Genomic DNA, 49,015 nt, shown 5'->3' with positions numbered 1-49,015 from the left:
GCCCCGGCGGCGGCGTCGTCTCCAACTGCAGCGGCATCGCCCAGAACAACTGGCAATTCACCCAGATCACGGCAACCTTCACCGGGTAGCCGCGAGGTAACACCCGACAGGGGGCTGGTCCTACAGGGCCAGCCCCCTGCTGTTGCTGGGCGCGTGTCCGGAGTTGCTCCACGCGGCTCGGTCAGACCGGCAGTGGTTTCGTGCCGAGGCCTTTGATCGAGGCGCGGGCCTTCTTGCCCGGGTCGAACAGGGCGAAGCAGCGCACGTATCGGTCGCCGGCGTCCCATTGGAACTTGCTGATGCCGTCCCAGACGAGCCCGATGTCCTCGCGGGCGTCGAACTGGGATTGGGTGAGGCCCATGAACTTGGCCACGACCGGATAACACCGGTCGACCGTCCACTTCCTCAGTATGTCGGCGGCGGGGAACGTGCCGCCGCCGCTCATCTGGATGGTGCCGACGAACTCGGCCTCGTGCGGGTTCGTGCAGCCGATCGGGGTCAGCTCGGTGAGGTCGTCCCACCATCCGTCGGACTTCTTGGTGCCCCGCACGTCCAGGCAATGGATCGCCTTCGGCGCGTCCCCGGCCAGCGCACCCTTCAGTGACCCGGAGTTGAACGACATCCGGCTGTACACGTTGTTCAGCGCGAAGACCGAGCAGACGTAGGAGTGCAGACCGCCCTGCCACGGCGCCGGCAGCGGCATCTGCACGTTGATGCCGAGCATGCCGTTGTGCCAGTCGCCGCCGACGTAGTCGCTGACCGCCGCGCTGCAGGCGGTGTACGCCGCCTGGAACCCCTCAGAGCCCGCCGCCGGTGGCTCGGGCGCTTGCCCGGCGCTGCCCTCGACGGTGCCGACCAGGACGACCTCGAGCGTGTGCGCGCGCTCGCACTCGATCGGGGAGGCCGGCACGAACGCCGGGTCGAAGGACGCCTTCGACGGGCTGTCCAGGCACATCCCGACGCTCGGCACGTCGAACTTCGGCGCCGCCATCGGCTGCCAGTCGTCGAGCAGGTTGCCGTCGGTGCCGGCGACGCGCGTGCCGCAGCCCGACACCCCAAGCAACACCCCGACGAGCACGACTGCGATCAGCGCCCGGACAGTCGATGCGATCGTCGTCTTCCCCCGTGAAACCACCGGGCGACTCTCCGCGACCGTGCCCGGCGTTGTCAACGGCCGGGCGGTCATTGCGCCAACCCCGAACGGGCCGGGACAGGCTACGCGGTCAGGTGCGCGCGTCGAGGACGTCGACGACGACGCGCAGCGGGCCGGCCGGCGCCTGCGGATTCACGTCCCGGTCGTACGTCATGTCCGGTGGGACGTCGAGCTGGACGCGGCTGCCGATGTGCACCCCGACCAGCCCGCGGTCGGTGGCACTCGCGGTGATCGTCGGCGCGGTCGCGAGGCGCTCGTCGAACCCGTCGCGCAGCGGCGGGAACTCAGCGCGTGGTTCGCGGCTGCAGGACGGATCAACGCTCGGACTCGGCGACGCGACTGCACGCGAGCTGGTCTGCGCAGGACTGGACGACCGAGTACAGCCCGCCGCTGCCGTGAGCACCAGTGCAGCGAGAGCGGCGGCGACCAGCGGGCCGGAGCGGATGACCATGCAGAGGTGTATACCAGGCGGCGCGTGGTGGAGAGGGCCCACGTGACGATCCGGTCACGTGACGACAACAAAGGGATCGGCGCCGGCGCGCGTCAGCAGGTTCGGAACATCATGATCGGGCATGTCGTGCAGCATCAACGCGGTCTTCCCCTGCTCGAACGCCTCGTGCACCGACCGGCCGAAACCGAGGGCCGAGTAGAAGGCGGCGGCAAAGATCGCGGCCGACCGGTCATCGATCGGTCGGCGCATGCCGACAACGTGATCGATGTGTTGGCCGATTGCCTGCGCCTGGATGTCGGAGTAGCAGGCGTTGAGGACGACTATGCGCACCTCGTTCCTCACGATTCGGAACATCTCAGCGAGCGCGGCCGTGGTGACCGGTCGGCTGTTGCCCTCACCGGCCGACAACGCGATCATGCCGGTCGAGTCTCCGTGACCGCTGAAATGCACAACATGCGGGCGGTGCTCGTTGAGGTGCTGCAGAAGATCCGCGGGACGAACGGCCCAGCGCGTGATGAGTTCGAACACCTCCCGGTCACGCGCCAGCCGCAGCTTCTCGGTGACCTCACGCGCCTCCTCGTCCAGCGCGAGCCGGGCCGTACTGAGCGGGTTCGCGGCGAGCCACAGAATCCGGATCCGTGAACTCCCATCCGGCACCAAGGGCCGGGCGCCGGGCGCACCCTGGATCGCCTTGGCGTTGGTGCCGTACGCCGTCGGGCCGTTGTGCTGCACGGGGCCGTTGAAGGTGAACTCGTCGCCGCCTCTCGACGTCATGCCGATGGTCCCGTCCCGGGTTGGCCGACCTGCTGCGCGAACGACTTGGAGCCGAACGCGGTTGGGCCGTTCATGGTTGCGGAGCCGTTGAAGATGGTCGTGGTCTGCACGCTCATCATCTGCATCCGGAACTCCGAGGTGTCCACCCCGGAGTGCTCGAGATAGTCCAGCACCGTCGACAGGACGGTCTTCTCGACCAGCTTGAGGTACTTGTTCGCGTCGAGGTCCTGCAGGAATGTGAGCCCTTCATCCGCCGCGGCAAGCTCGCGCACGGACACCCGGGCCCCGTGCTCGTACAAGCGGAACAGCTTTGCGTCCTCGCGCGCCACTCGGGCCCAGTAGCTGATGAAGGCGATCTGGCGTAGGTGCCGCCAGAGGCGAGCGGGCGCGGCAGCGGAATTGAGCCAGTCCGACAGCACGGCGGGCAGGGACCGCGCGACGAGGTACCCCATTGCCGGCCGGAGCCGGTCGACGAGGCGGTACCGGTCCGCGACGGGCGGTAGGACACTGCGGATGAACTCGATGTACAGCTTGCCGCCCTCGACCGCCACGTGGACGAACGCCGAGATGACGACGTCCTGCGCCTGCGCCGGCAGGGCGACGCTGCCGTCCTGCATGTGCACGTCACGCCCGTCGACGGCGACGAGAACGTGCAGGTAGTAGCGGATTCCGCCCTGTGGCTGCTCGGTGATGGCAGCGATCGCCTCCGGCGAGGCGATCTGTAGCGGCGTGTGGTGGTGCGGGTCGATGAGCGGGTCACCGTGAGGGCGCTCCCCATCGGCGACGATCCGGTCGAGGAGACGGACACCTGGGACCCGCTGGTGCGGCGGCAGCGCCGGGTCATGCAGCCGCAGCAGCGACGCGCGGATGAGGTGCTGCAGCTGCGCCGCCGAGATGGTGCGCGGGTCGAAGGCGTCGCGGGTGAAGCGTTCCTCGCCGTGCCGGCCGCCGTCACGGACCGCGGCGCCCTGCAGCAGCACGGCCATCGACCACTGCAGCTCGCTCTGGCCGGCGCCCATGAACGGGTCGCGCGAATGCAGGGAGACGTTGCCGCGCTGGGCCCCGGCCAGCCAGGCGACCCGCTGCTCGACCCGGGCGCTCGACAGGCCGGGCAACGGCGCTGTAGTACCGGGTGCGAGCGTCTGGGTGAGCGTGTGCAGGCTGCGTACCCGGGTGACGAGCGCGACCACCACGGTCGCGAGGGCGAGCATGAGCGGCAGGCTGAAGATCAGCATCAACAGCGACGTGTTGTACAGCTCCGAAACCCGGCTGGACAGATCACCGGTGGCGTCACCGGTGTCATAGGGGTCATATGGGGAGGCCGCCGGCTGCTCGGACTGCGCCAAGAGCAGCAGGGGGCTCGCCGTGCTGCTGCAGCAGTACAGCACCACCGACAACGCGATCAACGTCCAGCCGGACCGCGCCTGCAAGCGGTAGCCGCGCCGCTCCCGCCGCAGCCGGCGGATGCCGGCGGCAAGGGCGAGCCAGGCGAGCGTGGCACCCGGCACCAGCACGAGCCCGACCACGACGACAAGGGTCAACAGAGCCTCGCGGACGACGAGCATCCGTCGGGCCCGGAATGAGTGGCGGATCACCGGCTCGACGTCGAAGCCGAGGGAAAGCGGCACGGAACGCTGGTCGTCCCCGGTGGTCTCGCCGATGACCTGGTACGCGAAGTCGTCGTTGAGGTAGGCGGCCGCGCACAGCCGGCGGGTGGTGTCGTTCAGCGGCGGCCGGTGCCCGGCGGCGGGGTGCGCAAAGAGCTGCCGCCGCCCATCGACTGGCCGAGGCTGGCCGGGAACGACTGGGTAGCTCGACTGGGCCGTCGTCATCGGCGCGGTCCGACCGTGATCACCAACGCGGACTCGACAAAGCGCTTCGGCCGACCCGTCAGTCGCGACCGCGCCTGTTCATCCGCCGGTGTCGGTGTCGGGGTCTGCGAATCATCATCCACTGTCATGCGGCGTCCTCTCGGCGTGCTTCCTACGCACACCTGACGGACGGGCCTGCGGCGTCCTCACATCGACGAGAGTGCCGGCCGGTCAGTGCCCGCTCATGTCGCCGAGCAGTGCGCTGCCTGCCGGGCCACTGAACTGCCGAGATGTGCGCGGAGAGCCGTGGTGATCTCGCCGTGGAACTGAGGACTTGACCGTCGCGGACGGGCGCAGGTACCGTCCGCATCGGTAGCAGCGATCAGTCTGGGTCGCTGATTCGTGAGGTGTCGAGGTCACTCCACTTCACATGTTGCCTCTTCATGCAGTGCCGGTCGACGGCACCTGCTGACCACCCACCCTTGTTGCCCGGCATCCCTTTCAAGGAGTCTCCATGTCCGCATCCGATGACCAGCTGCGCGCCTCCGTACGCCAAGGCTGGCAGGCCGCACGTCGAGCCGATCCCGCCCCCACCGTCCGGTACTTCGAGGAGTTGCTGGCCCAGCATCCGGACAGCGCGTTCGCGCGATACCAGTGCGCCCGCGCCCACGACTTCGCCGGTGAACCTCACCTCGCCGCACCGCTGTACGAGCAGGCATTCGCAGCCGGCCTGCCGAGAGCGGAACTGCGTCGAGGGCTGACCAGCTACGGCAGCACCCTGCGCAACCTGGAGCGCTTCGACGAGGCGGTCACGGTGCTCGAACGCGCGCACAGCCTGTTTCCCGACGATGTGCTCATCCTGTGCTATCTCGCGCTGGCCCTGCACAGCGCCGGCCAGCCGGCACGCGCCTTGGCCTGCCTGCTCGACCTGATCATGGCCCGAGTTGACGACCCCGACCTGCATGCCAACCGGTGGGCACTGGGCAACTACGCCGCGGCCCTCATCCACGGCACGTGGTCGCCTGACGGAGCGAAGTCACTCGAACTGCTCGGGCCGCTGCTGGACAGCACCAGCGCCGACCAGACAGCCTCCACCCGCTCCAACTGACCGAGAACCGAGGCCGGCACCCGTCCCACCCCCATGATCCGATTGACCGCGGTCTTCTCCGGTGAGGATCGGCACTGAGCGATGGCCGGGGAAGGCTCGGCGGTCACGGGGCAGACGAACGGGCGTAGATCACGAAGGCGGTCAGCAGCACGATCGGGGCGAGGATGCCGGCAAGCACCTGCGGGCGGCGCAGCAGCGGCCGGCCGGCGTCCATCGGCTGGACGGGTGCGGCGCCCGGCTGCGCGGCCGGGGCAGCCAGCCCTGTCACCTTCGTCATGGCCGCCCAGTTGAGCAGCAGGACGAACAGCGCGACCACGGAGAAGATGCCGTACCAGCCGAACGTGAACATCTTCTGCTGGAGGTTCCGGAAGACAGCAGTGCCGCAGTCGCGGCAGAACGGGCCCGGGCTCCGGGTGTAGCCGATCCAGATCAGCACGGACTGGACGGCGCGGAACTTGGTGTCCGCGGCCGGGACCGCACCGCAGCAGCGACACTGCAGGACCGGCGTCGGCGGGCCCGGGTCCGCGCCGGATGCTGACGCGTAAGCGGTGAGGCTGCCGGCGGCGCCGGTGGAAAGGCGGTGCATCACCTGCTGCACGGGCCGGATCCGGGCGCCGTCGGGCAGGTCCAGGGCGGCGTGGTCGCCGTCGCGGACCCAGGCGCCGCCCAGCTGGCGCCGGATCACTTCGCCGACATAGCCGCCCAGCATCGACAACCGGGTGTCCAGGTCCTTGCCGAGCAGGCCGCGCGGGCGCGGGCGGCCGTCCGGCGCCTCGGTGCTCAGGAACCGCTCGATCTCCCACAGTGACGACGGCGAGAAGTCGGCGCGGTAGCCGGCACCCGTCAGCGCGGCCGCGGTCCAGTCCGCGCCCGCGCGCACGTCGTTGTCGATGCCCACGGGCACGATCTTGGCACACGCATGTGTCGACCCGTGGACCTGTCTCGCCGCGCTTGATCTTCGGCCTTTAGGCTGCCCGCATGCCATACATGCCAGATCTTGGCGCGTTGTTGAACGCCGGGTATCGCGTGGAGCGTGACGGGCTCACCTACGTTGTCGAGCCCCACGATCTTGGGCCGGTCGTCCTGCCGACCGGCAAGGTCGTGGCCTGCGACCCGCTGATCGCGCACACGACGCCGTTCGTCGACGCGGTGACGCCGGGCCGGTACGACCTGCGGGCCTGGGTGGCGGTGCTGCACAAGGACGGCGCCGAGTGGCAGCGCCGGATCGCCGCGCTGCAGCTGGTGGTGGCGGACACGCCGACCGCGTCCTGGACCATGGCGTTGCTGCCGGGCCAGGATCCCACGTCGCTCGGCAATGACGACTTCTTCGGTTACGCCGTCGGCGCCGGTACCGCGACGCTGGCCGACCAGGTCGCGATCGAGCTGCTGAACGAGTGGGACTACGACCAGCTCGACGAGGTGTTCATTCCAGCGCAGATTCCGGACGACCCGATCGAAGCCGTCATCGGCGCGGTCATCGACGAGCCGACGGCGGCGAACGTGTACGTCGTCGGCGCCGGCTGGGGCGACGGCAGGTACGCGACCTACGTCGGCCGCGCTGAGGACGGGCAGATCACGACCTTCGTCACCGACTTCCGCGTGGTGCCGCTCGCCTAGCGTCGCGGGTTGGCGGGGTGCCCGACGTTGCGCACTCGTCTAGGTCCTGGCCAGGCGTTCGGACAGGCGGGCCTTCGCCGCCGGCCACTCGGCCTGGTGGATCGCGTACAGGAGCAGGCCCGGCTCGCCGGCGACCTCCGGTTCGGGGCCGATCAGGGTGGCCCCGATGCGCGCGATCGCCTCTCGTGAGCGGAGGTTCCCCGCACCGATGCGCCAGACCACGGCGGTGTAGCCGAGCGTCTCGAAGGCGTAGGTCATCGTGAGGAGCTTGGTTTCGGTGTTCGCCGCGGTGCGCCACCACTTCCTGCCGAACCAGGTGCCACCGATCTCGATGCGGCCGTCGCCGCGATGCCAGCTGTGCAGATTCGTGGTGCCGATCGCCGCGCCCTCGTCGCGGCCCAGCACGGCGAACGCGACGCGCTTCCGGTCCTCGACGTCCTTGAGGCGCCTGGAGACGATCTCGTGCAGGTCCGATTCGGTACGCGGCGTCGGCGCGCTCAGCCAGCGCCAGACCTCGTCGTCCCGGCCGCCCGCCGCGAACAGGGCGGGAACATGGGACAGTGCGAGCGGCTCGAGACGTACGAAGCGGCCTTCAAGGACCGTCAATTCAGGAGCCAACGGCATGACGGCGACGCTACCGGCAGTCGTTCGGGTGCGCGGAGGAACCCGGGGCGTCCCTGTTGCCCCGTAACATGTGGCCGGTGGGGTGGGAGGCACTCGGGCAGTGGGGTGAAGACGCCGCGCGCATCGAACCGCTCGCTGGCGGGGTCGCCAACGACGTGTGGAGCGTGTGTGTCAACGGGCGTCTCGCGGTCGGTCGACTCGGCTCCAGGAGCGACGCTGATCTCGCGTGGGAGACCGAGCTCATGCAACACCTTGACCGTGAAGGTCTGACCGTGCCGGTGCCGATCCCGACCACGGACGGCCGGCTGTTCGCCGACGGTCTCGTGGTGATGACCTACCTGGAGGGCGGACCTCCCGAGACGCAGGCGGACTGGCGTCGCGTGGCCGGCGTGCTCCGCGAGCTGCATCGGTTGACGCAGGGCTGGCCGCAGCGCCCAGGCTGGCGATCCTCGACCGACCTCCTGCACGTCGAGACCGGGACGAGAATCGACCTGGGCGCGATGCCCCCGCAGAGCGTTGCTCGATGCCGGGCGGCGTGGGCGCGGCTCACCGGACGTCAGACCTGCGTCGTGCACGGCAACCCCAACAACCCTGGCAACGTCCGCGTGACCGCGGATCAGGTCGCGCTGATCGACTGGGACGAGTCGCACGTCGACGTCCCCGACCTCGACCTGGTGCTGCCCGGCAACGCCGCCGGCCTCGACGACCCCGCACACGACGTCGCCGCGCAAGCCTCGGCCGCCTGGGACGCCGCCGTCTGCTGGGGCGGCGAGTACGCAGTCAAGCGGCTCGCCGAAGTCCGACCGGCCTGACCGGCCTGACCGGCCTGACCGGCCTGACCAGGCATGGTCGCAGCACGTCGGATGGTGCGGCGAGGATGATCAGCGCGGCCGACCCCGGCGACCTGTGCGTGCGGCCGGCACTCCTCATTGGTCGTGGGCTTCCAGCAGCGCCGCGCCCTGGGCCCACTCGATTCGGTACTTCTTGGCCTGGTGCAGTCCCCGAGCCGCGTCGACCGGCCGGCCCTGCGTGCCGCGCGCGGCGATGCGGTGGTCAGCGCCCCGATCGAGCAGGTGCTGCAGGACGCGGCAGCGGGCGGTCTGCTGCTCGGCCGGCCACGGTGTGGTGCCGGTGGCCGCCGCGTACCACAGCGCGGTGCGTCCGACGTTGTCCACGGCGTTGAGCGGGCAGCCGGCGGCGAGAAGCCTGTCGATGACCTCCACAGCATCCGCGGCAGCGCCGACTCCGCCGCGGGCCACCTCGTGCAGCGGCGTGGTGTTGCAGGTCGTAAGGGCCCCGGCGTCCGCGCCGGCGGCCAGCAGCACCGCGACGGCCTCGGCCGCCGCCATCCCGGCGGCGACGTGCAACGGCGTGTACCTGCGGTAGTTGCCGGCGTCCACGACGGCGCCCGCGGCGATCAGCCGGGCCACCTCCGGCCCGTCGCCCGCCTGGGCGGCAACGTGCAGCGGACCCTCTCGCAGCGCGTCCATGCCTGCACCCTAACTTTGCTCGATCCTCGCCGAACCCGTCGTCGGTTGCCCCGGTCGCACCACGTTCAGGTTCGGGCGTTTTACAGTGCCGGCACGGCGCCGACCTGCTTCACGTGGCGCAGGGCCGGGGCGGTCTCGACGCGTTCGACGCCGGGCAGCGGGCCGATGCGGTGGGTGAGGTACTCGTACAGGCCGGCCATGTCGGGGCAGATGACGGTGGCGACGAGGTTGGTGGCGCCGGTCGTCGCGGCCGCGAACACGACCTCCCGGTGGCCGGCCAGGGCCCGGCCGACGGTCTCCAGGTGCGCGGGGGCGACGGACATCCACAGCAGGATCCGGGCGTTGTAGCCGAACAGGACCGGGTTCACCTCCACGTCGAAGAACAGCGCGCCGGTGCGCAGCAGGTGATCGAGGCGGCGGCGGACGGTCGACTCCGACCAGCCGGTGGCGGTGGCGAGCTCGGGCAGGCCGGTGCGGCCGTCGCGGGCGAGGGCGGCGACGAGGGGCTGGTCGGAGTCGAGCAGCACGGCGGGGCCCTCGTCGGACGGTGGCAGCACCGCGGCGGCCTGCTCCGGGGTGAGGGCGGTCGGTCCGGAGGGGTCGACCGCGCCGCCGGCGAAGTAGTGGATCAGGCAGTGTGCGCGCACGGACACGATCCGCGGGGTGTGCGGCAGCTTCTGCAGCAGCAGGGCGTCGCGGTCGGCGGTGCCCGGGTTCTGCACGATGCAGGTCACCTCGGTGCCGCCGGAGGCGATGGTGACCCAGGTCGTGTCGGGTCGGCGGGCGAGGGCCTCGCCGATGGCCGACGCCCCGCCTGGGGTGCTCTGCACCCGGATCATCCACTTGTCGTAGCCGAGCCGGATGCCGTTGGGCAGGCCGACGACCCGCACCCCTGCCTCGGCGCGCAGGCGGCGGAACCGCCTGGCCACCGTCTGGTCCGAGACGCCCAGGATCTCGGCGATCCGGCTGAAGCCGGCCCGCCCGTCGACCCGTAACGCGTCCACGATCTGCCGGTCCAGCGTGTCGATTTCCACCAGCCCACCGTAGCCGACGTCGAATTTCGCCATCTTCCTTCTGCTGGCTTCGCGTGGCGGTCACCGATACCGCAGAGTCGTCGGCATGCGGAAATGGTCTCCCCTGATAGCCGTGTCCATCGGCACGTTCATGCTGCTCGTCGACGTCACGATCGTGACGGTGGCCCTGCCGGCCATCGCCGAGGACCTGCACGCCTCGCTCGACGGGCTGCAGTGGGTCCTCGACGGGTACGCCCTGGCGCTCGCGGCGCTGCTGCTCGGCGCGGGTGCCCTGGCCGACCGGCACGGCCGGCGCCGGATGTATCTCGCCGGGACGGTGGTGTTCGCCGCCGCGTCGCTGCTGTGCGCGGTCGCCAACAGCGCCGGCGTCCTGGTCGGGGCGCGGTTCCTGCAGGGCATCGGCGGGGCCGCGATGTTCGCCACCACCGTGGCGCTGCTCAGCGTCACGTACAGCGGCAAGGACCGCGGGATCGCGTTCGGCGTGTGGGGTGCGGTCAACGGCGCCGCCGCGGCGGCCGGCCCGATCGTCGGCGGGCTGCTCACCGAGCACCTCGGCTGGCGCTGGATCTTCCTGGTCAACCTGCCCGTCAGCCTGCTCGCGGTGTGGTTCACGGTCCGCGGCATCACCGAGTCCAAGGGTCGCACCGACGCCCGCTTCGACCTGCCGGGCACCGTCACGTTCACGCTCAGCGCGGCCGCGGTCACCTACGGCCTCATCCGCGGCGGCGAGGCCGGCTGGACCGCCCCGTCGACGCTGACCGCGTTCGGCGTCTCCGCAGCCGCGCTCGTCGTGTTCGTGCTGGTGGAGCGGGCCACCGACCATCCGATGCTGGACCTGCGCCTGTTCCGCCGCGTGTCGTTCAGCACCCTGATGATCGCGGCGGTGCTCGCGCAGGCGGCGGCGTTCGCGTACCTGCCGTTCGTCACCGTGTGGTTGCAGCAGTTCCTCGGCAAGGGACCGGTCGACGCGGGGCTGCTCGGCGCGCTGCCGTTGAGCGTCGCGTCGTTCGTCGTCGCCGCGTTCGGCGGCCGGCTCCTGCAGCGGGTCGCTCCCCGGTGGTCGATCGGGGTGGGGCTGCTGCTCGTCGGCGCCGGCGACCTGCTGCAGGCGCGGCTGACCGCGACCAGCCCGGGGACGGCGTTGATCCCCGGCCTGATCGTCGCCGGCGTCGGTGTCGCGATGGTGCTGCCGGTCCTCGCGTCGGCGGCGCTCGCGGCGGCGCCGCCGGAGCGCAGCGGCATGGCCAGCGGCGCGGTGAACACGTTCCGGCAGCTCGGGTTCGCCCTCGGCGTGGCCGTGTTCGGTGCCGTGTTCAGCCACCGCCTGGCCGCACACCGCGACCCGCGCGCGGGCGTCGCCGACGCGCTGGACCAGACGCTGCTCGTCGCCGGGATTCTCGCCCTGGCGGCAGGCGTGCTGGTGATGCTGTTCGTCCGCCGCGAAGCCGCCGCGGGGGCGGGGGCGGAGGCGGGCCCGGGGACGGTCACGTCAGGCGGGGATGGGCCGCAGGTCCGGCTCGACCCAGCCGCTTCTGGCGGCCACTGACGCGAGGGTGCGGCTGCGGTAGAAGTGGCTCAGCAGCCGCTTGTCGAGCAGGTCCGGGCACCGGGTGAGGAAGGCGTCGAAGTCGTCCTCGCCCGGGTCCGCATGGCAGGCGACGAGCTCGACCCAGGCGCGGCTGATGGTGGCGTGATATTTCTGCGGCGCGCCGGCGTACCTGGCGGTGCGCCGGATCCCGTCGCTGATCACGTCCACGGCCTCGGCGGTGCCGAAGCGGCGCACGGCCAGCCAGGTGACGTGCACGTGCTCCCGGTGCCCGAACCGGCCGGTGTCGCCGACCACCTCGGCGAACAGCGCGTCGAACGCAGTGCTCATCGCGCCACCTCCGCGAACAGCGTCGGATGCGGCGCTCATCGGGTCAGCGCCCGCAGGACGGCCAGGGCGCCTTCGACGGCCGAGGCGGGCAGGCCCGCGAGCGTCTCGGCTTCGAGGTCGGCGATGGCTCGGGTGATGACGGCCGCGGTGGCGGCGCCGTCGTCGGTGAGGGTGATGAGGACGGCGCGGCGGTCGCCGGGGCGGGCGCCGCGGGTGATGAGGCCACGCCGTTCGAGCCGGTCCAGGACGCCGGTGAGCGTGGTGGGCCGGCTGCCGACGGCGGCGCCGAGCTCGGAGACGGTGCGGCCGGTGCCGTCGGCGAGGTTGCCGAGGGCATTGAGCTCCGACGGGGTCAGGTCCAGGTCGACCAGGCGCGCCGAAAGGACCTGCAGGGTGGCGTGCGTGGCACGCTGCAGCTCAAGTATCACGGTTTCGGATTATACGGATCCGTAGTATCAGGGCAAGGCTTTTATCCAGTCGTCGTCGAGGTGCTCGGCGTACGGGCCGCCGGGCGGGTCCACCACCCAGACGTGGATCATCTCCGGCAGCGTCGTGGCGAACGTGAACCCCGGGCACGACCCGAACGGTGATACCACGCCGAACCCGGGCGGCAGCAGGCCGACGCACACGTCGTGGGCGTGCCACCGGGTGTCGGCGCCACCGATCGCCGGGCCGGCCGCGCCGGCGACCGGCACCTGGAACACCACCCCGAGCAGCCGCGCCCGGTCGCCGCGGACGGCGTACACGAGCTGTTCCGGCGCCGCGGGGTCGAGGATCCGGTCGTCGTTCTGGTGGCCCTTGTGCTCGAAGTGCACCTGCGTCCCGGTCCGGGAACCGGTCACGCGGTACCCGTCGGCCTCCGCCGCGGCCAGGGTCGCGTACCGGGTGGTGGACGCGCGGACCTGCGCGGCGAGGTCCCGGGCCGCGGCCCGTTCGACGGCGCTCGGCGGCGGGCCGGCCGGGCGCTGCACCGTGCCGGCCTGGATGCGGTCGACGCCCTCGTGGTCGTGTCCGGCGATCGACACCACCCACATCGCGGTGCCGAACACGAACACCAGCGCGACGGTGCCCACCCGCGCCAGGGCCCGCCGGCAGGAGATGGACAGCAGCGCCAGCTCCAGCACCGCCACCGTCAGGCCGACCTGATCGGGGGTCGCCGCCCGTACCCCGGACGCCGCGACGAACAGCAGCAGCTGGGCCGTCACCAGGAACCCGCTCTGCACCCGCCACGACCGGCCGCCGAGGCACCGCACGGCCAGCCAGCCGAACAGCCCGGCGGACAGTACGGACCCGAACCACGGCGGGAGTCCCAGATGGACGATGGCGAGAGTGCCGAGCAGGCCCGAGCACCACCGCTCCTCCAACGCCGCGGCCCGCCAGCGCCGCACCTGGACGAGCAGCAGCGGCGAGGCGAGGAGGCACAGCAGGCCGACGCGGTGCTCGGGGGCGATGCCGAGCCAGAAGTCACGCACGGGCGGTCACCCGCCGGGCACACAGGACGAGCACCGTCGCAGGCAGGGCGAGGGTGGTGAGCAGGCCGGTGAGGTTCACCGTGAAGTCCAGCTGGGGCAGGAACCCGAGCAGCAGCTGCAGCTGCCAGCCGCCGACCGCGAGGACCTCGGCGACGATGACGGTGACGAGCGCCCACCGGCGGCGTTCCAGCAGCGCGCCGAGCGTCATGAGCAGCGCGGCATGCGCGACCGGCACGATCGCGTACACGGGGTTGAACCCCATCAGCGTGAGCACGCCGAGGGTACTGGTGAGCCCGAACGCCCCCTGCAGCACGAGCAGTCCCCGCAGCACGGCCATACCGTGCAGCGTCGCCCCCGACGATGAGCCGGGGATGAGCGGGAGTTAAGAAGACGATGAGAGCGGCAGGTCGGCGACGAACGACGCGCCGCCGGTGGCGTTGTTCGCCGCGACGATCGTGCCGCCGTGCGCGTCCACGATGGACAGTGCGATGGCGAGGCCGAGGCCGGCGCCGGGGCCGGTGCGGGCCTCGTCGCCGCGGTGGAACCGTTCGAAGATCTGCCGCTCGGCGCCGGGCGGGATGCCGGTGCCGTCGTCGGTGACGTTGAGCTGCGCCCGGTCGCCGCGCTGGGTGACGGTGACCCACACGTTGCCGCCGGCCGCGGAGTACTTCACCGCGTTGTCCAGCAGGATCCACACCAGCTGGGTGAGCGCGTCGAGGGAGCCGTGCACCGGCGGCGTGGGCGTGATCGCGCGGTGGAAGCTGCGGTCCGGGTGCTGCGCCTCCGCCTGCCGGCACACGTCGGTGACCAGCGCCCCCAGGTCCACCGGGGCGAGGTCGAGCCCCGCGGCGTCGGACCGGGCGAGGGTCAGCAGGTGCTCGACGAGCCGGCTCATCCGGGCGCTCTCCCCCGCGATGTCCCGCACCGCCGCGGCCACGTCCTCGGGCGCCGCGTCGGGATGCCGTTGCAGGAACCCGGCGTTGTTGCGGATCGTGGTGAGCGGCGTGCGCAGCTCGTGCGACGCGTCGGCGACGAACCGCCGCTGCGCGGCGTAGCTGCCCTGCAGCCGTTCCATCATCGTGTTGAACGCGGCGGTGAGCCGGCCCACGTCGTCGCGGACCGGCACCGGCGGCAGCCGCCGGGTGAAGTCCTGCTCCCGGCCGATCTGCTCGACGTGCCCGGTCAGCTGCCGCAGCGGCCGCAGCGCCCGGCCGGTGACGAGCCACGTCGCGCCGGCCGCCGCGGCGAGGGCGAGGACGGCGTAGACGAAGACGAGCACGAACAGGCCACGCCGGTCGTCGGTGACCTTCCGGGTCGTCTGCGCGGCGACGACGTGCCCGCCGGCGGTCTCGCGTACCGCGACCCGCACCGGCACCCCAATGTCCACAGTGGACTGTCGTTGGTGGAGCGTCGCCGCCGGTACCGACGGGAAGCCGCCGTCCAGAGTGCCGGTGCTGAACAGGACCCGGCCTTGCGGGTCCACGACCATGACGAAGATGTCGGCGCTGGTGCGCACGTCGACGGACGCCGGCGCCGGGCCCTGCGCGGCGGGCGGCAGGCCGGTCAGTGACCGCGCGACCACGTCGGCGCGGGCGGCCAGTGCGGTGTCCTGCCCGGCGGCCGCACCGGCGGCGAGCAACAGGTACACCGCGGCGCAGAACAGCCCGAGGACGGCACCGGCGACGCCGAGCCCGAACAGGGTGATCCTCAGCCGGATCGACATCAGCCGCCCCCGGCCCGCAGGACGTAGCCGACACCACGGATCGTGTGCAGCAGCCGCGGCTCGCCGAGCTTCGCCCGCAGGTACCCGACGTAGACGTCGACGACGTTGCTGCCGGTGGCGAAGTCAATGCCCCACACCGCTTCGAGCAGCTGCGCCCGGCTCAGCACCTGCCGCGGGTGGGTGAGGAAGTGCTCGAGGAGCCGGAACTCCAGCGCGGTCAGGTCGAGGACGACCTCGCCGCGCCGGCACTCGTGCGCACCCGGGTCCAGCCACACGTCCCGGAACTCGAGCCGCTCCGGTCGGACCCGCCGCAGCAGCGCCCGCACCCGGGCGAGCAGCTCGTCGTATTCGAACGGCTTGACGAGGTAGTCGTCGGCGCCGGCGTCGAGACCCTCGACGCGGTCGGCGGTGGCGTCGCGGGCGGTGAGCATGAGCACCGGCAGGTCCCGGTCGGTCGCCCGCAGCCGCCGGCACACCCCGACCCCGTCGAGCCCGGGCAGCATCCGGTCGAGCACCACGAGGTCGGGCCGCTCCGCGGCGACGGCGTCGAGCGCCGCCGGGCCCGTGGCGGCGACGGTGACCCGGTAGCCGCCGTAGACCAGGGCACGGCGCAGCGAGTCCGCGAGGGGCGGATCGTCGTCGACCACCAGCACGTGCACCACGGCACGCATCGTAAGCTCAGCGGCTGCTGGCGTGCAGCTGTGCCCGCTGGTCCGGGTCGAGCATCTCGGTCGCCGGGTGCGGCAGCCCGGCGCAGTGTTCGCGGAACAGGTTGGGCGGGTCCGGGAACCAGCGCTGGACGAGCCAGCCGAGCACCGCGCTGAACAGCAGCCCGAGAAGCACGGTCAGGCCCACGCCACCGGCAAGCCCTCCCGGCGGCCGGTGCTCGCCGAAGAACACCAGCAGGACCGCGTAGCAGCCGCCGAGCAGCAGCGTGACCACACCGGCGAGCGCCGCGGCGTGGTTCGGCGCCGGCCGCATCCACTGGGCCTGCCGCAGGTCCTGCTCCCGCACGAACTCCGCGCAGAACTCGCGCAGCTCCGGGTCCCGGCGCAGCTGCGACATCGCGGCCGGCCGTTCGGCGCGGGACACGCGCTCCAGCCACACGACCGAGACCGGGTGCACGGGAGCCCAGTGCGGGTCGCGGCCGCGCTCGGTCACCGCCATCCTGCCGTCGGCGTCGATGGCGACCAGGTCGTCGAGCAGGAGCGTGGCGACGGCGGCGTCGTCCATCGCGCCGGGCGAGTCGTGCGCCGCGGCGAGCGCGTGGAAAGGGTCGACCTCGACCCCCGGAAGGTCCGCGCTCACCCGGCGCTGCGCGGCGCTGGGCCGCCGCCACCGCACGGCGAGCACCGCATACAGCACCGCCGCGACCGCCGTCGCCACACCCGCCAGCACCAGACTCGACACGCGTCAATGATCGCAGAGCGGCCCCGACGCGACCGGCTCAGGCCTTGCGCAGCCAGAAGGTGAGGCCGAGCGACTCGTCGGTGAACGCGGCGGCGTCCGGCCACGTCGGCTCGCCCTCGGCGTAGCCGGTGGCGAGGACGTCGTCGGTGACCAGGTCGCGGTGCTCCGTCAGCGCCAGGGCGGTGTCGTCGCGGGTCGTGGTGTAGCGCAGCTCGATCCGGTCGACCACGTCGAGGCCGGTGGACTTGCGGGCCTCCTGGATCTGCCGGACGGCGTCGCGGGCCAGGCCGGCCCGCTCCAGCTCCGGCGTGAGCCGCAGGTCCAGGGCGAGGGTGGCACCGGAATCCGCGGCGACCGTCCAGCCCTCCCGCGGGGTCTCGGTGATGAAGACCTCGTCCGGGGTGAGCGTGACCGGTTCGCCGCCGACGAGGACCGTGGCCGTGCCCGTGTCGCGCAACGCGTCACGCAGCTCCAGCGCGTCCGCGGCGGCGATGACCTTGGCAACGTCCTGGACGCCCTTGCCGAACCGCTTGCCCAGGGCCCGGAAGTTGGCCTTGGCGGTCGCGTCGACCAGCGACGACCCGGCCGCGTCGACCGGGACGACGGAGGCGACGTTGAGCTCCGACGCGATCTCCGCGAGGAGGTCCGCGGGCAGCTTGTCGAAGCCGCTCGCCGAGGCGAGGGCCCGCGACAGCGGCTGGCGCACGCGGATGCCGGAGTCGGCGCGGGCCGCCCGGCCCAGCTCGACCAGCCGCCGGGCCAGGATCATCTGCGCCGACAGCGCCGGGTCGACCAGGGTGGCGTCGACCGCCGGGTACGCGGCCAGGTGCACCGACGGCGCCGAGCCGGGTGCGGCGGCCACGACGATGTCCTGCCAGACCCGTTCGGTGATGAACGGGACGATCGGGGCCAGCAGCAGCGTCACCGTCGACACGACCTCGTGCAGGGTCGCGAGGGCCGCGGGGTCGCCGCGCCAGAACCGGCGGCGGCTGCGGCGCACGTACCAGTTGGACAGGTCGTCGACGAACGCGGCCAGGAGCTTGCCGGTCTCGTGCGTGTCGAACGCGTCCATCGCGGCGTCGACCCGGCCGACCAGCGTGTGCAGCTCCGACAGCACCCAGCGGTCCATGACCGGACGCTGCGCGGCCGGAGGGTCCGACGGCGACGGCGTCCAGCCGGCGGTGCGCCCGTACAGGGCCTGGAACGCGACCGTGTTCCAGTAGGTCAGCAGGGTCTTGCGGACCACCTCTTGCAGGGTGGTGGGCCCGACCCGGCGTGCCGACCAGGGCGAGCCGACGGCGGCCATGAACCAGCGGACCGCGTCGGCGCCGTGCTGGTCCATCAGCGGAATCGGCTGCAGGATGTTGCCGAGGTGCTTGGACATCTTGCGGCCGTCCTCGGCGAGGATGTGGCCGAGGCAGACCACGTTCTCGTAGGAGTTGCGGCCGAAGACGAGGGTGCTGACGGCCATCAGCGTGTAGAACCAGCCGCGGGTCTGGTCGATCGCCTCGGAGATGAACTGCGCCGGGAAACGCTTCTCGAACACGTCCGCGTTGCGGTACGGGTAGCCGAACTGCGCGAACGGCATCGCCCCCGAGTCGTACCAGGCGTCGATGACGTCCGGGACACGGGTCGCGGTCGCCCCGCAGTGGCAGGCGAAGGTGACCTCGTCGATGAACGGCCGGTGCGGGTCGAGGTCCGACAGGTCCTTCTCCGCGAGCGCGCCCAGCTCGGCCAGGGAACCGACGCAGGTCAGGTGCTCCTCGGGGCAGCGCCAGATGGGCAGCGGGGTGCCCCAGTAACGCTGCCGGGACAGCGCCCAGTCGACGTTGTTGACCAGCCAGTCACCGTAGCGGCCGTGCTTGACGCTCTCCGGCTGCCAGTTGGTGCGTTCGTTCTCCCGCAGCATGTCGTCGCGGATGGCGGTGGTCCGCACATACCAGGACGGCTGCGCGTAGTAGATCAGTGCGGTGTGGCAGCGCCAGCAGTGCGGGTAGCTGTGCTCGTAGGGCACGTGCCGGAACAGCAGGCCCTTCGCGTCGAGGTCCTCGACCAGCGGCGCGTTCGCATCCCGGAAGAACAGCCCGCCGACGAGGGCCAGCTGCGGCTCGAACGTGCCGTCGCGGCGCACCGGGTTGATCATCGGCAGCCCGTAGGCGCGGCAGCTGGCGAGGTCGTCGGCGCCGAACGCCGGCGACTGGTGGACCAGGCCGGTGCCGCTGTCGGTGGTGACGTAGGAGGCGAGGATCACGATGTGCGCGTCGGGCACGTCGACCAGGTCGAACGGCGGCCGGTAGGTCCACCGCTCCAGTTCCTTGCCGGTGAAGCTCTCCCCGGTGAGCGTCCACCCGTCGCCCAGCACGGACGCGACGAGAGGCTCGGCGAGCAGCAGCTGCTCGGTGCCGTCGGTCGCGACCACGTACGTGACGTCGGGGTTGACGGCCACGGCGGTGTTGGACACCAGCGTCCACGGCGTCGTCGTCCACACCAGCATCGCGACCCGGCCGGCCAGGGGGCCCGACGTGAGCGGGAACCGGACGAACACCGACGGGTCGACGTCGGTCTCGTACCCCTGGGCCAGCTCATGATCGGACAGCGCGGTCTGGTCCCGCGGGCACCACGGCGCGACCCGGAAGTCCTCGACAAGCAGGCCCTTGTCGAAGATCTGCTTCAGCGACCACCAGACGGACTCGATGTAGGGCGGGTCCATGGTCCGGTACGCGTCGTCCATGTCGACCCAGTAGCCCATGCGGTGCGTGAGCTCGGCGAACGCGTCGGTGTGCCGGGTCACCGACTCGCGGCACTTCGCGTTGAACGCGGCGATGCCGTAGTCCTCGATGTCCTGCTTGCCGGTGAAGCCGAGCTCCTTCTCCACGGCCAGCTCGACCGGCAGCCCGTGGCAGTCCCAGCCGGCCTTGCGCTCGACGTGGAAGCCCTTCATCGTCCGGTACCGCGGGAAGACGTCCTTGAACACGCGCGCCTCGATGTGGTGCGCGCCGGGCATCCCGTTGGCGGTCGGCGGGCCCTCGTAGAACACCCATTCGGGTCGGCCGCGGGACTGCTCGAGGCTGCGGGCGAAGACACCGTCGCGCTGCCAGAAGCGCAGGACGTCATGGTCCAGGGCGGGCAGGTCGACCTGGGCGGGCACGGCACGGTACATGTCAGGGCATGCTACCCGCTGCGCCATCCCAGGTCCGCTCACCTCCGGCCGGGCGGTGCCGATGAGCTACCGGAAGGCCAGAAGAGGGAGGCCAGGAGAGGGAGGCACGGGTGCCGGCTGCGTGGGGGCTGCCGTCGTCGCGACGGCTCGTCGGTGCGGTCGCCGGCTGCCTGCTCGCCGGCGCCAGCTGGACCGCGGTGTACGCATCGGGGATGCCGGTGCCGAAGGTGCTGGCGTTGCTGGCGGTGCCGGTGGCGATGGGCCTGGCCGCGATCATCGCCCACGTCGCGTCCGGCACGCCCGGCCTGCCCGCCGCCGGGCGCCGGTTCTGGCGGCTCATCACCGCCTCCATCGCGCTCGTCGGGATCGGCGCGACCATCATCGGCCAGGCCAGGCTCAACCCGGCCGCCCCGGACGCGCTGCGGCTGGTCAAGCTGTCGGCGCCGGCGCTCGTGCTGGGCGTCGGGCTGGCCCTGTACGCGCTGCTGCGGCTGCCCACCCGCACCCAGTCCCGGGGCGAATGGGTCCGTCTGGGGCTGGACGCGCTGACGGTGCTCATCACCACCGCCCTGTTCCTGTGGCACCTGGCGCTCCGGCCGATGGTGGAACGGCACACCGACGTGCGGCTCGCGCTGGGCCTGCTTCTGCTGTCCACCACCTGCCTGGTGGCGCTGGTCGCGGTGACGAAGGTCGTGCTGCTCGGCAGCGGCCCGGTCAGCCCCCGCTCGATGCGGCTGCTCGCCGCCGCGGTCCTGGCCGGCGGGCTCGGCTCGGCCGTGTCACCGCTGATCGCCTCGCCCCGCTGGGTGGGGCTGCAACCGATGATCACCCTGCTCGAGGCGCTGCTGGTGGCGTGCGCCGCGCACGCACAGACCGTGCCGCTGCCGGAGCCGGCGGCGCCCGCGGTCGCCGCCCGCGGTCGGGCCTACAGCAAGCTGCCCTACTTCGCCGTCGCCGCCACGTCGCTGCTCCTCGCCGCGGTCGCCTACGGTGACCACGCCGACGTGGGCCCGGTCGCGACCGGCGCCATCGCCGTCAGCGCCGTCGTCGGGCTGCGGCAGCTGGTCGCGCTGCGCGACAACGCGCAGCTGCTCACCTCGGTCCGCCGGCACGAGCAGCGGCTGCGCTACCAGGCCAGCCACGACGCGCTCACCGCGCTGGTGAACCGGGCCCGCTTCACCGAGCTGCTCGACGAGGCGCTGGCGCTGCCCACGGTGGCCGCGCACCCGGTCGCGGTGCTGCTCATCGACCTCGACGACTTCAAACTTATCAACGACACGCTCGGGCACGGCGTCGGTGACGAGGTCCTCGTCACCGTCGCCGAACGGCTGCAGCGGGCGGTGCGCCACGACGACGTGGTCGCCCGGCTCGGCGGTGACGAGTTCGCGATGCTGCTGCGCGACGTGGACGGCGAACACGCCGTCGACGTGGCCGGGCGCATCCGCGACACGCTCAGCACCCCCATCCACACCGCCGGGCACGACCTGCTCGTGCATGCCTCCGTCGGCGTCGCCACCTCCGCCCACGGCGACCGGCTCGACACGCTCCTGCGCAACGCCGACCTCGCCATGTACGCGGCGAAGGAACGCGGCAAGGGCGGCCACTTCGTGTACGTGCCCGGGATGACCACCCGGATCGTCGCGCACGCCGAGCTCGGCGCCCAGCTGCGCGACGCGATCGAGCAGGGCCAGCTGTTCCTGCTGTACCAGCCGATCGTGCGCCTCGACGACGGGCACACCACCGCCACGGAGGCCCTCGTGCGGTGGCGGCACCCGGAGCGCGGAATCGTGCCGCCGTGCGAGTTCATCCCCGCCGCCGAGCAGACCGGCCTGATCGTGACGCTCGGCCGCTGGGTGCTGCGCGAGGCGTGCCGGCAGCAGGCACAGTGGCTGCGCGACCTCGGCGCCGGCGCGCCGCAGTCGGTGAGCGTCAACGTCGCCGGCCGGCAGCTGACCGACCCGCAGTTCGTCGCCGACGTCGCCGCCGCGCTCGACGACGCCGGCCTCGACCCGTGGCGCCTCACCCTCGAGGTGACCGAGACCGCGGTGCTGGACCGCGCCGAGGCGATCGCGACCCTGCACGCGCTGCGCGGCCTGCAGGTCAGGCTCGCCCTCGACGACTTCGGCACCGCCGCGTCGTCGCTGGGGCTGCTGCTGACCTGCCCGGTGACGTCGCTGAAACTGGACCGCACGTTCGTCGACGGGATCACCGCCGTCGCCCGGCAGGAGGCCGTCGCGACCGCCGTCATCCGGATGGCGCAGGCGCTGGACCTGTCCGCGGTCGCCGAGGGCATCGAAACCGAGGAGCAGGCGCGGATGTTGCGGCACCTCGGGTACCGCTTCGGTCAGGGCTACCTGTACGCGCGCCCGCTCGCGGCGGCGGACGTGGCGGCGCTGCCGCTCACGGCGGCGTTGCCCCTCGCGGTGGCAGACGGCGCGGCGGCGGCGGACGGCGCGGCGCTGCCGCTCGCGGCGGCGGACGGCGCGGCGCTGCCCGCACCGGCACTCGCGGTCCGCCGTCAGGAGCCCTAACCGAACCGTTCGTCGATACGATCTCCGTCGATTGCTGTGCAACGATCCAGGCTTGCGGTCTTCCGCGTTCTTTGCCGGGCATGGAGGTCAATCAATGGTGGAACGGATCGTCGTGCCCTTCGAGGGTGCCGGGGCCGGCGTCGGCGGCCTGACCTGGGGGCAACAGCAGGTCTGGCGGGCGATCGTCGAGGTCGGCTCCTCCATGAGCATGGGCGGGGTCGTGCCGGTCACCGACGGCCGCGTCCTGGCCGACTTCGTCGAGGAGCTGCGGTTCCTGATGAGCCGCTACGGTGCGCTGCGCTCCCGCCTGATCTTCGACGAGCCGTGGCACGTCACGTCGGTCGACGCGTGCCACCTCGTGCGCCAGGAGACCTTCGCCCGCGGCGAGATGGTCCTGGAGATCCACGACACCGCGCCCGGCGAGGACCCGGCCGCCGTCGCCGCCGCGGTGTTCGCCGCCTGGAAGGCCCGCGACTTCGACTACACCGGCGAGTGGCCGATCCGTGAGGCCGTCGTCCGGCACGACGGCGCGATCACCCACGTCATCGTGCTCGTCTGCCACCTCGCCGCCGACGGCAGCGGCCTCGGCACGATGATCCGCGAGATGGGCGAACGGGACCCCGTCACCCGGCAGGCGGCCCGGCCGTACACGGCGATGCAACCCCTCGCACTCGTCGCCGCGCAGCGCACCGCGCAGCGGCAGACCGACACCGCAATGCGCTACTGGGAGGCGCAACTGCGCTCGATCCGCCCCCGCCGCTTCCCCGGCACCGTGGACCGGGGCCAGCCGCGGTGGCGCCGAGTGGTGTGGCGCTCCACCGCGCTGATGCTGGCCGCGGAGCGGGTCGCGGACGCGCTCGGCACCGACACCGCGCCGGTGCTCCTCGCCGCGTACGGCGTGGCGTTCAACACCGTGACCGGCCAGACGGCGCCGTTCGCCACCCAGGTCATCGTCGGCAACCGCTTCCGGCCGGGCCTCGCCGACGTCGTCACTCCCCTTGCCCAGAACGGCCTCGTCGTCGTCGACGTCACCGGGGTCACCGCGCAGGAGGCGATCGACCGGACCCGCCGGGCGTCGATGAACGCCTCGAAGCACGCCTACTACGAGCCGGCCGCCCGGCTGGCCCTCATCGACCGGCTCGGCGTCGAACACGGCGAGCCGGTCGACCTCGCCGTGTTCTACAACGACCGGCGGGTCGGCGTGATCCAGGCGCCGGACCCGCTGGACACGGTGCCGGCCGTCGCCGACATCCGCTCGGCGCTGCCGCTGACCGAGGTGGTGTCGGAGACGCCGATGGTCTTCTTCAACGAGAAGCTGATGGTGAACGTCGACGACGTCGTCGGCACCGTGCAGATCACCGTCGAGGTCGACACGCACCACCTCGCGATCGAGGACCTGCACCGGCTGCTCGCGGAGATGGAGTCCTTCACCGTCTCCGCGGCCACGGCTTCAGATCAGGCGGTCGCCTCGATGTAGATGCTCTCGTCGTTGCGCAGGACCTGGTCGAGGTCGGCCACGTCCTGCCGCGCGCCGTCCCGGTAGCCCCGCACCGTGATCCCGTCGGGGTCGAAACCGGCCGCGGTGAGCACGTGCTGGAGCTCTTCGAGGTCGTAGATCCAGCGGTGCCCATACACGTAGAACAGCTGGTTGAACATGAACGCGCCCCGCGGCGGCATCTTCGGCGCCACCCCCGTCAGCGCCCGGTCGACCCGGCGGCGGTGCTTGCCGAAGAAACTGTCGCCGTTGACGTAGCTCTGCGCGTAGATCTTCAGGTCGGGCGTGGTGATCCGGACGAACCCGCCCGGCTTGAGCACCCGCTTGACCTCCTTGAGCCACCCGATGCCGATCTTCATCGACACGTGCTCGATGAGGTGCTCCGCGTAGACCCAGTCGACGGCGTCGTCGACGACCGGCAGCGTCTGCGAGATGTCCATCTCGGCGAAGAACGCCGACCCATCGACCCGGTAGATGTGCCCCCGCTCGGACGTGAGCTCCGGGCTGCTGACCGACACCAGGTCGGTGCCGAGTGCCTGCGGGTGGTCGGTCTTGAACGCGGCGAACTCGATGCCGGTGATGCCCAGCTGCTCGAGCTGCTCACGGGTGATCAGATCGGTGCTGAGCAGCAGCTCGAGCTTCTCGCACTTGCCGAGGTCAGCGGTGAACGAATCGACCACCGCCTCGATCCCCTGCGGGTCTTCCCAGTCCCAGGCTAACGCCGGCGTATCGGTGGACATCGTTGGGGATTCCTTCCGCACAAAAGTTGATTGATCTAAACATGTCGTGCAGTGCCCCACAAGCAGCGGAGCGTGACAGCCCGTCGGGCAGTATTAGGTCCATGAACATCACCTGGTGGGGCCACGCCACGGTGGCGGTGGCCGACCGCGGCACCACGATCCTGACGGATCCGGTGCTGCGCAACCGGCTCGCCCACCTGCACCGCCGCCGCGGTCCCCGCCCCGTCCTGGCTGCCACCCCGGACGCCGCGGTCATCTCCCACCTGCACGGCGACCACTGCGACCTGCCGTCGCTGCGGTCCCTGCCACCCTCGACCCTGCTGGTGGTCCCGCGTGGCGGCGGCGCCTTCCTGCGCTCCCGGCTCGGCGCCGGCCGCGACATCGTCGAGCTGGCCGCCGGCGAGACCGTCGACGTCGGCGAGCTGCGCGTCCGCGCCGTGCCCGCCAACCACGACGGCCACCGGACCCCGAAGTCCCGCATCCGCGCGCTCGCGCTCGGCTATGTGATCGAAGGCACCCGCTCGGCGTGGTTCGGCGGCGACACCGGGCTCTTCGACGAGATGCAGTCCCTCGGTCCGCTGGATCTGGCGCTGGTACCGGTCTGGGGATGGGGCTGGACGCTCGGGGCCGGCCACCTCGATCCGGCTGGCGCGGCGGAGGCGATGCGCATCATCAACCCCGCGCAGGCCGTCCCGATCCACTGGGGCACCCTGTGGCCCGTCGGCTGCAAGCGGGTCCGCCCGGACCGGTTCCACCGCCCCGGCGACGAGTTCGCCGAGCTGACCGCGGCCGCCGCACCGAAGACCGACGTGCGGGTCCTGGCCCCTGGCGAGTCGCTCACGGTCGCCGCGTGACGACGTTCGCCGGCCTGCTCGGGGCGCTCGCCGGACTGTTCGCGATCGTCGCCGTCGGCTCGACCGTGCCGATCCTGCCGACCGGCGCCGCGGTCAGCGCCACCGCGGTCGTGGCCGCGCACCGCAGCCCGCTCGCGCTGCTCGCCGTCGTCGCGGTCGGTGCCGCCGGGGCGTACTGCGGCGACGCCGCCACCTACGCCATCTGCCGGGCCGGCGGCGAGGCGCTCACCCGCCGGCTGCGCCTCCTGCGACAGCCGCTGCAGCTCGCCGAGACGGTGAAACGGCGGCTGACCGCCCGCCCGGTGAGCGCGCTACTCGTGTCGCGGCTGGTGCCCGGCGGCCGGATCCCGGTGCTGCTGACCGCCGCGATCGTCGGCCTGTCGTGGCGGCGGTTCGCGGCCGCGAACGTGGCGGCGTGCGCGCTGTGGTCCGCGACGTACGCGGCGATCGGCCTGCTCGGCCGCAGCGTCTTCCCGCAACCGTGGCAGGGTGTGGTGGCGGCGCTGGTCATCGCGCTCGGCGCCACCCAGCTGGCAAGCTGGATCCGGCACCGCCGGGAACGCCGCGCCACGAATCGGACCCCGGACCAGGCCCCGTCGGAGACCGCCTGACACCACCGCTCAGCACGGTAGACTACGGACAGCGACGACGCCGAAGATCAATTAGGACGGCGGGGGTAGGGTCTGGAAGACGGCCCGCCCAGCACCACCGGACGCCATCCGGGTGAGCTGCCTCGCGAGCCTGGGCCTTCCGTCTGGATCTCAGTGCGGGCTGTCGGCGGGTTGCAGCGCGCGGCCCGGTTCGCGGGCCGTTCTCAGTGCGGGCTGTCGGCGGGTTGCAGCGGGCGGTCCGGTTCCCGGGGTTCGGGCAGCGCCTTCGCGGCGTCCTGGGAGTCGGCGTCCTGGAGGTCGCTGCGGTCCTGGGGGTTGCTGCGGTCCTGGGGGTCGGCGTCCTGGGGGTCGCTGCGCAGGCCGAGGTCGTCGAGCCACTGGACCAGCTGCCGGTGCACCGCCGCCGGGCCGACCGGGGCGCGGTCCAGGCACGACCACGCCGCCGGGTAGACCAGGATCGCCTCGGTCTGCCAGCCGCCGATCCCGCCGTGCGAGCCGACCAGCTCCTCGAACGCCGCGACCTCGTCGGTGCCCTGGTCGACCCGGCTGACCAGGACGAGGTCGCCGACGTTCGCCATCGCCTGGTGGGCGAGCAGGTCCCGGGCGGCGCGCGGCCCGTAGGGCAGCAGCGGGTCCACGCCGTCGACGTGGCCATCGCGGAGCCGGTGCCGGCCGCCGGGCCCGAACGCGACGGGGCCGTCGACCTCGGACAGGCCGACGACGAGCCCGATCCCGGGATGTTCGGCGAGCCCCTGCACGAGCGCGGGCCGGGCGGCGCCGATCTCCTCGACGGTGGCGCGGCCAGGGAGCTCGGTCAGGTAGAGCATGGCGAGGTTGCCCGAGGCCACGGTGACGATCGGCGCGGGCGGGGCGGGCGGCGGCGACCGGTCGGGCCGGCCCGCCACGGCCAGCAGCAGGTTGTGTGCCCGGGCGCGCTCGTCGTCGTTCGGGTCCGGTGTCGAGGCTGCCACGTGGCCCGCGATGGAGGCGACGACCTGCTCGATGGTCTGCCCGTAGCGCTGCTTGAACGTGGCGCCCTGGCTCTGGCCGTGGTCGGACAGCACGACGATCTCGTAGTGCCGGCCGGCCACCTTCGCGAGGCGGTGCAGCGCGCCGAGGACCCGGTCGAGCCCCTCCAGGGTCTGCAGCGCCTCGGGGCGCAGCGGGCCGGCGTGGTGGGCCACCTCGTCGTAGTCGACGAAGTCGCAGAAGATCGCCGGGGCGCCGCGGGTCATCTGCTCCGCGATGAGCGAGACGTTGAGGTCGCGCAGCAGCACGTTGGTGACGGCCCTCAGCGCCACGTAGGCGCCAGTTCGCGGCACCCGCGGGTACACGTTGCGAAACCGCTGCCGGCGCGCCTGCTGGATCTCCTTGAGCATCTCGCCGACCGACAGCACGATCGCCCGCGCGAAGCCGTATGGGCTGGCGACGAACGCCAGGTAGCCGCGGGCGGTGCGGCCCGGCAGCCCGGCGTTGCTGAAGGTGAGCAGGCTGGTCGGTGCGTCGCCGGAGAAGACGTTGCTGATGCTGGCGCCGCCGTCGGCGAGCAGCCCGCGCCCCGTGGAGATGCGGGCCTCGACCTCCGCGGCGTCCCTGGGCCGGTTCGTGACGACGAGCCGGCTGGTCGCCTTCTCGTACCAGCGAAACGCCGGCACCTCGGACTCGCTGCCGTGCAGGATGCCGGCCTGGCTCGCCGGTGTCGTCGCGGGCATCCCGGTGTGCCACGGCACCAGTGCATGTGTGCCGGTGCGCAGCCACTTGCCGAGGTTGGGCAGGTTGCCGGCCTTGACCGCCCACGACAGCAGCGGCGCGGACAACCCGTCGAGCTGGACGAACAGCACCCCGGGCTCGGTCGCGGGCCGGTCATGGTTGCGGCGCACCATCTGCCGCAGCGTCTGGCCGAGGAACACGTCGTCGCTGCCGGCGTCGGCGAGCCAGTTGACCAGGGCGGTGAGGACGGCGGCGGTCCAGCTGGCCACCCACGCGTCCAGCACGCTGCCGACGGAGATGCCCTCGGCGACCCGCAGCGCGGTGAACATGACCCCGGTCTGCAGCAGCACCCCGACGAGCAGCACCCCGAGACCGCCGACGACCACGGCGACGCCGAACAGCACGAGCCGCATCAGGGTGCCGATGAGGGCGAGCAGGACGGCGAGCTCCACCAGCGCGGCCGGCCCGCCGGTCGCGGTGACGCCCGGCAGCAGCCAGAACGTGACCGCGAGGACCACGACGGAGGTGACACCGCTGCGCAGCAGTGACTTGCCCCAGATGACGGTGAGCCGCCAGTCCCGCAGCATGCGCGCGGCGAAGCGGACCCGCTGCCCGATCACGGACGACGTCACGGCACGCATCAGCCAGCTCACCTGACCTAGGTTACGTCCCGCCGATCACGCGCATTTCCGAACGAAACACCTTCGAAACAGTACGCTCAATCGAGAGGGTGACGCCGGGCGTCCCGCCGAGCGGGCTGGGCCCAGACGCACTGTCGCCCCCGCACCGATGACGGAGCGGGGGCGACACAGAGCGGGCTGAGCTACTTCTTCTTGCCCTTCTTGCCCTTCTTGTCCTTCTTCGACTTCTTCGCCATGGTGCACTCCTCTCCCCGGGAACGGTGCGACCTCCGGAGCCCTCAGCGAGCCCGGATCGGTGCGCTGCCAACACCGTAGCCGCATCCGGCCGTCAGCGACAGGGTAAGTAGCCACCTTTTCTTGGCCTGCTGTTTACCTTTTCGCGACGAGGCGTTCGCTCGGTAGGGTGTCAACATGGCCGAAAAGCTTGAGGTGGAACGGAAGTACGAGCTGCCCGACGACTTCACGATGCCCTCGATGATCGGAATCGCTGATGTGGCCAGGGTTACAGCTCCCGATGACCAACATCTTGACGCAACCTACTACGACACCGCGGGACTGCGCCTCACCTCCGGGAGGGTGACCCTGCGCCGCCGCAGTGGTGGCAACGACGCCGGTTGGCACCTCAAACGGCCGTCCGGCGGCGAACGCAGCGAGCTTCAGATGCCTGCGAAGCCGAAGCAACGGACCCCACCGCCGGAGATCGCCACGCAGATCCGCGCCCTCACCCGCGGCGAGCCGCTCCACCCGGTCGCGCGCATCCGCACCCACCGCGTCGAGCAGGGCCTGCAGGACGCCGCCGGCACCACGATTGCGCTCGTCGCCGACGACATCGTCGACACCGAGTCGCTGGTCGGCGCCGGCGTCGTGCAACGCTGGCGGGAGCTGGAGGTCGAGCTGGTCGACGGCTCCCCCGCCGACCTCGCCCGCATCGACAAGGCGCTGCGGGACGCCGGCGCCCGCCCGTCGGCGTCACCGTCGAAGCTGTCCCGCGCCCTGGGCCCCGACCACCCGAAGCCGTCGACCGCACCGGCACCGCGCTCCGCCGCCCGGCGCGCCGTGGTCGACTACGTGACCGCCCAACGCGACGCCGTCGTCGGCCACGACCCCGAGGTCCGCCTCGGCGACGCCGAGGCCGTGCACAAGATGCGGGTCGCGACCCGCCGGCTGCGCTCGACGCTGCGCACGTTCGCGCCGCTGCTGAACGCCTCCGAGGGCCACCTGGACCACCTGCACGACGAGATCAAGTGGCTCACCGGCCTGCTCGGCGAGGTCCGCGACGGCGACGTCATGGCCCAGCGCCTCGCGGACCTGCTCGCCGCCGAGCCACCGGAGCTCGTCCTGGGCCCGGTCCAGGCGCGGATCACCCAGCTGCTCGCCGCCCGCACCGAGGGCGCCCGCCGGCGGCTGATCGCGGGGCTGGACAGCCAGCGGTACCTCACCCTGCTCAACGACCTCGACGCACTCGTCGTCGTCGCGGTCCGCGAAGGCCGGGTCGCGAAGCGGGAGCTGCACCGGCTCGCCCGCCGGGCGGTGCGCCGCGCCGACCGCCGCCTCGCGTCCGCGGACGCCGGCCCGGCCGGGACGTCGCGGGACGAGCGCCTGCATGAGGCGCGGAAGGCCTACAAGCGCGCACGGTACGCCGCTGAGCTCGCCACGCCCGTCGCCGGGCCGGCCGCGGCGGCGCTCGCGGACCGGATCACCGACCTGCAGGACGTGCTCGGCGCGCACCAGGACGCGATCGTCACCGCCGAGCTGCTGCGGGACTACGGGTTGCGGGCGTTCGCCGACGGGGAGAACGCGTTCACCTACGGGTTGCTGCACGCCCGGCAGGCCGAACACGGCCGGATCGCGTTGGCGGCGCTGCCCCGGGCCCGGCGCCGGGCGTCGCGACCGAAGGTGCGCCGCTGGCTGTCCTGAGACTCGACGCGCCCCTGCCGTCCCGCGGGTGATGCGGGAGGTCGCGGAGTTCCTGGGCAACACGCCCGCGGTCGCCCGGGCGTCCTATGTGGACCCGCGGGTGGTGGACCTGTATTCCGACGGCGTGACGATCCCGAGGCCGGCCGCGGGCACCAGGCGGCGGAGCGAGGCGGCCGTGCTGGACCTGCTTGCCGACGCTGAAGGTCGATGACAGTATCTGCGGGTGCGGCTCGATCTTGCAGAACTTCGTGACACGTTCCACGGCACGCTGGTGACCCCCTACGACCCGGGTTACGAGGCGGCAAGGGTGCTGTTCAACACCCGGGTGCGGACCCGGCCGGCCCTGATCGCGCAGTGCGCGGACGCCGGCGACGTGGCCGCCGCCATCGCCTTCGCCCGGGAGGCGGGGCTGCCCCTCGCCGTGCGCGGTGGCGGACATCACGCGGCGGGGCTGTCGCTGGTCGAGGGCGGCGTCGTCATCGACGTCGGCGGCCTGCGGTCGATCAGCCTGGACGCCGCGGCGCGCACGGTGACGGTCGGGCCGGGCGTCGGGTGGCGCGACATCGACAAGGTCACCTACGTCGAGCACTCGTTCACCGGTGACGACGGCCTCGAGTACGGCCTCGCGGGCCCCGGCGGGGAGTGCCCGACGGTGAGCAACGCCGGCTACAGCCTCGGCGGCGGCTACGGCCCGCTCGGCCGCACGTACGGGCTGGGCTGCGACCACATCGTCGCCGCGGAGGTCGTCGACGCGGGCGGCAACGTGCTGCGGGTCTCCGCGGACGAGCACCCGGAGCTGTTCTGGGCGCTGCGCGGGGCCGGTGGCGCCGGGTTCGGGGTGGTGACGTCGCTGACCTACCGGCTGAACCCGCTGCCGAAGACCGTCGTCGGCGGGGTCGTGGCGTGGCCGCTGGCGAAGGCCGACGAGGTCTTCCGCGCCTACCGCGACCTGTACGAGGGGCGCACCGACGAGCGGCTCGCGTTCTGCCTGCTGCTGACCACCGAGCCGTACCCGGACGGGGAGCAGGTCGTGGTCATGTACGGCCTGTACGTCGGCCCGCCCGCGGAGGCGGCAGAGGCGTTGAAGCCCATCGAGGCGCTCGGGGAGCCGCTGTTCAGCTCGATCGGGGAGACGTCGTACTTCGACCTCATGCAGGGCATGGGTGAGGAGATCGTCTACGGGCTGCAGTCGAAGTGGCTCGGTGGCTACTTCACCCCGGCGGGGTTCGACGAGGCCGCGTTCGCCACGATCCTGGACAACTTCCGGCGGATGCCGTCGGGCTACTCGATGGTCCGCTTCGACCTGCTCGGCGGCGGCGCGATCGGCCGGGTCGCCCCGGACGCGACCGCGTTCGTGCACCGGGCGCCGCTGCACTACATCTCGGTCATCGCGCAGTGGCAGGGCGACGAGGAGACCGACGCCAACGTGACCTGGGTCGACGACTTCGTCGAGCAGCTCGCCCCGCACCTGACCGGCGAGGTGTACCAGAACTACGCCAGCCGCGACCTGACCGACTGGGCGGGCGCCTACTACGGCGCGAACTACCCCCGCCTGCAGCAGGTCAAGCTGCGCTACGACCCGGAGGACGTGTTCTCGACCCCGCAGTCGGTCCGGCTGCCGTAGCGGGCGGCGAGCGACGCGGCGGTCGCGGCAACCCGGGCCCGCAGCTCCGGCGGGGCCAGGACCTCCAGGTCGGTGCCGAAGCGCAGCAGCTCGCCGTGCGCGTGCGTGACCGACTCGATCGGGATGGTGAGCCGCACCCAGCCGTCCGCGTCGGGTGGCCCGGCGGACGCCAGCGCGGCGGTCGCGACGGCCGGCGCGCACAGGTCCGGGATGCGTCGCACGCCGTCGGCCGACATCCGGACCGTGGCGGTGCCGGTGTGCCGCCGCTCGGCGAAGTCGTCGAGGTACCGCTGCCAGTGCGCGGCGAGGTCGAAGTCGTCCGGGCGGTCGAAGCGCTCCCCCGTCGGCGCGGCGCTGAGCAGGTTCGCGACCTTGTAGGTGCGCACCTGCCCGTCGGCGCGGGCCACCACATACCAGCGGCCGCCCTTGAGCACCAGGCCGAACGGGTCCAGGGTGCGGGTCACGTCCTGGGGCTCCTTCCAGCGGCGGTACCCGACCCGTAACCGCTGCTGCCGCCACACGGCGTCGGCGACGGGGACGAGCAGCGGCTGATCGTGCTGGTCGGCGTACCAGTTGGGCAGGTCGATGTGCAGCCGCTGCTGGACGTGGTCGGCGCGGGCCCGCAGGTCGTCGGTGAGGGCGGCGCGCAGCTTCGTCGCGGCGCCGGCGGCGGCCGGGCCGAGGCCGAGGTCCGCGGCGGCGGCCGGGAGCATGCTCAGCGCCAGGGCCGCCGCCTCGTCGCCGGTGAGGCCGGTGAGCTGGGTGCGGTAGCCGGGCAGCAGCCGGTAGCCGCCGTCGTGCCCGGGTTCGCCGTGCAGGGGCACGCCGGCGCCGTGCAGGGCCTCGATGTCGCGGTAGACGGTGCGGACCGACACCTCCAGCTCGGCGGCGAGCGCCTCGGCGGTCATCCGGCCGCGCGCCTGCAGCAGCAGGATGACGGAGACGAGTCGACCGGCGCGCACACCGCCATCTTCCACTGACAGAAGATGTCAGGGAATATGGGCTACCGTCCTGATCATGAACAACTCCTTCGACTTCATCGTCGGCACCTGGACCTCGACCCAACGCCGGCTGCGCAAGGTCCTCGCGGGCAGTGACGACTGGTATGAGTTCCCCGCCACCTCCCGCGCCTGGAACGTGATGGGCGGCGCCGGCAACGTCGACGAGATCGACTTCCCGACGCAGGGCTTCAGCGGCGTGACACTGCGACTGTACGACCCGGCGACCGAGCTGTGGTCGCTGTACTGGGCGAGCAGCCGCACCGGGCTGACGCTGCCCCCGATGGTCGGCCGGTTCGGCGAGGACGGGCGCGGCGTGTTCAGCGGCGACGACGTGTACGACGGCGTGCCGATCAGGTGCAACTACATCTGGTCGCGGATCACGCCGGAGTCGGCCCGGTGGGAGCAGGAGTTCTCCGCCGACGGCGGCCAGACGTGGGAGACGAACTGGATCATGGACTTCACCCGGGCCTGACCCCGGGGTTGAGCGCTGCCTCGACGGCGGCGGACTCGATGCCGCGGGCGCACGCCTCGACCTGCGCCGGCGACAGGCGGTGCGTGTCGGCCCAGATCGCCAGGTCGACCGCGTCCTCGGGTCCGCCGCCGGCGTCGACCTGCAGGTAGAAGGTGCCGTCGTAGGTCGGCAGGGTCCGGTCCCAGCGCAGCGTGGTGCGCGGCAGCGCGGCGCGGACCTGCCCGGCCGTCGGCGGCACCGCGGGCACCGCCGCCGACGGGCCGCGCCGGTCGTTGACGAAGCACGAGATGTCGATCGGCTCGCCGCGGTCGGCGGCGAGCCGGTCCAGCATCGCCCGGTGGTCGGCGGGGTCGAAGTAGCCGTGCAGGTAGGCGCTCGTCGCGGCCCGCCAGACCCGCTTGGCCACGGTGTCGAGGTCGCCGTCGACGTCGATGACGCAGATGCCGGGCTGCGTCAGGTGGCAGACCGCGTCCGCGAAGCCGGGCCGGAACCGGTTGCTCACCAGGACCTGCGCGACGCTCGGCGCCCGGCCGGTGACCCGGGACAGGGCGACGCCGTAGGCGGCGAGCAGCACGTGGCCGGTCTCCACACCGGTCCGCGCGGCGACGACCTGCAGGGCGAGGTGCAGCGCCGGCGAGTGGCAGACGAGCTCCCAGAAGCGCGGGGTGCGCGGGTCGTCGGACGTGCCGAACCGGGCCGCCGGCAGGTCCCGCAGCGCCGCCTCCCAGTATCGCAGCGACTTCGCGCTGTGCCGGCGTTCGGCGGGCAGCGCCTGGCGGTGGGCGAGTTCGAGGGCGCGCACCCCGGCGACCGGCACCGCACCTGCGGGGTCGAGGTGCGGCAGGTCCCGCACGAGGGCCTCGATGCCGAGGCCGTCGACGGCGAGGTGGGAGTACTGCACGACGAGGTGGCTGGGCACGTCGTCGACGGTCACCACGCCCCACCGCACCGGGAACCCGGTCTCGAAGTCGAACGGGGTGAACTCGTAGTGGCTGCGCAGCGCCTCGGCGGCCGCCTCAGCGCCGTCCGATGAGGACCCGACGATGTCGAGGTTGACGACGCCCGATGCGGCGACGGTCTGCCGCGGTGGATCTTCGGTGAGGCTCAGGTGGGTGCGCAGCGCCTGGTGCCGGCTCACCAGACGGCCGAGCGTGGCGGCGAGCTCAGCGACGGTCGCGTCCGGGCCGAGCGGCACGGTGCCACCGATGTTCAAGGTCCGGCCGGTGCGCCGCATCGTCTGCCAGATCTCCCGCTGCCCCCAGGTCAGCGGGCCGGTGCCGGCGCCGTCGCCGTGGAACGGCACGGCGAGGCAGGACGTGGCAAGGGGCATCGGCTACTCCAAGAGCGCGGCGGCGACCACCAGTTCCTCGATCCCCCGAAGAATCGCCACCAGATCGTCCGGTGCCACCCGCCGGGTGTCAACGCGCAGGGTGATGTCGACCGTGTCCGGCACCGCGTTGATCAGAAAGAACACCGTGGCGTAGGGATCGTCGGAGTTCGTCCCCCACCGCAGCCGGCTTTTCGACAACGCCTCGGTGATGTCGTTCGCGCTCACCTGCGGCAGGACTTCCGCTGTCGCCATGCTCCGGCGCCGGTCGTTGAAGTAGGACTGCAGGTCCAGGGTGGCGCCGCGCTCCTCGCCCACCCGGGCGATCATGTCCCACAGGTCGCGCGGGTCGTAGTAGGCGTGCATGCCGGCGGTCAGCTGCGTCTTCCAGACGCGGGCGACGACCTCGTCGAAACTGACGTCGGCGGTGTCCACCACGCACAGAGCGCTCTGCGCCAGGCCGGCGACCGACTCCTTGAAGCCGGGCCGGAAGCGGTTGCTCACCAGCATCCGCACCACGGTCGTGGGGTCGCCGGAGACCCGCGCCAGCATGAGCACATACGCGGCGAGCAGGATCGTGCTGCTGTGCGCCTTGGTCCGCTCGGCGATCCGGCCGAGCGCCAGGTAGGCGGCGGGTGATTCGTAGCTCGCCTCCCAGTACCGCGGCGACGGTGGGTCCGGCACCGGCGGGAAGCGCTCCGGCGCGATCTCGCGCAGCTGCTTCTCCCAGTGCCGCAGCGACGCGTTGTGCTGCCGCCGCCCCGCACCCCCGCGCTGCTGGCGGGCCAGGTCGGCGGGCTGGACGCCGGCGACCGGGGCGAGGTGCTCGCCGGTGGCCCGGTCCAGGTTGGCCATATCGGCCACCAGCGCCTCGATGCCGTAGGCGTCGATCGCCATGTGGGAGTACAGCACGACGAACCACGCCGGGGTCCCGTCGCGGCACACGACCGCGGCGCGCACCGGCCAGTCCTCGGCGTTGTCGAACGGCGCGTCCTGCAGTGCGACGTCGAGGGCCGCGGCGACCTCGGCCGGGTCGTCCGCGCCCGCCTCGACGAGCTCGATGAAGAACTCACCGGAGTCCGACAGGACCTGCCGGGGCAGGCCGTCCTCGCCGAGCCGGTAGCGGGTCCGCAGCGACTGATGCCGGCCGATGAGGAACGCGAGCTCCATGACGATCTGCTCGATCGTCTGCCCGTCGAGCAACGGCATCGTGCCGCCGGCCCAGTCGACCCGGCCACCGCCGAGCTCCATGGATCTCCACGCGGCCCATTGGCCCCACGTCAATTCCTCGACACCCGATCCCGCACCCTTGAAGTGGACCGGGATGCGCTGCGCCGTTGCAGTCTCCGCCATGACCTCTCGCCTTGTGATCGTCGTGTCCGCGCAGGCGGAAGTGCCCGCGACTGTGGGACGGCCGGCGTCGCCTGCGCCGCGCCGGCCGCCCCGACAGGTTTAGAGTCGGGCGTTCCGGAGCTGAGCGTTGTTGCCCCGGAGCTGAGCGTTGCTACCACGCAGTCGAGCAGCCTTCATTTCGCACCTCCCTTGCCTGGTCACTGGAAAGTGCTCGAAAGGGACCGCCTGCACGTTGTCCGGTTCCCGACCTGTTCGGACCCGGACGACCTCGCGGGCCCACCCTGCAAGCACTGCGCCAAAGCCTATCGGCTGTCTTCTACCTGACGAAAGAGGCGAATATTGATCTCATCCAATCAATGCCTGAAGGTCCGAATTTTAACGATCGTTATGTCCGATTTCCGTGGAAGCGTCGGGGAAATGCGGAACGCATTGAAAACTTCCTAAGTCGTTAGGTGCGCGGTTGACACGATCCACACACCGGGTGATGCTTCTGGCGGTCATAGACTTCGGTCGTTCAGAATGACCGCAGGGACTTCTGCAGATTCGTCGTGAAGTCGACGGATGAGATGCGCCCTGCCATTCCATATCGCACTGTGATGTGCCAAACGATATGAGGAGGTGAGCATCATGCGCGTTGTCTCCAGCCGGGTCGTGTCCAGCCGGGTCGTCTCCAGCCGGGTCGTGTCCGGCGGCTGAAATCAGCCCTTGCATCGCACGTATGCACCACCGATTGAGTAGGGAGCCCGGGTCGGCACGGGCGGGGCGGCACCCGACGGGCATGGGTGTCATCCGCGTTCCGGCCCGGGCTCCCCACCGCATGCACGACCCACCGCTTGCACGACCACCGCATGCGTGACCACCGCACCGAGCAGCACCCTGGAGGCGCACCTTGTCCGGCGACGAGACGTATCCGGCCAGCGTCGGACAGCTGTCCGTCTGGCGCGACATCGAGAGGTTCCCGCCCGACCGGCTGTGGGAGGCCAACCTCTCCTTCGTCTGGGACCTGCCGGAAGGCACCTGGAGCGAGGAACAGATCTGGTCCGCGCTCGGCGCCGTGGCCATGCGGCACGCCTCGATGCGCACCACGTACGTCATCGACGACGAGGGCTTCCCCCGCCAGCGGATCGCCGCGGACACCGCCGAGGAGGTCCTCGCCCAGGTCCGGCAGGGCACCGCGGACGCCGCCGACCGCGAGGCGAAGGACGCCGCCGAGCTCCACCGCGGCATCGACGCGCTCACGGAGCTGCCGTGGCGGGCGTGGATTCTGCTCGACGAGGGCGTCCCCCGGCACGTGCTCGTCGTGCTCAACCACATGGCCGCCGACGGGGTCGCCGGTGTCGTGCTCCGCGAGGACTTCGAGACCATCCTCGGCGGCACCGACCTGCCGCCCGCGCCCGGCCCCCTCGAGCTCGCCCTCAACCAGCAGGGTGAGGGCAGCAGCCGGCTGCGCAACGCCGAACGGTACTGGCGGCGCACCTTCGGCGCGGCACCACGCCGGCACGAACCCGAGGACGTCAACACCCTCGGTGCCGTGCTGCAGACCGGCATCCCGATGCCCCTGGCGCACGAGGCGATGGGCAAGTACGACGTCACCCTGGCCAGCCTGCTGCTCGCCGCCTACTACCGCGGCATCCAGGCGGCCACCGGCGATCGTGAGGTGCTGCTGTTCCCGATGTCGGCCAACCGGTTCGACGAGCAGCACGCCCGCGTCGTGACCAGCCTCAACCAGTGGGCGCCGCTGCTGCTGGACCTGGAGCCGGACGAGCCGTTCGAGGCGATCCTGCCGAAGGTGCACTGGAAGGCGTTCAACGCGCTGAAGAACGGCGTCTGCTCCCCCGACGCGATCTGGCAGATCCGCGACGAGCACACCAAGCTCGACCCGCCGGTGGACCGGGGGTTCTACTACAACCCGATGCTCGCGCCGCCCGGCTTCCCGTCCGAGGACCGGCTCGAACCGCCGAAGATCGACTGGTTCGAGCACGGCCGCACCACCGGCCCCGGCTTCTACCTGATCGTGCGCGGCCTGACGTCGCTCAACCTGATGTTCCGGGTCAACCGGGGCGGCATCGACCGCGAGGCGCTGAGCACCATCATGACCACGATGCAGGCGTGCCTCGCCGAGACCATCGGCGGCGAGAAGTTCTGACCCGCACGGACGAGGGGGGGGGCCCCGCCCGGGGGGGGCCCCCCCGCGGGGGGCCCGGGGGGGGGGGCGGCGCGGCCGCGCGGGCCCGCCCCCCCCCGCCGCACAAACCCGAGAACAACAGCCCGCTGAGATGGGGGGGGGGGGGCGCCGGGGGGGCGGCCGGGGGCCCCCGCCCCCCCCCCACCCCCCGCGGCGACTATTCCACCCCCCCGCCCGCGCGGCGCCCCCCCCCCCGCCCCGCCCCCCCCCCCTCGCTGTCGCACCCTGGGTCAGTCGCGCAGCGAACGACCGGTCTTGGTGAGGAAGACGTCGTCGAGGGTCGGGCGGTGCAGCCCGATCGTCTCCAGCTTGATCCCGGCGCCCTCGAGCGTGCGCATGATCTGCGGGATCGCCGAGTCGCCGGCGTCGACGTTGAGCCGCACCTCGTTGTCCTCGCGGACCTCGACACCGCTGGCGAAGGGCTCCTTGCCCAGTAGCTCACCGGCGCGTTCGGCCTCGTCGGCCACGACCACGGTGACCACGTCGCCGGAGATCTCGCGCTTGAGGTCCGACGGGGTACCCTCGGCGACGATCTCGCCGTGGTCGATGATCGCGATCCGGTCGCACAGCGCGTCGGCCTCGTCGAGGTAGTGCGTGGTGATGAAGACCGTCATGCCCTCGGCGCGCAGCCGGCGGATCTCGTCCCACATGTGCGCGCGGCTCTGCGGGTCCAGGCCCGACGTGGGCTCGTCCAGGAACAGCACCTGCGGCTGGTGGATGATGCCCATCGCGATGTCGATGCGGCGGCGCTGGCCACCGGAGTACGTCTTGCACTTGCGGTCGGCGAACTCGGTCAGGTCGAACGCGGCAAGGGCCGCCTCCGCGCGCTGCTCCGCGTCGGCCTTGCCGATGCCGTACATGCGGGCCTGCAGGATCAGCTCCTCACGGCCGGTGACGTCGTCGGTGGTGCCCCCGCCCTGGGCCACGAAGCCGATGTTGCGCCGCACCACACCCGGCTCGGTGCGCAGGTTCGCCCCCGCGATGGTCGCCTCGCCGTCGTCGGGCGCGACCAGGGTCGCGAGCATCCGTAGCGTGGTGGTCTTGCCGGCGCCGTTGGGGCCGAGGAAGCCGAAGATCTCGCCCTGCGCGATGTCCAGGTCGATGCCCTTGACCGCCTCGACGCTGCTCGCCTTCTTGCCGCGGCCGGACTTGTAGACCTTCTTCAGCCCTTTGATCTTGATCATGAGTCTGCTCCCTTACCGGACCGAACGCGAGAATGTGCGGGCCGACCAGATCACGGCGACCACCATGAGTCCGCCGGCGATGGCGATGCTCTGCCAGATGGCCGGGTCGCTGGTGTGCCCGATGTACAGCGCACGCAGGCCCTTCGCGGCCCAGTTGAACGGGTTGAAGTCGGCCACGGTGCGCAGCCACAGCGGCGCGAGGGCGAGGGGCAGCAGGGTGCCGGACAGCAGCATCAGCGGCTGGGCGATGTTGTTGACGACCTGGCCGAGCACGTTCGGGTTGGCCACCCGGATCGCGATGCCGTAGGAGATCGACGCGGACGCCAGCCCGACGAGGGCCAGGATCGCGTAGCCGAGCAGCAGGCTGCCGATGTTGACGAACACGCCGAAGGGCAGCGCGAGGATCGTGATGATGATCGACTGGACGATGACCACGACGACGTCGCGCATCGAGCGGCCCAGCAGCAGCGCGACCCGGCTGACCGTGGTCACCCGGGACCGCTCGATGACGCCGTTGGCGAGGTCGCCGAGCAGGCCGAAGCCGACGTACAGGCCGCCGCCGAGCGCGAGCGCGACGAGCATGCCGGGCACGTAGATGCGGTACGCGTCGCTCATCGTCTCCGCGCCGACCGAGGAGAGGGCCGGCTTGAGCAGCGGCGCGAAGAGGATCAGGTAGACCGCCGGCTGGGCCACGCCGAGGACGACCCACAACGGCGACCGGAGCATCAGCAGCATGTGCCGTTGGAAGATCAACCAGGTGTCACGCAGGAGTTTCACGCGCTTGCTCGCTTTCAGACGTCGAACGTTGCAGTGGAGAGCCGGCAGTTGCCAGCTGGATCAGTGCCGTCGCGGCGGCATCGGCGCCGCCACCCGCGAGCAGTCGCTTGCCGGTCACCCGCGCCGCCTCGGCGTAGCGGGGGTCGTCGAGCAGGTCGAGCAGCGCGGCGCGCAGCGCTTCGGGCCGGCTGTGGTCGATCGAGAGCCGCAGCCCGGCGCCGGCCCGCGCCACCGCCGAGGCCATGAGCGCCTGATCGCCCTTGATCGGGGCGAACAGCAGCGGCACGCCGTGCACCAGGCACTCGTTGACGGTGTTGGCGCCGCCGTGACTGACCACCGCGTGCAGCCGCGGCAGCAGCTCCAGCACCGGCACCGGGCGGCGCACCAGCACGTGCTCCGGCTCGCCGGTCACGGTGCCCTGCGGCGCGACGACGACCGCCTGCAGCTGCTCGCCGAGCGGTTCGAGCGCGGCCAGGATCCGCGGGTAGAAGTGCGCGGCCTGGTCCATGTTGAGCGTGCCCATGGTGACCAGCACGTGCTTGCGGTCCGGGTCGAGCCAGTCGAACGGGAAGTCCGGATCGGGTGCGCGCTCGGCGATCGAGGGCCCGACGGTCACGGTGTTCGCCGGCAGCTGCGACGGGTCGTCCAGGAGGTCCTCACCGAGGAAACTGATCAGCAGGTCCGGGGAGAACCGCAGGTCCCACGGCGGTTCGCCAGGCCGGCCCGCGGTGCTCCACGCGGTGCGCAGCTGCTGCTGGATCCACGCCTCGACCTTCGGTAGCCCCCGGGCGAACGGCCTGGTCAGCTCCATCGCGCTGGACGCGACGGTGGCCCACGGCAGGCCGAAGCGGTGCGCCACGATCGGCCCCGCGATCGCGTGCTGGTCGACGACCAGCAGGTCGGGCCGGAACGCCTCGACCGCCGCCTCGACGCCTTTGCGGGTGTACTTGGTGTGCGGCAGGATGTAGCCCTCCCACCGCGAGCGGGTCGCGTCGAGGCCCCGTTCGGCCTGGCCGCGGTGGGCGCGCAGCGGGATCGGATGGATCACCGCGTCCGGCCCGGCGAGGGGGCGCAGGAACGACTCCGACCCTGCCCACAGCACCTCATGGCCGCGGGCGAGGAGCACGTCGGCCACCGCCACCATCGGGTTCACATGACCCGGCAACGGCAACGACAAGAACAAAAACCGGCTCATGCTGTCGCCTCCGCTGCGCTCCGGCGCCAGCATGAGCTCAACCTGAGCCCCTGATTCGCGGCTCCTCCGCTCCGCTCCGGACCGCTCATGTACCGGCTCCGGCAAGCTCGGCCAGATCCCCGACGGTGAGCTCGATGAGCTCGGGCAGCTCCAGGCCGGCGATATACGCGGCGAGGTCGACCCGCTGCCCGTACCGCTGCCGCATCGCCTCGCTCAGCGCGACCAGCTCGAGGCTGTCGACGAACAGGTCCGTGTCCACGCGAGTGGACGGCGTGACGGCGGCCGCCCAGGTCTCGTCCTCGCCGGTGACCTGGCGCAGCAGTTCCACGATCTCCTGGTGCGGCGCCGCGGCCACGATGATCAGTCCCCTGCCGCCGGCTTCGTGGCACGCACGGCGCCGTAGGTCACCGCTCCGGTTTCGAAGCCCTTGAGCATCAGCGGGCCCGCGTAGAAGAAGCCGAGCACGTCGACGCCCCGGTCGCGGGCCAGATCACGCATCATCGACCGACCGTTGTCCAGCCCCTTGACCTGGGCGAACCCGGGCTCCCAGGAGTTGGCGACGTTGGCGCTCCAGTCCACGATCGCGATGTCGGTGAACCCGGCCGCGGCGGCGAGCCGCTCGTGCTCCTCCAGGGAGGAGAAGCTCGGCATCACCTGGTGGCGCAGGATCTGGTCGACGACCCGGGTCTCCTCGGCGTTGAGCTCCCCGTCGCGGACCGACCAGGTGGCGATGGCGACGATGCCGCCGGGTTTGAGCACCCGCAGGACCTCGGCGAAGAACGCCTCCCGGTCCGCGATGTGCATGAGACTCTCCACGGCCCACACCGCGTCGAACGACGCGTCCGGGTAGCCGCCTTCGAAGAAGTCGGACTGGCGGAAGTTGGTCCGCTCGGCAAGACCCAGCTCCGCGGCCTTCTCGTTGGCGCGGGCGGCCTGCGCGGCGCTGAGGGTGACGCCCTCGACGGTGCAGCCGAGCGGCCCGGCCAGGTGCATCGCCGGCCCGCCGATGCCGCAGCCCACGTCCAGGACCCGGGCGCCGGCCGGGATACCGGCGAAGTCGACCAGCTCACGGACCAGGCGGTCGGTCGCGGCGTGCCGGTCGTCGTCGTTGCCGGGGCGCTCGCCGAGGTCCCAGAAGCCGTGGTGCACGTGCTGACCCCAGAGGTCCTCGTACAGGTCCAAGGTCGTGTCGTAATACCGCTCGACGGCGGCGTTCAGCCCGGGCCCGGCCGGTGCGGACGGGTATGCGGAACTGGCATTTGCTTTCACAGTCGCAAATCTCCGAATGGGATCACCAGCTTTGGGCGCGTTCCCGGATAGGGACGCACGGAGCCCGGCCATTGTATGGGCGGCGCGCCGACGGTTGTCAATGCACGCTACATGGCTTGCCACCGGCCCCGGCCTGCACTGTCGGAGATCGCGCAGGCCGACGCTCATCATGTCGCCATACATGGCGAAACGGTATATCGGCCCGAACGGACGTTCATCGGGGTCAATCGTGGCGGTTGCGCACCGTACAGCACGGCAATGGGCGTGAGGCGAGTGTTCTTGGGTTAGATACCGGTTGTATCCGGTGCGTCGCTTAGCAGTGCATATTGACCCATTTGGAAGTCATCTGATGTCCCCCGAACTGGTACTGACCTCGCAGTTTTGTAAAACGAAGCCGAGACCGGCCCGAATGCAGAACGTATCGATGCAAACGATTTTTAGCGGTCGTAGGCGTGGCAGAACGGACAAACAGCGGCACAGTCGGGTTGTGCACTCTTGTAAAACCGCTTTGATTGCGTAAGGTCTATGGCTAGTCGGGCTGACTAATTCCTGCGCATTGTGTCCGGGCGTGTTTCACGCCGGCCGCAGGGACCGCCCGACGTTCGCCAGTGTGTTCATTCGGGGGTTGCACACGCTGATCGCCGGCCAACGTGGGCCGACCGGTCGGCGGAGCAACCGTGCGCGCAGAAAGGGGTTCCGGGTGACCGACGCCGTTACCGACACCCATCGAACCCGAGGCATCGATCCGTCATGGGTCGACGAGGTGCTGCTGTCCGGCCCCGCGGACCAGGTCACCCTGGTCTTCGAGGCCCCCGTCACCCGTGCCGACCTGCGCCGCATGATCTCCGCCAAGCAGTCCGTGCTCGCCGCCGCGGGGCTCGGCCCCGGCGGATCCGTCGCGCTGTGCCTCGCCCCGTCGCTCACGTTCGTCACCAACCTGCTCGCCGCCTGGCGGCTCGGCGCCCGCGCCGCGCTGCTGGACCACCGCCTCACCCCCTACGAGATCGACAACGCCCTGCAGCGCCTGGCCCCGCAGGTCGTGGTCACCGCCAAGCACGTCACCGGCGGGCCGCTGCGCGGCTTCGTCGAGATCGAGGAGCGCGTCGCCACCTACCCGGGGCGGCCCGCCGACACCGACCACGCGCTCATCCAGCTCAGCTCCGGGTCGACCGGCCCGTCGAAGGTCATCGCCCGCACCGCGGCGAACCTCGTCGAGGAGGTCGAGCGCTACGTGAAGATCGGCGCCGGCGTACCGCAGGGCGGCGAGCGGATCGTCTCGCTCGCGTCGATGGTGCACGTGCTCGGTCTGGTCGGCGGCCTGCTCTACGGCCTGCACGCCGGCGCTCAGCTCGTGGTGCCGGCGCGGATGACCGCCGACGGCATCCTGTCCACGGTCGCCGCCGGCCCCGAGCCGACCACGCTGCTCGGCGTCCCCTTCCACATCGAGCTGCTCTCATCGGTGCAGCACCCGCCGAAACTTTCACAGCTGACCGGCATGACCACCGGCGGCGAACTCGTCCGCGCCGAGGTCTACGGGGGCTTCGTCGACCGCTACGGCATCCGGCTCGGCAACATGTACGGGATGACCGAGGTCGGGGTCATCGCCACCGACCTGTTCGGTGAACACCGCCCTTCCCTCACCCCCGCACCCGGCCTCACCGTCCGCGAGGAAGCCGGCGAGCTGCTCGTGTCGCTGCCCGCGTCGCCGTACCTCGGCCTCGTCGACCCGGCCCGCTGGGCCGACGGCTGGCTGCACACCAAGGACGCCGGCAGCGTCGATGCGACCACCGGCCGCGTGCGCATCCACGGCCGGCGCGACTCGCAGGTCTCCGTCGGCGGCCTGAAGGTCGACCTGACCGAGGTCGAGCACACCCTGGCCGCACTGCCCGGTGTCGCCAGCGCCGTCGTGACCTTCGACAAGGCCATCGAGGCGTACGTGATGCTGCGCGACGGCGCCACCGCGGCGCAGGTCCAGGAGCGCCTCGCCGAGCGGCTGGCCGGCTTCAAGCGGCCGCGCGTGCTGAAGGTCGTGGAACAGCTGCCGCGCACCGCCACCGGCAAGCTCGTCCGGGACCGCGCCGCGCTGCTGGCCGCCGCCCCGGCGGCCGCGACCCCAGTGACGATCCCTGGGCAGCGTGCGGGAGAAGACGTGACCGATGGCGCGACCGACCCGGTCGTGCCGGCACCCGTGAAGGAAGGGAACCACTCGCGATGAACGACACGACGAATCAGGAAATTCGCCAGTTCCTGCTGGACTCGTTGACCGAGATGAACTACAGCGTCGACGACGTCGACGACGACACCGCGCTCGGCCCGGCCGGCGCCGACCTCGAATCCCTGTCGCTCGCCGAGCTGGCGGTGCGCGTCGAGGACCGCTTCGGCGTGCGCTTCGACGACGACGAGGCGGAGAAGCTGGCCGGGATGACCGTGGGCGAGTTCATCGCCGCGGTCGCCGAGCGCCGGTCCGCCGCAGCCACGGCGGGCAGCTGAGCGTGGCCGCTGCACCAACCCGCGACGACGTCCTGGCCATGCTCGCCACGTACGGCGACCGCTCGCCCGCTGACATCGCCGAGGGGATCGACTCCCTGGAGCTTGCCTGGCTCGTCCACCAGCTCGAACAGCACTACGGTGTGCCGCTCGACCTCGATGACGACGCCCTCGCCCGGATGTCGACGGTGAGCGGGACGCTCGAGGTCCTACAGGAACTGAAGGTCGAGACGGGTTCACGATGACCACCCTCACCGCTCGGCGCGGTCCGGGGGAAGTCGTGCTGACCGGGGCGGCCGTGCTGAGCGCGTTCGGCCGGGGCATGACCGCCCTCGCCGACGGTCTGGACGCCGGTACGCCGGCGTTCCAGCCCGTGGACCGGTTCGACGTGACGGGACGGCGGGTCGGGGTGGCCGCGGCCATGCCCGGCTCCCCCGCGCTCACCGACGAGCTCGTGCGGATCGTTGACGAGGCCTGTGACGAGGCCAAGCTCAGCACCGCCCAGCGCGCCGGCGCGCCGCTGTTCCTCGCCCTGCACGGCGACCCGGCCCTGGCCCGCGTCGCCGAGGCCGACCGCCGCCAGCACAGCAGCACCGCGTTCACCGCGGCGCTGGCAACCAGCACCGGGCTGGCCGGGGACCTGCCGCTGGGCGCGGGGATCCGGGCGTACACCTCGGCGTGCGTCGCGGCGAGCACCGCGGTCGCGGACGCGGCGGCGGCGATCGCCCGCGGCGAACTCGACCGGGTCGTCGTGGCCGGTGGCTACCTCGTGGACGCTGATCAGTTCTCCCTCTTCGACGCGGGCCGTGCACTGTCCACTGACGGACAGGTCCGGCCGTTCAGCGACGGGCGGCGCGGCCTGCTGCTCGGCGACGGTGCCGGCGCCGTGGTCCTGGAGTCCGCGGCCGCGGCCCGGGACCGGGGCGCCCAGGTGCTCGCCCGGCTCGCCGGCTGGGGCCGCGCCGGCGACGCGTACCACCCGTGCCAGCCGCACCCTGAGGGGCACGGCCTCGCGCGGGCGATCACCGCCGCCCTGCAGCGGGCCGGGATCGGACCGGCGGAGCTCGGCTACGTCAACGCGCACGGCTCCGGCACCGCGCAGAGCGACGTCGCGGAGTGCGCGGCGCTGCACACCGCGCTCGGCGAGCACGCCGGCACCGTGCCGGTGTCCTCGACGAAGTCGTTGCACGGGCAGGCGCTGGAGGCGTCCGGGGTACTGGAGCTGATCGTCACCCTGCACGCCCTGCGCACCGGGCGGCTGCCGGTGAACGCCGGGTTCCTGGCCGCGGACGAGCGCTGCGCGCTGAACCTGGTCCTGGACGGCTTCACCGCGGCGACACCGTCCTACGCACTGACCCTGAACGCCGCGTTCGGCGGCGCCAACACCGCACTGCTGGTGGGATCAGCATGAGCGGGTTACTGATCGACCCGGCGGGGCAGGAGCAGGGGCTCGGCGCCGCGGAACTGTTCGTCTCCGACATACCTCCGCTGACCGCGCTCGCCATGCGGGCCGGCCTCGAGGTCCTCGCCGCCGGCAGCTGGCCGGAGCCGGGTGACGAGGAACTGCCGAAGCTGGCCGGCTTCGTGCACTCCTCGTTCAACCCGCTCGTCGCGGCCACCGCCGGCCGCTGCCTCCAGCGCCGCTTGGAGAGCGCTCCACCAGCGGTGACCGCGATCGTGCTCGTCACCTCCCTCGGCGACGTCGCCAGCGCGACGCACGTCGCCGAGGCCGTCGACGCCGGCGGCCGGGTCGGGCCGCTGTTCTTCTTCCAGTCGGTGCCCAACGCCGTCGCCGGCCACGTCGCCGCCCGCTGGCGGCTGACCGGCCCGGTCGTGTGCGTCGACAGCACCGACGCCGGGCTGACCGTGGCCCGGCTGCTGCTCGCCGACGGCGACGCCGACGAGGTGCTCGTCATCCTCCTCGAACAGGCCGCCGTGCCCGAGGCCATCACCGGAGCCGGCCACGAGACCGCCGCCGCGGTGCTCCTCGCTGAACGAGCCACCGAACGAGCTGCTGAACGAGCTGCTGAACGAACCGACGTTGAACGAACCGCTGAGAGCACCGCCGAAAGAGGGACATCATGAGCAGATCCATGGCTATCACGGGGATCGGGCTCGTCACCCCCGTCGGCAGGACCGGCGCCGAGGTCTTCGACGCGATGTGTGACGGGCGGTCCGGCCTCGTCCGGCCCGCCGCCGACCACCCCCTGTTCGGATCGACCGACGTGGCCGCATTCTCCCCGCCGATCGACCCGACGTCGGTCCTGCCGGCGCCGGAGACGCGGGTCGTCGACCGGTACATCATCATGGCGATGACCGCCGCCGAGCAGGCCCTGGCCGACGCCGGCATCGAGGTCGGCCGCGACGTCGACCCCTACCGCATCGCCATCATCCTGTCCGGCACCGGCGGCCTCGCGACCCTCGACGCGCAGGCGGTCCTGCGCTCGCAGAAGGGCCGCCTCGGCGTCAGCCCCTACCTGCTGCCCGGCATGCTGCCCAACATGGGCGCGGCCAGGGTCGCGATGCGCCACGGGATCCAGGGGTACAGCTCCTCCATCGGCACCGCGTGCGCCGCCGGCGCCCAGTCGATCGGCGAGGCCGTGCGGCTGCTGCGCGCCGGCGAGGCCGACATCGTCGTGGCCGGGTGCAGCGAGGCACCGCTGTTCCCGACACTGGCCGACACGTTCGGCAACGCCCGGGCGCTGGCCCGGGGCTGGGACGACCCGACCGCCGCGAGCCGCCCCTTCGACCGCCGCCGCAACGGGCTCGTCCTCGGTGAGGGCGCCGGGGTGTTCATCGTCGAACGCGCCGAGCACGCCGAGGCCCGCCGGGCGCGCCGCTACGCCGACATCGTCGGCTGGGGCGCCACCAACGACGCCCACCACCCGACCACCCCGCGCCCCGACGGGTCGGCCGCCGCCGCCTGCATGAGCCGGGCCATCGCCGACGCCGGAATCGAACCCGGCGACATCGGCTACGTCAACGCGCACGGCACCAGCACCAAGCTCGGCGACGTGGCCGAGACGACCGCGATCCGCGCGGTGTTCGGTGCCGACACCCCGCCGGTCAGCTCCACCAAGGGCGTGACCGGGCACATGCTCGGCGCCTCCGGGGTGGTGGAGGCCGCGGTGTCGGTCCACGCCATGCTCCGCGGGCTGCTCCCGCCGACGCACAACCTGGACGAGCCCGATCCCGCCTGCGACGTGGACCACCTCCTTAAACCCCGTCCCGCGGAGGTGACCCACGTGCTGTCCAACTCCTTCGGCTTCGGCGGCCACAACGTGAGCCTGGTCTTCGGCCGGCCGGAGTCCGCATGGACACGCACGGCGTGACGCCCGCTCGTCACAGCCTCCTGGGAACGAACGATCAGAACCCGAAAGGGAAGCAGGCCATGGAGATCCTCGACACCGACCACATCGAAATGTTCGTCGGCGACGCGCGCCAGGCGGCGCACCAGCTGTGCGCCACGTACGGCTTCCACGTCTACGGCCACGGCGGCCCGGAGACCGGCCTCACGGGTCAGCGCAGTGTGCTGCTGGGGCAGCGCGACATCCGGATCCTGCTCACCTCGGGCCTCAGCGGTGACCACCGCGCGAGCCGCTACGTCGCCCGGCACGGCGACGGCGTCGCCGTCATCGCCTTCGGCTGCACCGACGTCGAGGCGGCGTTCGCCGAGGCGGTCGCCGCCGGCGCCACCCCGATCCAGCCGCCGCAGCGCCTGGAGCACGGCGGTTCGACGGTCGTGACCGCGGAGGTGTCTGGCTTCGGCGACGTGACGCACCGCCTCGTGCAGCGCACCACCGGCGACGGGCAGTTCCTGCCGGGTGCGATCGACATGTCGGTCGCGCCCGAAGCGCCGACGGACGCGGACCTGCTGCACACCATCGACCACGCCGCGATCTGCCTGCAGGCCGGCGAGCTCGACCCGACGGTGCAGTA

General features: G+C 71.9%; 44 protein-coding genes and 2 pseudogenes. 20 read left to right on the top strand and 26 right to left on the bottom strand.

What is annotated here, in order from left to right:
• Window positions 1-181 precede the first annotated feature (181 nt).
• The 4 genes and pseudogenes from AB0K00_RS50735 to AB0K00_RS50720 all read right to left on the bottom strand — a co-directional run bounded on the left by AB0K00_RS50735 (window position 182) and on the right by AB0K00_RS50720 (window position 4,210).
• Entirely contained in the window at window positions 182-1,135 is a 954-nt protein-coding gene (locus AB0K00_RS50735; RefSeq protein WP_363537886.1) for a septum formation family protein, read from the bottom strand.
• A gap of 88 nt (window positions 1,136-1,223) precedes the next feature.
• Window positions 1,224-1,367, bottom strand: a pseudogene (locus AB0K00_RS50730) (peptidylprolyl isomerase); the annotation flags it as partial.
• A 291-nt stretch (window positions 1,368-1,658) separates the two neighbouring features.
• Entirely contained in the window at window positions 1,659-2,378 is a 720-nt protein-coding gene (locus AB0K00_RS50725) for a CHAT domain-containing protein (protein ID WP_363537884.1), read from the bottom strand.
• On the bottom strand, window positions 2,375-4,210 hold the full coding sequence (locus AB0K00_RS50720) for a hypothetical protein (protein ID WP_363537882.1): 1,836 nt from the start codon (window positions 4,208-4,210) through the stop codon (window positions 2,375-2,377). The genes AB0K00_RS50725 and AB0K00_RS50720 overlap by 4 nt, the downstream gene beginning before the upstream one ends.
• 493 nt (window positions 4,211-4,703) lie before the next feature.
• Between AB0K00_RS50720 and AB0K00_RS50715 the strand changes: the two genes are divergently transcribed.
• Window positions 4,704-5,297, top strand: coding sequence for a tetratricopeptide repeat protein (locus AB0K00_RS50715; RefSeq protein WP_363537880.1), 594 nt, complete (start codon window positions 4,704-4,706; stop codon window positions 5,295-5,297).
• 103 nt (window positions 5,298-5,400) lie between these two features.
• Here AB0K00_RS50715 and AB0K00_RS50710 read toward each other — a convergent pair whose 3' ends face one another.
• Entirely contained in the window at window positions 5,401-6,195 is a 795-nt protein-coding gene (locus tag AB0K00_RS50710) for a hypothetical protein (RefSeq protein WP_363537878.1), read from the bottom strand.
• 80 nt (window positions 6,196-6,275) lie between these two features.
• Here AB0K00_RS50710 and AB0K00_RS50705 point away from each other — a divergent pair, with 80 nt between their 5' ends.
• Complete coding sequence (locus tag AB0K00_RS50705; RefSeq protein WP_363537877.1) at window positions 6,276-6,914, top strand: DUF4241 domain-containing protein; 639 nt, start codon at window positions 6,276-6,278, stop codon at window positions 6,912-6,914.
• 39 nt (window positions 6,915-6,953) lie between these two features.
• Here AB0K00_RS50705 and AB0K00_RS50700 read toward each other — a convergent pair whose 3' ends face one another.
• Window positions 6,954-7,538, bottom strand: a complete 585-nt coding sequence (locus AB0K00_RS50700) for a GNAT family N-acetyltransferase (protein WP_363537875.1) — start codon at window positions 7,536-7,538, stop codon at window positions 6,954-6,956.
• Between the two features lie 77 nt (window positions 7,539-7,615).
• Here AB0K00_RS50700 and AB0K00_RS50695 point away from each other — a divergent pair, with 77 nt between their 5' ends.
• Window positions 7,616-8,350, top strand: coding sequence for a phosphotransferase (locus tag AB0K00_RS50695; protein ID WP_363537873.1), 735 nt, complete (start codon window positions 7,616-7,618; stop codon window positions 8,348-8,350).
• A 114-nt stretch (window positions 8,351-8,464) separates the two neighbouring features.
• Here AB0K00_RS50695 and AB0K00_RS50690 read toward each other — a convergent pair whose 3' ends face one another.
• Together AB0K00_RS50690 and AB0K00_RS50685 are read right to left on the bottom strand one after the other, a co-directional pair.
• Window positions 8,465-9,028, bottom strand: a complete 564-nt coding sequence (locus AB0K00_RS50690; RefSeq protein WP_363537871.1) for an ankyrin repeat domain-containing protein — start codon at window positions 9,026-9,028, stop codon at window positions 8,465-8,467.
• Window positions 9,029-9,108: 80 nt separating this feature from the next.
• The gene (locus AB0K00_RS50685) at window positions 9,109-10,095 is read right to left on the bottom strand and encodes an Lrp/AsnC family transcriptional regulator (RefSeq protein WP_363537869.1); all 987 of its coding nucleotides are present in this window, start codon (window positions 10,093-10,095) and stop codon (window positions 9,109-9,111) included.
• Between the two features lie 79 nt (window positions 10,096-10,174).
• On the opposite strand from AB0K00_RS50685, the gene AB0K00_RS50680 reads away from it, so the two are divergent.
• Window positions 10,175-11,608: an MFS transporter gene (locus tag AB0K00_RS50680; RefSeq protein ID WP_363537867.1), complete on the top strand. Its 1,434-nt coding sequence runs from the start codon at window positions 10,175-10,177 to the stop codon at window positions 11,606-11,608.
• Here the strand turns inward: AB0K00_RS50680 and AB0K00_RS50675 are convergent.
• From AB0K00_RS50675 to ileS, 8 genes are read right to left on the bottom strand one after another with little or no spacing between them, the layout of a single operon-like run.
• Entirely contained in the window at window positions 11,552-11,938 is a 387-nt protein-coding gene (locus tag AB0K00_RS50675) for a hypothetical protein (RefSeq protein ID WP_363537865.1), read from the bottom strand. The genes AB0K00_RS50680 and AB0K00_RS50675 overlap by 57 nt on opposite strands.
• Before the next feature lie 35 nt (window positions 11,939-11,973).
• Window positions 11,974-12,366 (bottom strand): MarR family transcriptional regulator, encoded by a 393-nt coding sequence (locus tag AB0K00_RS50670; protein ID WP_363537863.1) that lies wholly within the window; start codon window positions 12,364-12,366, stop codon window positions 11,974-11,976.
• A 27-nt stretch (window positions 12,367-12,393) separates the two neighbouring features.
• Entirely contained in the window at window positions 12,394-13,410 is a 1,017-nt protein-coding gene (locus tag AB0K00_RS50665; protein ID WP_363537861.1) for a hypothetical protein, read from the bottom strand.
• Window positions 13,403-13,747 carry a hypothetical protein gene (locus AB0K00_RS50660; protein WP_363537859.1) on the bottom strand — a complete coding sequence of 115 codons (345 nt, stop codon included), beginning with the start codon at window positions 13,745-13,747 and terminating at the stop codon, window positions 13,403-13,405. The genes AB0K00_RS50665 and AB0K00_RS50660 overlap by 8 nt, the downstream gene beginning before the upstream one ends.
• Before the next feature lie 45 nt (window positions 13,748-13,792).
• Window positions 13,793-15,133, bottom strand: coding sequence for a HAMP domain-containing sensor histidine kinase (locus AB0K00_RS50655; protein WP_363537858.1), 1,341 nt, complete (start codon window positions 15,131-15,133; stop codon window positions 13,793-13,795).
• Window positions 15,133-15,792, bottom strand: coding sequence for a response regulator transcription factor (locus AB0K00_RS50650; RefSeq protein WP_363537893.1), 660 nt, complete (start codon window positions 15,790-15,792; stop codon window positions 15,133-15,135). The genes AB0K00_RS50655 and AB0K00_RS50650 overlap by 1 nt, the downstream gene beginning before the upstream one ends.
• A 19-nt stretch (window positions 15,793-15,811) precedes the next feature.
• Window positions 15,812-16,543 carry a hypothetical protein gene (locus AB0K00_RS50645; protein ID WP_363537856.1) on the bottom strand — a complete coding sequence of 244 codons (732 nt, stop codon included), beginning with the start codon at window positions 16,541-16,543 and terminating at the stop codon, window positions 15,812-15,814.
• 37 nt (window positions 16,544-16,580) lie between these two features.
• Window positions 16,581-19,703, bottom strand: a complete 3,123-nt coding sequence (ileS, locus tag AB0K00_RS50640) for an isoleucine--tRNA ligase (RefSeq protein WP_363537854.1) — start codon at window positions 19,701-19,703, stop codon at window positions 16,581-16,583.
• A 110-nt stretch (window positions 19,704-19,813) separates the two neighbouring features.
• Between ileS and AB0K00_RS50635 the strand changes: the two genes are divergently transcribed.
• Both AB0K00_RS50635 and AB0K00_RS50630 read left to right on the top strand, forming a co-directional pair.
• Window positions 19,814-22,234, top strand: a complete 2,421-nt coding sequence (locus AB0K00_RS50635; protein WP_363537852.1) for an EAL domain-containing protein — start codon at window positions 19,814-19,816, stop codon at window positions 22,232-22,234.
• A gap of 94 nt (window positions 22,235-22,328) precedes the next feature.
• Window positions 22,329-23,711: a condensation domain-containing protein gene (locus tag AB0K00_RS50630; RefSeq protein ID WP_363537851.1), complete on the top strand. Its 1,383-nt coding sequence runs from the start codon at window positions 22,329-22,331 to the stop codon at window positions 23,709-23,711.
• Here the strand turns inward: AB0K00_RS50630 and AB0K00_RS50625 are convergent.
• Window positions 23,690-24,469 (bottom strand): methyltransferase domain-containing protein, encoded by a 780-nt coding sequence (locus AB0K00_RS50625; protein ID WP_363537849.1) that lies wholly within the window; start codon window positions 24,467-24,469, stop codon window positions 23,690-23,692. The genes AB0K00_RS50630 and AB0K00_RS50625 overlap by 22 nt on opposite strands.
• Window positions 24,470-24,570: 101 nt before the next feature.
• Here AB0K00_RS50625 and AB0K00_RS50620 point away from each other — a divergent pair, with 101 nt between their 5' ends.
• Window positions 24,571-25,323 (top strand): MBL fold metallo-hydrolase, encoded by a 753-nt coding sequence (locus AB0K00_RS50620; protein WP_363537847.1) that lies wholly within the window; start codon window positions 24,571-24,573, stop codon window positions 25,321-25,323.
• Window positions 25,320-25,934 (top strand): VTT domain-containing protein, encoded by a 615-nt coding sequence (locus AB0K00_RS50615; RefSeq protein ID WP_363537845.1) that lies wholly within the window; start codon window positions 25,320-25,322, stop codon window positions 25,932-25,934. The genes AB0K00_RS50620 and AB0K00_RS50615 overlap by 4 nt, the downstream gene beginning before the upstream one ends.
• A 203-nt stretch (window positions 25,935-26,137) precedes the next feature.
• Here the strand turns inward: AB0K00_RS50615 and AB0K00_RS50610 are convergent, their stop codons facing one another.
• Entirely contained in the window at window positions 26,138-28,297 is a 2,160-nt protein-coding gene (locus AB0K00_RS50610; RefSeq protein WP_363537843.1) for an alkaline phosphatase family protein, read from the bottom strand.
• A 399-nt stretch (window positions 28,298-28,696) separates the two neighbouring features.
• On the opposite strand from AB0K00_RS50610, the gene AB0K00_RS50605 reads away from it, so the two are divergent.
• The 3 genes and pseudogenes from AB0K00_RS50605 (at window position 28,697) to AB0K00_RS50595 (ending at window position 31,826) form a co-directional block, all read left to right on the top strand.
• The gene (locus tag AB0K00_RS50605) at window positions 28,697-30,202 is read left to right on the top strand and encodes a CYTH and CHAD domain-containing protein (RefSeq protein WP_363537841.1); all 1,506 of its coding nucleotides are present in this window, start codon (window positions 28,697-28,699) and stop codon (window positions 30,200-30,202) included.
• A gap of 16 nt (window positions 30,203-30,218) precedes the next feature.
• Window positions 30,219-30,413, top strand: a pseudogene (locus AB0K00_RS50600) (DNA topoisomerase IB); the annotation flags it as partial.
• A 12-nt stretch (window positions 30,414-30,425) separates the two neighbouring features.
• On the top strand, window positions 30,426-31,826 hold the full coding sequence (locus tag AB0K00_RS50595) for an FAD-binding oxidoreductase (RefSeq protein ID WP_363537839.1): 1,401 nt from the start codon (window positions 30,426-30,428) through the stop codon (window positions 31,824-31,826).
• Here the strand turns inward: AB0K00_RS50595 and AB0K00_RS50590 are convergent.
• Window positions 31,775-32,788, bottom strand: a complete 1,014-nt coding sequence (locus AB0K00_RS50590) for a YafY family protein (protein WP_363537837.1) — start codon at window positions 32,786-32,788, stop codon at window positions 31,775-31,777. The two genes, AB0K00_RS50595 and AB0K00_RS50590, sit on opposite strands and share 52 nt — an antisense overlap.
• 55 nt (window positions 32,789-32,843) lie before the next feature.
• Here AB0K00_RS50590 and AB0K00_RS50585 point away from each other — a divergent pair, with 55 nt between their 5' ends.
• Window positions 32,844-33,299, top strand: coding sequence for a hypothetical protein (locus AB0K00_RS50585; RefSeq protein WP_363537835.1), 456 nt, complete (start codon window positions 32,844-32,846; stop codon window positions 33,297-33,299).
• On the opposite strand, the gene AB0K00_RS50580 is transcribed toward AB0K00_RS50585, so the two are convergent.
• Together AB0K00_RS50580 and AB0K00_RS50575 are read right to left on the bottom strand one after the other, a co-directional pair.
• On the bottom strand, window positions 33,286-34,629 hold the full coding sequence (locus tag AB0K00_RS50580; protein WP_363537833.1) for a condensation domain-containing protein: 1,344 nt from the start codon (window positions 34,627-34,629) through the stop codon (window positions 33,286-33,288). The two genes, AB0K00_RS50585 and AB0K00_RS50580, sit on opposite strands and share 14 nt — an antisense overlap.
• Window positions 34,630-34,632: 3 nt before the next feature.
• Complete coding sequence (locus tag AB0K00_RS50575) at window positions 34,633-35,979, bottom strand: condensation domain-containing protein (protein ID WP_363537831.1); 1,347 nt, start codon at window positions 35,977-35,979, stop codon at window positions 34,633-34,635.
• A gap of 889 nt (window positions 35,980-36,868) precedes the next feature.
• Here AB0K00_RS50575 and AB0K00_RS50570 point away from each other — a divergent pair.
• Window positions 36,869-38,125: a condensation domain-containing protein gene (locus tag AB0K00_RS50570; protein ID WP_363537829.1), complete on the top strand. Its 1,257-nt coding sequence runs from the start codon at window positions 36,869-36,871 to the stop codon at window positions 38,123-38,125.
• A gap of 269 nt (window positions 38,126-38,394) precedes the next feature.
• Here AB0K00_RS50570 and AB0K00_RS50565 read toward each other — a convergent pair whose 3' ends face one another.
• The 5 genes from AB0K00_RS50565 to AB0K00_RS50545 all read right to left on the bottom strand — a co-directional run bounded on the left by AB0K00_RS50565 (window position 38,395) and on the right by AB0K00_RS50545 (window position 42,589).
• Window positions 38,395-39,348 carry an ATP-binding cassette domain-containing protein gene (locus AB0K00_RS50565; RefSeq protein ID WP_363537827.1) on the bottom strand — a complete coding sequence of 318 codons (954 nt, stop codon included), beginning with the start codon at window positions 39,346-39,348 and terminating at the stop codon, window positions 38,395-38,397.
• Window positions 39,349-39,360: 12 nt separating this feature from the next.
• The gene (locus tag AB0K00_RS50560) at window positions 39,361-40,125 is read right to left on the bottom strand and encodes an ABC transporter permease (protein ID WP_363537825.1); all 765 of its coding nucleotides are present in this window, start codon (window positions 40,123-40,125) and stop codon (window positions 39,361-39,363) included.
• A complete protein-coding gene (locus AB0K00_RS50555; protein ID WP_363537823.1) occupies window positions 40,109-41,320 on the bottom strand; it encodes a glycosyltransferase in 1,212 nt (403 codons plus the stop codon). Before AB0K00_RS50555 ends, AB0K00_RS50560 begins: the two co-directional genes overlap by 17 nt.
• Window positions 41,321-41,405: 85 nt before the next feature.
• Window positions 41,406-41,675: a phosphopantetheine-binding protein gene (locus tag AB0K00_RS50550; RefSeq protein ID WP_363537821.1), complete on the bottom strand. Its 270-nt coding sequence runs from the start codon at window positions 41,673-41,675 to the stop codon at window positions 41,406-41,408.
• A 5-nt stretch (window positions 41,676-41,680) separates the two neighbouring features.
• Window positions 41,681-42,589 (bottom strand): methyltransferase domain-containing protein, encoded by a 909-nt coding sequence (locus tag AB0K00_RS50545; protein WP_363537819.1) that lies wholly within the window; start codon window positions 42,587-42,589, stop codon window positions 41,681-41,683.
• 763 nt (window positions 42,590-43,352) lie between these two features.
• Between AB0K00_RS50545 and AB0K00_RS50540 the strand changes: the two genes are divergently transcribed.
• The 7 genes from AB0K00_RS50540 to AB0K00_RS50510 form a co-directional block, all read left to right on the top strand.
• The gene (locus AB0K00_RS50540) at window positions 43,353-44,804 is read left to right on the top strand and encodes a class I adenylate-forming enzyme family protein (RefSeq protein ID WP_363537892.1); all 1,452 of its coding nucleotides are present in this window, start codon (window positions 43,353-43,355) and stop codon (window positions 44,802-44,804) included.
• Complete coding sequence (locus AB0K00_RS50535; RefSeq protein ID WP_363537817.1) at window positions 44,801-45,079, top strand: acyl carrier protein; 279 nt, start codon at window positions 44,801-44,803, stop codon at window positions 45,077-45,079. The genes AB0K00_RS50540 and AB0K00_RS50535 overlap by 4 nt, the downstream gene beginning before the upstream one ends.
• 38 nt (window positions 45,080-45,117) lie before the next feature.
• The gene (locus tag AB0K00_RS50530) at window positions 45,118-45,321 is read left to right on the top strand and encodes a phosphopantetheine-binding protein (protein ID WP_363537890.1); all 204 of its coding nucleotides are present in this window, start codon (window positions 45,118-45,120) and stop codon (window positions 45,319-45,321) included.
• Window positions 45,318-46,487: a beta-ketoacyl synthase N-terminal-like domain-containing protein gene (locus AB0K00_RS50525; protein WP_363537815.1), complete on the top strand. Its 1,170-nt coding sequence runs from the start codon at window positions 45,318-45,320 to the stop codon at window positions 46,485-46,487. Before AB0K00_RS50530 ends, AB0K00_RS50525 begins: the two co-directional genes overlap by 4 nt.
• A gap of 92 nt (window positions 46,488-46,579) precedes the next feature.
• A complete protein-coding gene (locus AB0K00_RS50520; protein ID WP_363537888.1) occupies window positions 46,580-47,161 on the top strand; it encodes a beta-ketoacyl synthase chain length factor in 582 nt (193 codons plus the stop codon).
• Entirely contained in the window at window positions 47,158-48,408 is a 1,251-nt protein-coding gene (locus AB0K00_RS50515) for a beta-ketoacyl-[acyl-carrier-protein] synthase family protein (RefSeq protein ID WP_363537813.1), read from the top strand. The genes AB0K00_RS50520 and AB0K00_RS50515 overlap by 4 nt, the downstream gene beginning before the upstream one ends.
• A gap of 59 nt (window positions 48,409-48,467) precedes the next feature.
• Window positions 48,468-49,015: VOC family protein (locus AB0K00_RS50510; protein WP_363537812.1), on the top strand; the 548-nt coding region annotated here is incomplete at its 3' end.

The organism is Dactylosporangium sp. NPDC049525 (assembly GCF_040676755.1).
In the GTDB taxonomy this organism is placed as follows: Bacteria; Actinomycetota; Actinomycetes; order Mycobacteriales; family Micromonosporaceae; genus Dactylosporangium.
Note: the sequence above shows the minus strand (reverse complement) of the source record. Positions and strands in the feature narration are given on the sequence as shown.

Coding starts and splice junctions, on each gene's coding strand:
- AB0K00_RS50655 (WP_363537858.1), bottom strand. CDS start 15,133: ATGTCGATCCGGCTGAGGATCACCCTGTTCGGGCTCGGCGTCGCCGGT.
- AB0K00_RS50705 (WP_363537877.1), top strand. CDS start 6,276: ATGCCATACATGCCAGATCTTGGCGCGTTGTTGAACGCCGGGTATCGC.
- AB0K00_RS50520 (WP_363537888.1), top strand. CDS start 46,580: ATGCGGGCCGGCCTCGAGGTCCTCGCCGCCGGCAGCTGGCCGGAGCCG.
- AB0K00_RS50575 (WP_363537831.1), bottom strand. CDS start 35,979: ATGGCGGAGACTGCAACGGCGCAGCGCATCCCGGTCCACTTCAAGGGT.
- AB0K00_RS50530 (WP_363537890.1), top strand. CDS start 45,118: ATGCTCGCCACGTACGGCGACCGCTCGCCCGCTGACATCGCCGAGGGG.
- AB0K00_RS50700 (WP_363537875.1), bottom strand. CDS start 7,538: ATGCCGTTGGCTCCTGAATTGACGGTCCTTGAAGGCCGCTTCGTACGT.
- AB0K00_RS50720 (WP_363537882.1), bottom strand. CDS start 4,210: ATGACGACGGCCCAGTCGAGCTACCCAGTCGTTCCCGGCCAGCCTCGG.
- AB0K00_RS50625 (WP_363537849.1), bottom strand. CDS start 24,469: ATGTCCACCGATACGCCGGCGTTAGCCTGGGACTGGGAAGACCCGCAG.
- AB0K00_RS50525 (WP_363537815.1), top strand. CDS start 45,318: ATGACCACCCTCACCGCTCGGCGCGGTCCGGGGGAAGTCGTGCTGACC.
- AB0K00_RS50580 (WP_363537833.1), bottom strand. CDS start 34,629: ATGCCCCTTGCCACGTCCTGCCTCGCCGTGCCGTTCCACGGCGACGGC.
- AB0K00_RS50555 (WP_363537823.1), bottom strand. CDS start 41,320: ATGAGCCGGTTTTTGTTCTTGTCGTTGCCGTTGCCGGGTCATGTGAAC.
- AB0K00_RS50725 (WP_363537884.1), bottom strand. CDS start 2,378: ATGACGTCGAGAGGCGGCGACGAGTTCACCTTCAACGGCCCCGTGCAG.
- AB0K00_RS50620 (WP_363537847.1), top strand. CDS start 24,571: ATGAACATCACCTGGTGGGGCCACGCCACGGTGGCGGTGGCCGACCGC.
- ileS (WP_363537854.1), bottom strand. CDS start 19,703: ATGTACCGTGCCGTGCCCGCCCAGGTCGACCTGCCCGCCCTGGACCAT.
- AB0K00_RS50715 (WP_363537880.1), top strand. CDS start 4,704: ATGTCCGCATCCGATGACCAGCTGCGCGCCTCCGTACGCCAAGGCTGG.
- AB0K00_RS50605 (WP_363537841.1), top strand. CDS start 28,697: ATGGCCGAAAAGCTTGAGGTGGAACGGAAGTACGAGCTGCCCGACGAC.
- AB0K00_RS50630 (WP_363537851.1), top strand. CDS start 22,329: ATGGTGGAACGGATCGTCGTGCCCTTCGAGGGTGCCGGGGCCGGCGTC.
- AB0K00_RS50675 (WP_363537865.1), bottom strand. CDS start 11,938: ATGAGCACTGCGTTCGACGCGCTGTTCGCCGAGGTGGTCGGCGACACC.
- AB0K00_RS50690 (WP_363537871.1), bottom strand. CDS start 9,028: ATGGACGCGCTGCGAGAGGGTCCGCTGCACGTTGCCGCCCAGGCGGGC.
- AB0K00_RS50585 (WP_363537835.1), top strand. CDS start 32,844: ATGAACAACTCCTTCGACTTCATCGTCGGCACCTGGACCTCGACCCAA.
- AB0K00_RS50535 (WP_363537817.1), top strand. CDS start 44,801: ATGAACGACACGACGAATCAGGAAATTCGCCAGTTCCTGCTGGACTCG.
- AB0K00_RS50660 (WP_363537859.1), bottom strand. CDS start 13,747: ATGGCCGTGCTGCGGGGACTGCTCGTGCTGCAGGGGGCGTTCGGGCTC.
- AB0K00_RS50565 (WP_363537827.1), bottom strand. CDS start 39,348: ATGATCAAGATCAAAGGGCTGAAGAAGGTCTACAAGTCCGGCCGCGGC.
- AB0K00_RS50685 (WP_363537869.1), bottom strand. CDS start 10,095: ATGGCGAAATTCGACGTCGGCTACGGTGGGCTGGTGGAAATCGACACG.
- AB0K00_RS50515 (WP_363537813.1), top strand. CDS start 47,158: ATGAGCAGATCCATGGCTATCACGGGGATCGGGCTCGTCACCCCCGTC.